This window comes from Pseudomonas sp. P4_B3 (genome assembly GCF_056402295.1).
The window spans coordinates 229,206-285,344 of the sequence record NZ_JBFUHR010000010.1; the positions used below are offsets into that span (position 1 = coordinate 229,206).

The window sequence follows — 56,139 nt, forward strand, 5'->3', positions numbered from 1 at the left end:
GCTGCGTGGAAGCCGAGAAACACGTACCACGCACCCCAATGCATCAGCGCCAGCGGTGCGTAGACCTTCAGCGTGCGGTAAATGATGCTGAACTTCATGGCCAAGGTCTTGGCCCGCAGCATGCGGATTAACGACGACATGATGTTGTCGCCAATCATCAGAAACCGTGCGAATCCCCATGGCTCGCCATTGGTGATGGCGCGTTCTTCCATGTCGGCTTCGGAGCCGGAGACCTTGTGGTGATTGAGGTGCAGGTGTCGGCGAATCCACGGATTGATGGTGCTCGGCCGCGCCAACCACACCAGGCCCATCATCAGGTTGTGCGGCACTTTCTGCTTGCGGAAGTACATGCTATGGATCAGGTCGTGTTCCAGCTCATGGGTCAACGAGGCGAAAAACGCATTGAGCAACAGGCACGCCCACCAGGCGATGTACCCGGTTATGTAGAGCGCGGCCGAACCGACCATACCGGCCAGGGCGAAGGCCAGAATGCCCGCGCCCATGGCGTCCTGATGCCTGAGAATCGGATAGCGCTCGCGCAACTCGACGCCTTTGGCCAGTACCACTTCACGGATATGCGCTGATCGCTGTGATGCATTCAGTCGCTGGGGGCTTGCAGAAGTACCGCTCATGCTTCCATCCTCTGGTTATTGATGGTTGCATCCTGCCTTGCGGACATTCGCAATGCGGTAGCCAAGAACGCCAACCTGTTGACCGGAAGCGCCAATCAGCATGACTGAACCGACCTCCCTCGCCAGCTGGACCCGCGCCCTGCGCAAGCAACTCGATGCCCTGGGCATCGACAGCACCGCCCTGTGCCAGCAAGCGGGGCTCGACCCGCAACTGATGGACGACCCGAACGCGCGCTACCCGCTGTCGGGCACCACGCACCTGTGGAGTCTGGCGGTGCAGGCCAGCGGTGACCCGGCGATTGGTTTGCGGGTTTCGCGTTTCGTCAGCCCGACCACCTTCCATGCGCTGGGTTATGCGCTGGTCGCCAGCGGCAGCCTGCGGGAAGTGTTCGAGCGCATCGTGCGCTATCACCAGGTGGTCAGCGATGCCCTGGAACTGGAACTGACCCGCACCGAAGATCACTACTGTTTCCGCCTGAAAATCCCTGCCGGCAACCCGGCTCCGGCCTTCGAGGCCATCGATGCGTTCATGGCGATTTACGTGCGCACCTGCCGCAATCGCCTGGGCCGCGACTATGCACCGCTGGCGACCTACCTGCGCCGTCCGGAGCCGGCAGACGCGCATCAATGGCATAAAGTCTTTCGCTCGCCCGTGCACTTCGGCGCCGACGAGGATCGACTGGAATTCGCCCTCGTCGACTTCGACAGCCACCTGGATGACGCCAACCCGGAACTGGCCGAACACAATGAAACGGTGCTCAAGCGCACCCTGGCACAACTCCAGCCGCTGACGTGGGAACGCAAGGTCCGCGATGCAATTGAAGAACAACTGCCCGAAGGCGAACCCAGCGCCGAACACATCGCCAAGGCCCTGCACCTGAGCCTGCGCAGCCTGCAACGGCACCTGGCCGATGAAGGCTGCCGGTTCGATACGCTGCTCAACGAAAGCCGTGAGAACCTGGCGTTGCTGCACCTGCGCGATCCGCAATGCTCGTTGAGCGAAATCAGTTATCTGCTCGGGTTTGCCGACACCAGCAGCTTCAGTCGTGCGTTCAAGCGCTGGACCGGGATGACACCGGGGCAGTTTCGGGATGGGTTGCGCTGATCTAGCCTTTGACCAGACTGCGTACCATACCCTCGTTCCACTGCTCCAGCATTGCCTCTCCAATCTCGGCAAAGGCACTGTTTGCCTTTATGTGTTGGCCCATCTCGCCCATCGCCATTTCCATCCCATGGATGACTTGTTGCAGCAATTCGTTGCAGCGCCCCTCGGTCAAATTGCAGGCGGAGCGACCAAATCGCATCAGCATTTTGTACTTGGGCCACGCCTTCGATCCGCCCAATAACAACGCCATGCTATCGGTCTTGATGTAGATCGAAGTGGTGATGATGTCGTAGGCAGGTGCCAGGCTGATTGGCGCATCGACACCACAATCTTCGTAGAGAACGCCAAAATTCTTGAGGTGCGCGTCGCCATTTTTCAGACCCGATGAAAGCGCGACGATTTTGAAAAACGACTCAAGTGCCTGATTGAGCAAAGGAGGAGAAACAAAGGCCTTGATCTGCTTGGCCGCACCTTCGTATGAACCATCGTATTTGGCTTTTGAAGGCCACGCATTGAGCACGCAGAAGTCCTCGAACCCCAAGTAACCTTTTTCATTCAGGTCGAAGCGTTCAACGATCAGAAATTTACCGTGTTCACTGAGCTGAAACTTCGGTACCTCAAGCCCCGAATGTAACGCCGCCCGCATGCAGAAGTATTCATTGGCAGCGAGTTCCGGGTATTGCTCTGGACGAAAGGCTTTGACCAGATGCGTCGCCCCCCGATGGGACAGCCGATCGATGGTTGACGCGCTGTCACGCACCAGTACCTTCGGCTGTACACCGGAAACGCCTGAATACTGGCCATAGGTCTGCAAGAGGTCCTCGAACAAACCTTGCGCACCATCATGTACAAGAAGGTCCGCCAGGCTGGTTTCAGGTGGCTGGTCGCCCGGATCCTGCGCCTTTGAAATGCCGACTCTTCCGAGCTGGTGCGGGCCGACGATGGCCAGCATCGAAAAATCGTCAAACCCTCGAACGGCCTTGCTGAAGCGTCGTGTCAATTCATCGCGCAGGGCTCCCTCAGGCAGATTCATTTCAAAAACCGGTGGGACACCTGGTTCCCACGCGTAACTCTCCAGACGCACCGGCATGGTCAACGAGACGGCGTTTTGTTCGGGCGCGTTTTCGGCGTAGGCAAACACGGTGTCGATGGGAGGCTGGCCACGACCGAGGATTCCGACCGCACTGTTGGAAACGCTGATAGCCAGTCGATCCTTTTCCTGCGGCTCATCCATGGAAATCCACCTTTTTCAGGGTATCCAGCGTCGGCCGCTTCGATTGTCGCGGCACGGCGGTCAGCTCATAACCGAAGCCGTTGAGTATCGCCTCGACCTTGCGCAGACCAATTTCGGAAATGGTGTTGTTTTCGATGCCGGAGATTGTTGCACGGCTCATTCCGTACTTCTGTGCCACGTCTTGCTGAGAGAGTTTTCTCTCCTTGCGCAAGGTTCGGATCAGTTCGCCAAGGTTTTCCATATCATCACCATGCATTACATACAGTGCATATATTGTCAAATTAACAACTATGCATTGTATTTAGTGCAGATTTTGATCGAAGTCCAGCTACATTTGCTGACGCCCTAATCAGGCATCAAACCATCGCCAACACCCGCAACCGCGCGGCATCGATAATTTCGATTTCGCCGTAACTCAGCCCGATGATTCCCTGCCCCTGCAAATCCTTGAGGATCTGGTTGGTGGTCTGGCGCGACAGCGACAGCATCGATGCCAACTGCTCCTGGGGCAGTTGCAGGACGCGACGCGGGGGGGCGGTCTCGCCATAACCTTCGGCGATCATCAACAAGCGGTGCGCCAGCCGTGCCGGGGCCGGCAACAGGCTCAACTGTTCGAGGTTGATGAAGGTCATGCGCAATTTCTGGCTCATCAGCAACGCCAGTTGCCGCCAGTGCTGCGGATGCTCGTCGAGCAGTGCCAGCAACGTATTTTGGGGAATATTCAGCAGTGTGCACTGGCCGACGCCGTAGGCATCGTGGGTGCGTGGCTGGCCATCGAACAGGCAGATTTCGCCGAACCAGTGCGGCGGCTCCACCAGGCTCAACAAGGCTTCCTTGCCCTGCTCGCTCACGGCACCGACGCGCACCGCGCCTTCAAGTACCGCGTACAGGCCACAGGGCGGATCACCGCGCTTGAACAGCCGCTGGCCCGGCGACAGGCGCCGCAACCTGGCCGCCGACAGCAGACTATCCTGTAGGGAATCAGGCAAATGGCTGAACCACTGACCGCTCATCAGGCGTGGACGCCAGACCTGCATATCCATGAAAACTCCTAGAGATTATCGCCTGGCTGACAGAGCGGGAAATGAACCCGGGGCATGATCAATCACCCCACAGGAGAACAACAATGAAAAGCCTCGTCGACCACCTCAGTCAATACGCTGCCTACCATCGTGACCCGCGCAACATCGCATCGCACTTTATCGGTATCCCGCTGATCGTGGTGGCCGTTGCGGTGTTGCTGTCGCGGCCGCAGTGGTCGCTGGGCGGCGTGTGGCTGTCACCGGCGGTGCTTGTCTCGCTGGCATCGGCGTGGTTTTACCTGCGCCTGGAGTTGCGCCTGGGCGTGTTGATGACCGTGTTGCTCGGGCTGAGTGTCTGGGCCGGTCATGCGCTGGCGCAGCAAAGCACATTCGTCTGGCTCGCCAGCGGCATCGGCATGTTTGTGGTGGGCTGGGCGATTCAGTTTGTCGGGCATCACTACGAAGGACGCAAACCGGCCTTTGTCGATGATGTGATGGGGCTGATTGTCGGGCCGTTGTTTGTGGTGGCGGAGCTGGCGTTCATGCTGGGGATGCGGCATGAGCTCAAAGAGCAGATCGAGGCGCGGGCGGGTGGTGTGCGGGTCAATCGCAAAAATGCAGCGGCTTAAACCGCTTTAAAAGATCGCAGCCTGCGGCAGCTCCTACAACGGCTTGACGTCGGTCACAACATTGTAGCCAACCGAAATCTCTGTAGGAGCTGCCGCAGGCTGCGATCTTTTGACCTTAGATGTTGGCAACCTTCTGCCAGACCTTCGGCTTGAAGAACAGCGTCTCGCCCTTCGCCAGACCGATCAGGCTGTCGTGATCCTTCACCACTTCGGCTTCGATCAGATCGCTCTGCCCTTCGACCTTCAGGGTCACCCGGGTCGTCGCCCCCAGTGGCCGAATGTCCCGCACTTCAGCCGCGTGATGGTCTTCCAGTTCATGGCGCGACAGCGACACCTCGTGCGGACGGAACAGCACGTGTTTATCCTCGCCCAGATGCAGACGGTTCGAATCACCGAGGAAGTGATAAACGAAATCGCTGGCCGGGTTTTCGTAGACGTCGCCCGGTGAGCCGATCTGCTCGATCACTCCCTTGTTCATCACCACGATGCGGTCGGCGACTTCCATCGCTTCTTCCTGGTCATGGGTCACGAACACCGAGGTCAGGTTGATATCTTCGTGCAGACGCGCCAACCAGCGGCGCAGTTCTTTACGGACCTTGGCATCGAGGGCGCCGAAGGGTTCGTCGAGCAGCAGCACTTTCGGCTCCACCGCCAGCGCTCGGGCCAACGCAATGCGCTGGCGCTGACCGCCGGAGAGTTGTTCCGGGTAGCGATCCGACAGCCAGTCCAGCTGCACCATGTTCAACAGTTCGTGAACTTTGGTGGCGATCTGGCTTTCGCTCGGGCGCTGGTTTTTCGGCTTCATGCGCAAGCCGAACGCGACGTTGTCGAACACCGTCATGTGACGGAACAGGGCGTAGTGCTGGAACACGAAACCGACGTTGCGATCCCGTACGTCGTGGCCGGAAACGTCTTCACCGTGGAACACGATGTTGCCCTGGTCCGGGGTTTCCAGGCCGGCGATGATCCGCAGCAGCGTGGTCTTGCCGCAACCGGACGGGCCGAGCAGTGCGACGAGTTCGCCGCTCTGGATGTCCAGGCTGATGTTGTCCAGCGCCTTGAAGGCATGGAAGTTCTTGCTGACGTTACGCACTTCGATCGACATGAATTATTCCTCCGCGGCGCTGGCGCGCAGGCGGTTAATACGGTTTTCGCTCCACTGCTTGAGCAGCAGGATGAAGAGCGCCAGGATCAGCAACAGGCTCGCCACGGCGAACGCGGCCACGTGGTTGTATTCGTTGTAGAGGATCTCGACGTGCAACGGCAGGGTGTTGGTCACCCCGCGAATGTGCCCGGAAACCACCGACACCGCACCGAACTCCCCCATGGCCCGCGCGGTACACAACACCACGCCGTAGATCAGGCCCCATTTGATGTTGGGCACAGTGACGTGCCAGAACATCTGCCAGCCGTTGGCTCCGAGCAGGCGCGCGGCCTCCTCTTCCTGGGTGCCTTGCTCCTGCATCAGCGGGATCAGCTCCCGCGCCACGAACGGCACGGTGACGAAAATCGTCGCCAGCACGATGCCCGGCAGGGCGAAAACGATCTGGATGTCGTGGTCCGAAAGCCAAGGGCCAAACAGGCCCTGGGCGCCGAACATCAGCACGTACACCAGACCGGCAATCACCGGCGACACCGAGAACGGCAGGTCGATCAGGGTCACCAGCATGCTCTTGCCGCGGAACGAGTACTTGCTCACGCACCAGGCGGCGCTGACGCCGAACACCAGGTTCAGCGGCACCGAAATCAGCACGGCGATGACCGTGAGTTTCAGTGCCGACAGCGCGTCCGGTTCAAAGATCGCTGTGAAAAACGCCCCGAGGCCGAGCTTCAGCCCTTGGGACACCACGATGAACAGCGGCAGCAGCAGGAACAGCGCAAAAATCAGCCAGCCAAGGCCAATCAGGATTCGCCGCGAAGTCGCACTGCCACGGCGGGCAGCGTTCGAGGAAGCGGCAGCAATAGACGATTGGGACATGGGTGCGCCTCCTTATGGGGTTTCGATGCGCCGCTGCAACAAGTTGATCAGCAGCAACAGGACGAAGGAAACCACCAGCATCAGTACACCAATGGAGGTAGCGCCGGTGTAATCGTATTGGTCGAGCTTGACCATGATCAGCAGCGGCAGAATCTCGGTTTTCATCGGCATGTTGCCGGCGATGAATATCACCGAACCATACTCGCCGACCCCGCGGGCAAAGGCCAAAGCGAAACCGGTAAGCCATGCCGGAAGCAGTGCCGGCAGCAGGATATGGCGGAAAACCTGCAAGGGTTTTGCACCCAGGCACGCCGCCGCTTCTTCCACTTCACGAGGAATATCCGCCAATACTGGCTGTACGGTACGTACCACGAATGGAAGTGTCACGAAAGTGAGGGCAAGGGTGATGCCCAGGGGGGTGTAGGCGATCTTGAAACCCAGATCCGCTGCAAACTGACCCACCAGGCCGGTAGGCGTGTACAACGCCGTCAGCGCAATACCGGCGACCGCCGTGGGCAACGCGAACGGCAAGTCGATCATTGCATCGATCACTTTTCGTCCAGGGAAGGTATAGCGCACTAATACCCAGGCCAGCAGCGTGCCGATGATGCCGTTGATGATCGCGGCACACAGGGCGGTGCCGAAGCTGAGCTTCAGCGCCGCCAGCACCCGTGGTGCCGAGATGATTGCCCAGAACTGATCCCAGGTGAGTTGAGCGGCATGCACGAACATCGCCGCCAGTGGTATGAGCACAATCAGGCTGAGGTACACCAAGGTGTAGCCCAGCGTCAGCCCGAAGCCGGGTATGACGGGGGAGATACGACGCGACATAAAAGTCCTTGGTTGAGAACGCACTGAGCCCCGGAGGTGAATCCGGGGCTCGTTGATGGCTATTTAATATTACTGCGCCTGATAGATCTGGTCGAACACGCCCCCGTCATTGAAGAATTTCGGCTGTGCGGCTTTCCAGCCGCCGAAGTCCTTGTCGATGCTCACCAGTTCCAGTTTCGGGAACTGCTGGGCGTACTTGGCCGCCACGTCCTTGTCACGTGGACGATAGAAGTTCTTCGCCGCGATTTCCTGGCCGGCCGGGCTGTACAGGTGCTTGAGGTAGGCTTCGGCGATCTGCTCGTTGCCCTTTTTCTCGGCGTTCTTGTCGACCACCGCCACCGGTGGCTCGGCGAGAATCGACAGCGAAGGCACGACGATGTCGAACTTGTCGGCGCCGCCCTCTTCTTTCAGGGCCAGAAAGGCTTCGTTTTCCCAGGCCAGCAATACGTCGCCCTGACCGTTGTTGACGAAGGTAATGGTCGAGCCGCGAGCGCCGGTGTCCAGCACTGGCACGTGCTTGAACAGGGTCTGTACGTATTCCTTGGCCTTGGCTTCGTCGCCGCCATTGGCTTTGAGGCCATAGGCCCAGGCCGCGAGGAAGTTCCAGCGTGCACCGCCGGAGGTTTTCGGGTTCGGCGTGATCACCGAGACGTCATTCTTGACCAGGTCGCCCCAGTCCTTGATGCCTTTGGGGTTGCCCTTGCGCACCAGGAACACGATGGTCGAGGTGTACGGCGTGCTGGCGTCCGGCAGGCGTTTTTGCCAGTCGGCTGGCAGGGTTTTGCCGAGTTTGGCGATTTCGTCGATGTCACCGGCCAGGGCCAGGGTCACGACGTCGGCACGCAGGCCATCGATCACCGCCCGACCTTGCTTGCCCGAACCGCCGTGGGATTGCTGGACCTTCACGGTGTCGCCGGCGTGATCTTTCTGCCAGAACTTGATGAACTCAGCGTTGTAGTCCTGGTACAGCTCGCGGGTCGGGTCGTACGACACGTTGAGCAACTCGTAATCCTTGGCTACCGCGGAACCGGCAAAAAGGGCGCTGGCCAGGGCGGCCAAAGCGAAGTGGCGAATCGACGACATGGTGAAAGCTCCTGGAATTCTTGGTTTGTTGGCTTTTTTATGGATTTCTGGAATCGCGTTGCCAGTTCAAAGATCGCAGCCTGCGGCAGCTCCTACAGGTGATCGCGTGCTTCTGTAGGAGCTGCCGCAGGCTGCGATCTTCTTCAGCCCGTCTTGTTGCCCGGCTGCTGCAAACGGAATTTTTCTTTGCGCTCGATCTGCACCACCTGGGCGTTGTGCACGGTGATTTCCACGGCGCCAAAGCGCAGGTCGCGCAGGGCACTCTGGATTTCACGCAGGATGGTGGCTTCGTCTTGACCGTCGACGCTACGCAGGGATGCGCTCATATTGCTGCTCCTTCAACTGAGAGGTTGCCTCGCAGTGTCGGCACTGCTTGCGGCGTGAGAGCAATACTAGAGAGGTATAGATATTCTTAAAAAGACTATTTGAGAATGTTTATATAACCAAAAGAGATTACTTGAAGGGACAAGGGCTTGAGGTGAACAGCCCTCTTTCAGGCACACCAAAAAACCCTGTGGGAGCGAGCCTGCTCGCGATGAGGGAGTGTCAGTCACCAGAGATGTCGACTGATATTCCGCTATCGCGAGCAGGCTCGCTCCCACAGGTTTTGTGTAAATCAGGTGATGACCGGGGCATGAGTCCAATCGAGCTGCGTCGCCGGCACCGGCCGCCCGAACCAGTAGCCCTGACCCAGATCGCAATCGTGCTCGAGCAGAAACGCCGCTTGCTCAGCCTGTTCGACCCCTTCGGCATGCACCCGCATGCCCATGCTCTGGGCCAGGGCAATGATCACCCGTGAAATCGCCGCATCGTCCTCATCCCACGGCAATCCGGCGACGAAGCCCTGGTCAATTTTCAGCTTCTGCACAGGCAGACGCTTGAGCCGCAGCAGCGATGAATAACCCGTGCCGAAGTCGTCGATGGCCAGGCGCACCCCCAACTCGCGCAGGCGATGCATTTGCTCCAGCGCGACTTCCGGGTCCTCCATCACCGCGCTTTCGGTCACTTCCAGCTCGAGAAACGCCGGCTCCAGCCCGGTTTCGCGCAGGACCTGCGCCACCTGCTGATACAACTCACGACGGGCGAACAGACGCGAAGAAACGTTGACCGCGACGAACGACAGCACCACCCCGCCCTGCTGCCACTGGCACATCTGCCGACATGCCTGCGCCATGACCCAGGCATCGATTTCAGCAATCAGACCGGTTCGTTCGGCGACCGGAATGAATTCCGCCGGCGACACCAGGCCCCGCTGCGGGTGCTGCCAACGCACCAGCGCCTCGACGCCAATCAGGCGACGGGTCTTGAGGTCGTGAACCGGTTGGTAATAAACCCGCAGCTCTTGCCGATCCAGGGCGCGGCGCAATTCGAAGGCGATCTCGACCCGTTGCTGGGCGTGGGCCGTCAGCTCTTCGGTGTACAGGGCATAATCATTGCGTCCCGTGCTCTTGGCCTTGAACAGTGCAGAGTCGGCATTACGCAGCAGTTGCTCGACGCTCAAGGCATCGCCGGGGAACAGGCTGATGCCGATGCTGGTGTTGGCGCGGTCGGTGAACAACAGGCGGTTCGGCAGGCCGGTCAGCGGATCGTGGTGCGCCAGGTGCATGCGGTCGGCATCGCGCTCACGCAATTTGTCGCCGCCCCCCAAGCACCGCAGCAGCCGCGCTCGGGCAATGAAGATCAAACCGGCGCTGAACAGCCCCCAGACATAACCGTTGATCAGTTGCCATCGCAGTCGCTCGGCAGAGCTATCGAAGAAACTGTTTAATAAATAGCCACTGACCTGCAGCCAAACCGCAGAAAGCAACAGATAGAGCAGCGCTGCGCGCAAGGCATCGCGATAGGTGGCAGACATCCGGCGATCCATGTCCCTACAAAAAGGTTGGAATGATGGTTTAAAGACACATCCAGCCACTCTTATCTGAAAGGGCGACTGGTTTTCTGCGTGGGCTTAGTGATAATGCAACGGCTGTTTTTTCTTTATCGAGGGCCCTACAGCCTATGTGGTACGAAGGTTTTCTTGGCTTGTCGCCCTGGTCGCTGGTGGCAGTCACCCTGCTGATGACCCATGTCACAATCATCGCCGTCACGGTCTATCTGCATCGTTACTCGGCCCATCGCTCCCTGGAGCTGAATGGGGGCCTCAAGCATTTCTTCCGTTTCTGGCTGTGGCTGACCACGGCGCAGAACACCCGCGAGTGGACCGCCATCCACCGCAAGCATCACGCCAAATGCGAAACCGTCGATGACCCGCACAGCCCGGTCATCAAGGGTTTGTCCACGGTGCTGCGCAAAGGCGCCGAGCTGTACCGCGCCGAAGCGGAAAACCCCGAGACCCTGCGCATCTACGGCAAGAACTGCCCCGAAGACTGGATCGAGCGCAACCTCTACAGCCGCTACCCGCTGCTGGGCATCGCGATCATGGGCGTTATCGACCTGCTGCTGTTCGGCACCATCGGCATCACCATCTGGGCCATCCAGATGATGTGGATCCCGGTGTGGGCCGCCGGCGTGGTCAATGGCCTGGGCCATGCCATCGGCTACCGCAACTTCGAATGCCGCGATGCGGCGACCAACCTGGTGCCTTGGGGCATCCTGATTGGCGGCGAAGAACTGCATAACAACCATCACACCTACCCTAACTCGGCAAAACTGTCGGTGAAGAAGTGGGAATTCGACCTGGGCTGGGCGTGGATTCAAGTCTTCAGTTTCCTGCGCCTGGCCAAGGTCCAGCGGGTTGCGCCGATTGCCCATCGCGTCGAAGGCAAGGGCAACCTGGACATGGACACCGCCATGGCGATCCTCAACAACCGCTTCCAGATCATGGCCCAGTACCGCAAATTGGTGATCGGCCCGCTGGTCAAGCAAGAGTTGGAAAAGGTCGATCACTCGGTACGTCACCAGTTCCACCGAGCCAAACGCCTGCTTTCGCGGGAGACCAGCCTGCTGGATGACAAACACCATGTACGCATCCAGAACATGCTCGAGCACAGCCAGGCGCTGAAGGTAATTTACGAGAAACGCCTGGCCCTGCAGCAGATCTGGGTCAAGACCAGCTCAAATGGTCACGACATGCTGGCGGCCATCAAGGACTGGGTACACGAAGCTGAAGCCAGCGGGATTCAGTCCCTGCGTGACTTCGCCGACCAGTTGAAAACCTACTCCCTGCGTCCTGCCGCTGTCTGATTGCAGCGCGCAGCCGCAAAACCTGTGGGAGCGAGCCTGCTCGCTCCCACATTGGTTTATCGCCTGACTGAAAAAATCGCGTCGCCAGTACCGCCCGGCGGGAGCCAGCTCACTCGCCACAAAAGGCGGGAACTTCATCTGAAAAGCCCTATCTCAAAGACACTTCGCCATCCCCGGCGGGCTTGATGTTGGCCGCGATCGCACGCGGCATGCCCTTTGAGATTTGTGTCGATGGACGAAAAAAACCTGCAAGACTCATCTCCGTCCCATTGGCCCGAGGCCGCGCAGACCCTGATGGCGCTCATGCACGCCCAAGGCGAAGTCGCACGCCTGAGCGAACGCGAACAGCTGTTCAACACCCTGCTGATGAGCGTCAACGCGGTGCTGTGGGCATTCGATTGGGAAACCCGCCGGGTGCTTTACGTCAGCCCGGCCTATGAGCGGATCTTTGGCCGTTCGGCCGATCTACTGCTGGCCGACTGCGATCAATGGCGCGACAGCATCTATCCCGACGACCTGGACTATGCCGAACGCAGCCTGGCCGAAGTGCTGGACAAAGGCGCCGTCGAAGACCGCGAGTATCGAATCATTGCCGCCGACGGACAGGTGCGCTGGCTCAGCGATAAATGCTACATCAACCGCCAGGCCGAGCCGGGGCAACCGGTGATCATCGTCGGCATTGCCGAAGACATCACCGACAAGAAGCGGATGGAAAGCGAGCTGCACCGCCTGGCCACCACCGACGCCCTGACCCAGAGCAGCAATCGCCGGCATTTCTTCGAATGCGCCCACCGCGAGTTCGCACACGCCCGGCAACGAGGCGAGCCGCTGTCGTTCCTGATGCTGGACATCGATGACTTCAAAATAATCAACGACACCTACGGTCACCAGGAAGGCGACAACGTGTTGCAACGCATCGCCGATAGCGGCCGCGCAGCGTTGCGCCGTGGCGACCTGTTCGGGCGCATTGGCGGTGAGGAATTCGCAGCGGTATTTCCCGGCTGTACGCCGCAGATGGCCCTGCAAGTGGCTGAACGCTTGCAACAGCAGATTCAGCGATTGCGTTTCACCCATGAAGGCCAGACGTTCGGCATCACCGTCAGCCAGGGCCTGACCAGCCTGACCGCCGCGGACGAAAACGTGGAAAACCTGTTTTCCCGCGCGGATGCCGCGATGTACCAGGCCAAGCGCGAGGGCAAGAACCGGATTGTCACTGCCTAAGGCCCTGTAGGAGCTGGCTTGCCAGCGAAGGCGGTGTATCTGACACACCTCGTTGCCTGGATTCGCTGGCAAGCCAGCTCCTACGGGTTTTTCGTCGGTCTTATTTTTTGCGCAGGCGCATCAACTCCGGCAAGCCAATCTTGAGCAACCGCGCCGTCCGGCTCTTCGCCAGTTCCTCGATGCCCTCATGCTCAGTCAGGCGCGCCATCTGCGCCGCCATGTTCATCACCAGCGCTTCGCGGGAATAAACCCCGCCACCGAGCTGGTAGGCCGCCGCAATCAGCTCCCGCAACTCCAGTGGCAGGCGCCAGCGCGTGCGCAGGGCCGAACCATAGGCCGCGCCAAATTCAACCAGCGCTTCGCCCACTTCCTCCAGCTCGTCCAGTTCACCACCGGCCTGCTTCCATTCCTGCAAACAGCGCAGCAACGCCAGATCGCCGAGACGGTGCAACATGCCGGCGCAATAGCAGCGCTCCTGATCCAGATCGAGCAAGCGCGCCAGGGTTCGCGCGTATTCGGCGGTATGCAGGGACAGATCCCAGTATCGCTCGGCATAGTCGGCCAGTTGCGGATCGCTGAGCCGGGCACTGCGCTTGAGCGCCAGCCCGAGAATCAGGTTCATGCTCTGCCCGGTGCCCAGGCGATGCAGCGCCTGGGACAGGGTTTGCACAGCGGCGCCGTGGTGCTGGGCCGCGCTGCTGGCAGCGGCGATCAACACGGCCGTGACCTGCGGATCGGTGCGGACTTCGTCTTCCAGCACCGTCAGGTCGAGGCCATTGGGATTGAGGCTGCGTTTGACCGCCACTTGCACGTCGGTCATCAGCGGCGCGCCGTCGGCCAATTCCCGGCGACGCTCCAGAAACACCGACAGCGTCATGCCCGGTGCCAGCGACGGCACTTCGCACGAGACTTCTTCGCCAGCATTCAGCAGCAACCCCTGCAACCGATGGGTCAGGCTTTCCATATTCAGGGGCTTGGTCAAGTAAGCGGCCGGTGCCAGCGGCAAGACCTCGCGCACGCTGGCACTGTCGTTGCGGCTGCTCATCAGAATGAACGGCAGCGGCGGATTGCGTTTGCGCTGTCGTATATTGCGCAGGACATTCAGGCCATCGACACCGGGCAACTCCCAGTCGGCGATCACCAGGTCATAGGGGTTGGCAGCCAATAGCTCCAGCGCTTGCTGGCCATCGGCGCACAAATCCAGCCGCGCATCGCAGCGTACGTTCAACAACACTTCCTTGAGCAAATCCCGGGACCAGGGGTCGGCCTCGGCGATCAGGACTCTTGGAACGGCGGGTAAAATGACGGTTGTCATACAGCTCTCCCTGGCGATGCAGGAACCTTAGCCAATGCTGACCATTCGATACAGCGCTAATGGGTTTCCAGGGACATGAAAAAACCCGCCGAAGCGGGTTTTTTGTGGATCAGGTCACACTGGGTGATCAGAGCTCGGAGAAGCACTCTTCGATGATCGCCAGGCCTTTGTCCAGTTGCTCGTCCGGCGAAGTCAGCGGTACCAGGACGCGAAGAACGTTGCCGTAGGTGCCGCAGGACAGCAGGATCAGACCCTTGTCGCGAGCCTTGGCCACAACGGATGCCACGGCTGCAGCGTTCGGCTTGTGGCTGTCGCCGTTTTCGAACAGCTCGACAGCGATCATCGCTCCCAGGGCACGGACTTCGCCGATCACCGGGTACTTGGCCTGGATGGCCTTCAGGCCGGTTACCAGACGCTCGCCAACAGCCTTGCAACGATCCAGCAGGTGCTCTTCTTCGAACACTTCCATTACGGCCAGGGCCGCGGCGCAAGCGATCGGGCTACCGGCGTAGGTGCCGCCCAGGCCGCCTGGAGCGATGGCGTCCATGTATTCGGCCTTGCCGCACACACCGGCCAGCGGGAAGCCGCCAGCGATGGATTTGGCGAAGGTGGTCAGGTCGGCAGCAACGCCCATCTGTTCCATGGCGAAGAAAGTACCGGTACGGCCAGCGCCAGTCTGTACTTCGTCAGCGATCAGCAGGATGCCGTGCTGGTCGCACAGGGCACGCAAACGCTTCATGAACTCTTTAGGCGCGACGTAGAAACCGCCTTCGCCCTGAACCGGCTCGATGATGATCGCGGCGATGTCTTTCGGCTCGGCGTCGTTCTTGAAGATGCGTTCGATGGAAGCGATCGAATCGTCGATGCTCACACCGTGCAGCTCATTCGGGTACAGCGCGCGGAAGATGCCGCCTGGCATCAGGCCCATGCCGGCCGAGTAAGGCACGACTTTACCGGTCAGGCCCAGGGTCATCATGGTGCGACCGTGGTAGGCGCCGGTGAACGCGATCACGCCGGCACGGCCAGTGGCGGCACGGGCGATCTTGATGGAGTTTTCCACGGCTTCGGAGCCGGTGGTCACCAGCAGGGTTTTCTTGTCGAAATCACCTGGCACCTTGGCGTTGATTTTTTCGCACACTTCCACGTACGGCTCGTAGGCCAGAACCTGGAAGCAAGTGTGGGTCAGCTTGTTCAGCTGTTCGGTCACGGCCGCGATGATTTTCGGGTGCACGTGGCCGGTGTTCAGCACGGCGATACCGCCGGCGAAGTCGATGAATTCACGACCTTCAACGTCGGTTACGGTCGCGTTCTTCGCGGATTCGGCGAAGATCGGGTGAATCTGGCCAACACCACGTGGAACAGCAGCGGTACGGCGGGCCATCAAAGAAGCGTTAGTCTTGCTCATACATTCCTCATTCACCGCTCATCGGGCGGCGTGGTTCAAGGATAAAGCGACGGGGAGCAACGGCGGCAGCATGCGATGATCGACTGCCACAGCGTTCCCGGCCACCGAGAAAATTCCGGTTTGAAGCGGCGCAAAGGGACAGCGCTCTCGTGCCCTTTGCGCTTGAAGCAATGTTCTTCCTGGCTTAGATGCCCAGGCAGAGGTATTTGATTTCCAGGTAATCTTCGATGCCGTACTTGGAGCCTTCACGGCCCAGGCCCGAGGCCTTGATGCCGCCGAACGGCGCGACTTCGTTGGAGATCAACCCGGTGTTGACGCCGACCATGCCGTATTCCAGGGCTTCAGCCACACGGAACACACGGCCCAGGTCGCGGGCATAGAAGTACGAGGCCAGACCGAACTCGGTGTCGTTGGACATCGCGATCACATCGGCTTCGTCTTTGAAGCGGAACAGTGGAGCCAATGGACCGAAGGTTTCTTCCTTGGCCACGGCAGCGTTATTCGGCACGTTGGTCAGAATGGTCGGCTCGAAGAAGTTACCTTCCATCGACTTGCCGCCGGACAGCACGGTGGCGCCTTTGGAAACGGCGTCGGCAATGTGCTCTTGCACCTTGGCCACGGCTTTTTCGTCGATCAGCGGGCCAGTGGTGGTGCCTGCTTCCAGACCGTTACCGATCTTGAGCTTGGCCACAGCCACTTTCAGCTTCTCGGCGAACGCGTCGTAGACCGAATCCTGAATGTACAGGCGGTTGGCGCAGACGCAGGTCTGACCGTTGTTGCGATACTTGGAAATGATCGCGCCTTCGACGGCCTTATCCAGGTCCGCGTCGTCGAACACGATGAACGGAGCGTTGCCGCCCAGTTCCAGGGACACTTTCTTGATGTCCTTGGCGCATTCCGACATCAGTTGACGACCGATTTCGGTCGAACCGGTGAAGGACAGCTTGCGCACGATCGGGTTGCTGGTCAGCTCGCTGCCGATGTCGCCGGCGCTACCGGAAACAACGCTGAACACGCCAGCCGGGATGCCGGCACGCTGGGCCAGTTCGGCCAGGGCGAAGGCGGAAAACGGAGTTTGCGAAGCAGGCTTGAGCACCATGGTGCAACCGGCGGCCAGGGCCGGGCCGGCTTTACGGGTGATCATTGCAGCCGGGAAGTTCCACGGGGTGATGGCAGCGGTCACGCCGATTGGCTGCTTGATCACGATCAGGCGCTTGTCTGGCTGGTGGCCCGGAATCACGTCACCGTAGATGCGCTTGGCCTCTTCGGCGAACCACTCGATGAAGGAAGCGGCGTAAACGATTTCACCCTTGGCTTCGGCCAATGGCTTGCCTTGCTCCAGGGTCATCAGGCGAGCCAGGTCGTCCTGGTTCTCGATGATCAGCTCGAACCAGCGACGCAGCTTGGTCGCACGTTCTTTGGCGGTCAGTGCACGCCAGGCCGGCAGCGCTTTGTCAGCAGCTTCGATCGCACGGCGGGTTTCGGCAGCACCCATTTTCGGCACGGTGCCCAGAATTTCGCCCGTTGCCGGGTTGTTGACCTTGATCGTCTGACCATTGTCCGCATCAACCCACGCGCCATCGATGAAGGCTTGCTGGCGGAACAACTGGGTGTCTTTAAGCTGCATGTCGGCTTTCCTTAACAGCACCGCGCACGCGCGGAGCAAATTATGATTGTAGAAAGGCGCCTCGATAGGCTGCCGTCAGGGAAATCATTCACCGGGCTGAAGCACATAAATAGCGCACTGATTCAAATCGTGCGGTTCAGCACCCAGACAAGAGCGTTTGAAATCTCAAACGAATCCTAGGATCAAAGGGGGTAAAGGACAATAGCCTGTTCGAAAAAAAGAACGAAAACGACGCTTTTGCCTATTTTTTCTGATCAACGTAGCAAACGTCCGTTACGCTTGTAATAAACGCAGGCGAATCAGCAGCATGGACGCCCGCAGTGCATATGAGTATCATGGCGCCCGCATTGCACCAGTAGCTCAGCTGGATAGAGTACTGCCCTCCGAAGGCAGGGGTCGTGGGTTCGAATCCCGCCTGGTGCACCATACGCTGTAACGAGAAAGCCTCAGGTCTTATGGGTCTGGGGCTTTTTTGTGGGTGTTTGAAGGCTAAGCGCCTAATGATCAATGCTGTTTTTTTCAAACAGCCGGCCAATGTCTCTCGCGCTATGCAGCACACGTTCGACCTTGATCCCGTCGTCCACCAAACAGTAGAAAACCAGATATCGGCCATGGGGAAGCATTCGCAATCCCTTGGCGCAATCGTCTCTTGAAACACCCAAACTCGGTTGTTCGATCAATCGTGTGCACTGCATGCGTAGCTCGCCCACAAACGTCCGGGCTCGTTCAGGGTTGTCTCGAGCGATAAAACGAGCGACTTGCAGTAGATCGTCCCGTGCCAATGCAGAGAAAAGCAATTGCCTCATGGACGGTTTTGCTCTGCGGCTACCTCATCAATCAGCGCATCAAGCTCGGCAAACACGGTATCGGCAGCAATGGCCGGACGCGGATCGTTGCGGCTGGCAGCAATGGCTTCACGAAGTTCGGCAGCCTGCAGCCGATCCAGCAGCTGTTGATAGGCCGCGTGCGGTAAAAGATAGGCGGCAGGGCGATTGTGGTTGAGCACGGCAACAGGCTCGGAACCCGCTTGCTCGATTACAGTGCTCGGGCTGCGCTTGAGCTCGGTGATACTGACCGAACGGCTGGCAAGTAGCTGCTCCATGACGGCTCCAAAGGTACGAAAAAAAGTACCTTATAGTGTTCCATTCCCTGCATGAGGGTCAACGAATCTCCGACAGGTGCTGCCCTGGCCCACAAAAAAACCGCCGAAGCGGTTTTTTTCATTCTGTGGTCCAGTCAAACTCGTCGTACTCATCATCGTCCTCGTCGTCCTCGAAGAACTCCTCTTCAAGGTCGTCGTCTTCAACAATGTCCTCTTCCGGCTGGTTCAGCAGAAAATCCTTGCGACTCTCGGTAATTGCTCGCCGCAGTTCCTCACCCTTTTGCGGGCAGTTGAGCATTTGGGCGATGCGGTCGATTTTTTTTGCCACGGCATCCTCCAACGCATCGGCTATAGCCTGATAGTGCGCGCTTTCGGGGGTGGATGCCAAATCCCCGGAATGCCGCGCACTTCAGTTTTCTGCAAATCTGCTGAGGCGATCAGCCTTAGCGGTGATAGCGCCGCACCACGCTGCTGTTTCTCAGGACGTGGCCTTTGATTTTTTCCAACAGCTGCGCACGGGTCAGGCCGGCGGGCAAGGCGTCCGGGGCCAGGTCCAGGGCGTAGATCTGGATGATGTAGTGGTGCGCGCTGTCGCCAACGGGCGGGCAAGGGCCAATGTAGCCGGTGGTTGCCTTGCTGTTGGTACCGCTGACGCCCTCGAGGCCTGGTTTGGTCCCGGCACCGGCCGGGATCTGGTGGGTAGCGGCCTTGATGCCGTAATGCACCCAATTATCGACGCCCTGGCCTTTCTGGCCGTCCGGGTCGTGCATGACGATGGCGTAGCTTTGGGTGGCTGCCGGGCCGGCGTTCCAGTTCAATGCCGGGGAAATGTTATGTCCGCCACAGCCCGCGGAATCGCCGGCAGCGGCGGACGTGAACAGGCGGTCATCGGAAACACCGGGAATGTTCAGTGTGAAACGTTCCTGGGCCTGCGCCGGGAACTGCACGCAAAGGGCGACTGCCAAGGCCGCGAGCCAAGTGTTGATTGAGGTCAATCGGGTCATACCGGAGCACCTTGTGCGTGTTGGGCCGTCGTCGGCGTGCAAACTATAGCCGGACCGTTCACGCCGTGGCAGGGGGCAATTGGCTGAACCTCGCGATAAGCGCCAGACTCATAAGTGAAACGTCTGTCTGGAGAGCAATCATGACTCTGCATCGCGTTGCGCGTGTCGCCAATGTGCCCGAAGACCGGGGTCTGGAAGTGCAGGTCCTGGACAGCAAGATTCTGCTGTTGCGGGCCGGTGAACAACTGCGCGCTTATCAGGCCGAATGCCCGCATGCCGGCGCCCCGCTGGCTGACGGTGCGGTATGCAACGGGCGCCTGACCTGCCCGTGGCACAAGGCGCAGTTTCGGATCGAGGATGGCGGGCTGTGTGAACCGCCAGCCCTGGACAGTCTCAAGCGCTATCCCCTCGAAGTCCGTGACGGCGACATCTGGGTCGGCGACCAGCCGTTGCCGGACGCCCACACGCCACCGGCCGACGATCCACGAACCTTCATCATTGTCGGCGCTGGCGCGGCAGGCACGGCGGCGGCAGCGTGTTTGCGCGAGAAAGGTTTCGGCGGCCGGTTACTGTTGATCGACCGCGAAGCCGAAGCTGGATACGACCGTACCGCGCTGAGCAAATACGTGATCGCCGGGGAGATGCCGCTGGACGAAGTCCCGCCGCTGCGCGACGAGGATTTTTACCGCGAGCAGCGGATCGAGCGCCTGCGAGGCGAAGTGGCAAGCCTGGATGCGCCAAACAGGACGCTGCGGCTGACTGACGGCCAAACACTGACATACGACGCCGCGCTGTTGGCCACCGGCGGCGTGCCCAACCCGCTGACGCTGCCGGGCGCCGACCTGCCGCAAGTGTTCGTCTTACGCTCCAAAGCCCATGCGCAACAGATTCTGGACAGCGCCAGCGCCGGCCAGCGAGTCGTGATCATCGGCGACAGTTTCATTGCCATGGAGTCCGCCTCGTCCCTGCGCCAGCTTGGCCTGAATGTGACAGTGCTGGCCCGCCACGAAGTGCCGTTTGCCAAGCAGTTCGGTGACACGGTCGGCAAGGCCATTCGCGCGCGGCATGAAGCCAATGGCGTCGTGTTTCACACCCAGGGCAATGCGGTACAGATCGAAGGAACGGACAAGGTCGAAGCCGTGCGCCTGGACAACGGCCAACGCCTGGCGGCCGATCTGGTGCTGGTCGGCATTGGCGTCACACCCGCCACTGCCGCCTTCACCGGGCTGCCGAAAGAGCAGGATCACTCGCTGCGTGTCGACGGCGCAATGCGCGTGGCCGACGGCCTCTGGGCGGCTGGCGATATCGCCACGTTCCCGCTGAACAACCAATACCTGCGCATCGAACACTGGCGACTGGCCCAGCAGCAAGCGCGGATCGCCGCGGCGAATATGCTGGGTGGTGACGAGCATTACCTCGACGTGCCATTTTTCTGGACCTGGCATTTCGGTAAAACCTACGACTACCTCGGTCACGCCGAGAACTGGGACGAAGTCGAGTTCAAGGGCGACCCTTGCGATCCGCCCTTCATTGGCCTGTTTGGAAAAAACGGCGTGGTGTCGGCGGCGGTCGCCTGCGAGATGGACCGGGCCATGGCGATGCTCGCCGAGCGGATGAAACAGCCGTTGCCATGGGAAGAGGCATGGCGACTGATCCGTGATGTTCCCTAGGGATGCCGGACAGCAAAACGCCCGGCGTCTGCACGATGCAAAGGCCGGGCGTTGCCGGGTACACGACCACCGTTATTCGGTGGCATTAGCCCCCGCGAACTTGCTCATCACAAAACCGGCAAACTCTTCGACGGTCATTTTCTGGCCGTTGAAGTCCACCTGATCGTTGGCGTAATGCAAGTTGGTGACGATGTTGTTGCCGTCCAGTTTTGCCAGTTGGCTGCCGACCGCCATGCTGCTGAACATGTCTGCGGTGGCCGTGGCCTGGTCGGCAATCAGCTTGGCATCGGTCTGACCGTCGATTTGCGATTGCACGGTAAGCACATCGACCAGCATGGGCTTGGACACTTGCAGTTTGAAGTCCAGCAGCGCAATCAGCTGCCTGACCAACTGATCGGTCGGCAGATCGATGGCTTGCGGCTTGGTCAGGTCGAGCACCATATTGGCGCGGCTCTCACCGTTGACGGTGTTGAACGACAGGTTTTCCAGGGCCACTTGCGGACCGGCCGCCAGCAGTTTTTCCAGGCTGGACTTGAGCAGTGCTTCTTCGGCTTCGGTCAGTTTCAGCTCCGGTGCCGGCAGCCCGGCCGCCGTCGCTTCCGCTGCCGCCCTTTCATACGGCTGCAGTTTGCTCTGATAAACCTGCATCAACGACAGGGTGGCCGGAATGTCGAGGTTCTTCAGGCTCATGGCCAGCGCACCGGAACCGATGGTCTTGCCGTTCAGGGACACTTCGCCGACCTTGTAATCGGCACGCCCGGAGGCGTTGCTGCCCGATTCTCCGGTCAGGTTTTTCATCTCGAATTTCTTGAAGTCCAGCACCGACTGCTTGGCGCCAAAGGTCGATTTGCCGCTGGCCAGTTCAAGGACGTTCTCGCCGGTGTAGAAACCGTAGGTACTTTTTGTCAGGTTGCTGGCCAGGGTCAGGCCGTTCAATTCAACCTGCACCGGTGCCTGGTCTTCGGACACGGTGGTCACTTTCAGGCTGTCCATGTAACCGTTGGCCTTGACCTTCTGCGCCTGGGCGCTGGCATCGACGTCCATGCTCAAGCCGGAGAACTTCATGCTCGACTTGTCATCCAGCGCCATTTCCAGCGGCTGCAACTCGAAGGTGCCATTGGTAGCGTTGTCATAGCCGATGTTGACCACGCCGGTCAGCGGGGATTTGTCCTTGGCGGCGGCAAACCACTTCTCGGTGGACGGGGTCTTTTCCAGTTCATAGTGATTGGTCGCCAAGACTGGCAACCACTTCAGCGACATCAGCCGCGAGAACGGCAACGGGCCGTGTTCGATATGATCGACAAACAGCAACTCGACCGGCGCTTCGCCGAACATTTCGCCTTCGCCCTTGAGGCGGTAGTGCGCGGTGCTGCTGAATACATGACGTTCCAGCGATACCAGCTCCAGCGACGCTGTGCCGTTGGAACCGACCATGGCCGCCTGCAATTCCTTGTTGGCATTGGCAATCGAGGTGTTCAACACACCTTCGAGCCTGGTGCCGGTGAACCAGGCTCCGCCTGCGCTGATGGCACCGATTGCGACAACGATTCCCAGTAGCACGCCTGCTGATTTATTCATGTATGACCCGTTCAATGTCCGTTGTTGAAAGTGAGGTCGTCTTCCCTGAACCCATGACGGATTGCAGCTCGACTGTGCTGAAAGTGGAATGCAGGTTAGCACCGGGCGCGACGAACGGCCCAATGATTAAAGGTGAAAGAGTGTCTTGGGGTAGTTCGCACGGTTCAAGATTTTCGGCGGTCATACTATTGCGTTCGCTGGCAAGCCAGCTCCTACAGGGATCACCTTGAACCGTAGGAGCTGGCTTGCCAGCGAAGGCGTCAGTCTTGCCACCACTAAATCAGGAATACTGGACCTCGATCTCATCAAGCTGATGATCGAAGCTTTTGAGCCGCGCAGTCCAGGTGTACACCAGCACTTCGAAGTCGCGGTTGATCACCGCCCCGCCCGTCACTTCCGCACGCGGGTCGCAGACATCCAGTTGATAACGTTCGCGGGCCATGGCCGTGGCGACATCGGCCAGCTCCCGAGCATTGCTGAGCCAGTGCCGACCGTCGTCAGCCACCTGCCGGTCCAGCGCCAGGCATTGTTTTTTAAGGCTCTCGAGGCTTTTTTCCAGTGGCGTGCCGGTCAATTCGCCCATGACTTCCTGAAACGTGCGCCCCGGTTGCCAGTAACTGCCCCAGAAATAACGGTCGAACACCGTTTCGACACGACGCAATGCCACCTTGGTGTCCCAGATCAGGACCAGGGTCTTGCCTTGTTCGAGTTGTCTTTTCTTGATGCGTTGATTCTGGACCGAGGCCCAGGCCACCACCGCAATGGACATCACGGCAATCAGCGCGACGGCACTGTCGAGGAACGCCAGAGCCTTGTCGATCTGGTGGGCCAGCATGATGCCGTAGAAATAGGTGGCCGACAGCAGCACTAATGCCACGATGGCGCACCAGAAGCCGAGAGCATAAGGGTTTTTCATTCTTGGTTTCCCCCTGACCTGCGCGTGCCTTGTGCGAAGAAAGGGCGCTTTGCACGGGCGCCCGTCCAACACTTCAAAGCATAGCAACGGCCTCAGGGTTTGCCGGAGTTCGACGCTTGCGTTCGTCCGCTTTCCCAACCGCCGCCCAAGGCGAGGAACAAATCGATCTGACTGGCGGCAACCTGGGTGTTGGCAGCAGCCAATTGCGCCGTGACGTCGATGTAGGTGCGGGTGGCTTGCAGGTCGGCCAGGAACGAGGCGCGTCCGGCCTGGAAGAAGCGGTGGGTCTGGTCGGCCGCCAGTTTCGCCGATTGCTCGGCGTCCGCCAAGGCATCGCGACGTTGCAATAACGCGGTGTATTGGGCGAGGCCGGTCTGGGTTTCACGAATGGCGTTGAGCACCACCCCATCGAAATGCGCCAGCGTCGCCTGGGTCACCGCCTCGGCCTCGCGGATGCGCGCCCGGGCGCCGTTGGTCGGCACCTTCCAGGTCAGCGACGGGCCGAAGCCCCAGCGGTTGGTAGACGGGTCGCCGAGATCGTCCAGGATACCGACGGTACCGATGGTCGCACCGATGCTGATGTTCGGGTACAGCTCGCCAGTGGCGACGCCGATACCGGCCGTCGCGGCCGCCAGCCGACGTTCGGCCTGCCGCACATCGGGACGACGCTTGAGCAATGCTGCGCCATCGCCGACCGGGATCAATTGCGCGATTTTCGGCAGCTCGTCGCAGGTGGCGGTGCCGGCCGGCAGTTGATCCACCGGTTTGGCCAGCAACATCGACAAGCGGTACAGCCCGGCCTGACGCGCGGCCTCATAACGCGGCATGTCGGCGCGCAGGGATTTGAATTGGGTTTGCGAGCGGGTGACCTGGGTTTCATCGCCACGTCCGGCATCGCGCAGGCGCTGGATCAGCGTGGTGCTCTGGGCTTGCAGATCGAGGGAATGCTGGGCGATTTCCCGCTCTTCATTGGCCGCACACACTTGTGTGTAGGCGCGAACTACATCGGCCACCACGGTGATGCGTGCAGTATCGGCGGCGGCCTGCGTCGCATCGGCATTGGCCTTGGCCGCTTCGATGCCACGTTGCAAAGTGCCGAACAAGTCGAACTGGTACGACGCGCTGATGCCGATATCACCGATGTTGGCCACTGGCACTTTTTCCGGCAGCAGGAACGCCTGGCCGGACTCCTGCAAGCGCTGGGCCCCCATCTGCACGCCGCCGCTCCAGCCGCCCGCCGCTTGCGCCTCATCGACCTGAGCGCGAGACCGCGACAGACTGGCCGCCGCCACGCGCAAATCGGTGTTGGAGGCCATGGCCTGCTGCACCAGCTGGTCGAGTCGCGGGTCCTTATACAGGCGCCACCAATCGGCCGGCACCGGTGCGGAAACCACCGTTTTGCCGTCGACCGCCAGATCGCCCTGGAAGTCTGGACGATGGACCGCCGCCTCTTCGGGCAAATGATAATCCGGCCCGACCATCTGACACGCCGACAGCAGCAAACCTAATCCGGCGACCGCCAAACCCGAGGCCTTGCTCATTGCGCCGGCTCCCGTTGTTGGTCGTCGATGATCGATACCGTGGCGGTGCGCCCGGCGATCATGCGGAAGTCTTCCGGCACGTCATCGAAGGCGATGCGCACCGGAATCCGCTGGGCCAGCCGCACCCAGCTGAATGCCGGGTTGACGTTGGGCAACAGGTTGTTGCCGCTGGTGCGGTCGCGGTCTTCGATACCGGCAACGATGCTCTCCACATGCCCGCGCAGGCGCGCATTGTCGCCAATCACCCGGATGTCGACGCTCTGACCGATATGGATGCCGTTCAGTTTGGTTTCTTCGAAATAACCATCGATGTGGAACGAGTTGCTGTCGACTACTGACAACACTGGTCGCCCGGCACTGACGAACTCCTGGGCCCGCGGCGCGCGGTCGTTGACGTAACCGTCCACCGGGCTGCGGATCACCGAGCGGTCGAGGTTGAGCTGCGCACTGTCCACCGCCACCTGGGCTTCCATCAACGCCACTTGGGCGCGGGCCACTTTCGATTGGCTTTCTTCCAGTTGCTCACCCGGCACCAGGTTGCCAAGACCCTTGTTCCGCTTGGCCTCGCGCTGGGCCTGGGCCAGGGTTTCTTCGCGGTCGGCGACTGCTGCTTTCGCCTGGCGCAGGGCCAGCTTGAAGCGGTCAGGATCGATGCTGAACAGCACCTGGCCGCGCTTGACCAACTGGTTGTCGCGCACCTCCACTTGCTGGATCAGCCCGGACACGTCCGGCGCTATTTGCACGATGTCGGCACGGATGTGCCCGTCGCGGGTCCAGGGCGCGAACATGTAATACATCACCATGCGCCAGACCACGACAACGGCGAAGCTCACGATCAGCAGGGTCAACACCACGCGACCCAGGGTTAGAAACGGTTTTTTCATGTCATCAGGTATCGACTGAGTGAGTCCACGGCGCCAAGCAGCAGGGCGTAGAGGGCCACGTTGAACAATGCCCGGTGCCAGACCAGACGGTAAAAGTGCAGGCGCGTCAGCACCCCGTGCACCAACAGGTACAACACATACGTAATGCCCATCAGCACCAGCAGCGTGGGCAGGAACACCCCGCTCATATCCAGGTCACCGATCATAAAGGTGCTCCATCAATGCCATGGGGAAGCGGTTCTTCGGGCTCGGCGGCACCAACGAATTCGACGCCGGGCAACAATGCCAGGCGCAGGCCGCTCAGGGCGTGCAGCAAATGCCGACGGGTTTCATCATCGCCGGCACCGCTGAGGGCACGACGCGTGCGGTCGAGGGTCATCAGCAACGGGCTCGGTGCCTGCAAGCGCTCACCGGCCTTGAGACAGGCCTTGAAGTACTCGCCAACCTCGGCCACCACCTGGCGCAGCAGCACCTGCGGCACACCGAGGACCCGCGGCGTATACGCGAGCAGGTCCAACAGATTCAGCGCCACCCGCACTTCCCGCAGCGCCACGCCGGAGTCCTGGCCGGTCATGGCCAGGCGCGGCAGATGCTGCATCAGCCGATCGAGCATCCGTATGCCCAGAAGCCGATGCTCGGACAACGTCGCCGGCTCGGAGAGGCTGACGATGTCACGCCAGCTGAAACGGGTCAGGCGCTTGGCTGCCAGTTCGGCACCGAACGGCCGGGCGATCAGGGTCCAGATGAATGCGAACAGCAAACCCATGGGGCCGGCCAGATTGGAGTTGGCGAAACTGAGGAAGTCCGCGTCGTAAGCGCCCTGAATGCTGATGAAGGACGAGGTGTTGACCAGGGTCAGCAGCATGCCCAGGTAAAACTGCGGCTTGACCGTCAGGGTGCCGACGCAAATGAAAGGCACGGCAAACGCCAGCACCAGCATCGGAAAGTCATGCAGGTTGGGCAGCACCAGAAACAGATAAAGGCTGGCGAACACCACCGACATCGCCGTCCAGAAAAAGAACCGGTAAATCTGCGGCGCCGGGTCGTCCATCGAGGCAAAGAAGCTGCACGCCACCGCCGCCAGGATCACGGCGCTGCCGCCATCGGTCCAGCCGAGCAGAATCCACAACACCGAAGCGACGATTATCGCGGTGACGGTGGAAGCAGCGGAATAGAACATCAGGCCGCGATCCAGAAAAGGGGATAGCCGTCCCAGCCGCCAGTGCCGATACATCGCGCGCCAGCTGTCCTGGCTTTCGCACTGAATGGCGTATTGCAGGCTGCGGCAGTCTTGCCACAAATCGATCCACTCGCCGAGACGGTAAATGGCGTTGGAGAACAGCAGTTGCTTGCGGTCATCCAGCGCTTCGGGAGCCGGTTGCAGGGCCTCAAGTTGATACTTAAGGGCTTGCCAGCGGACGAGATCGGCATCCTTGTGTTCGAGCCATTCGGTGGTGGCCGTCAGCAATGGCGCGAACTTGTCCACAAGCTCGGGGGTGCGCCGTTCCAGGGCGTAAAGCGCGTCGTCGAGGGCATCGATCACTGGCAACAGGTGAATCATCCGTCCGCGCAATTCCTTGGTATTGCGCACTGTCTGCGGACGCGAGCCTTCGTGGGGCAACTGACCGATCATCAACTCCAGGGAGTTGAACGTGGCGACCATCGATGCCCGCAACGCGCTGACCTCTTCAGGCTGCACGTTGCGGCTGAGGAAGCGCAGGCTGTAGGTCGAGGCATCGGCAAACCATTTGCTCACCGAATCATTGAACACCGGCGCCAGGCGCCGGGGCCAGAACATCGCACCGACCACCGCCGCCACAGCGATGCCGAGTAAGATTTCTTCGGTCCGCGCTTCGGCCACGTCCCACACCCCCAGCGGGTTATTCACCACCGGCAGGGCGATCAACGGCAAGGTGTAACCGGCGAGCATCAACGCGTAGTTGTTGGCCGTGCGCAAATGCAGGGACAGAAACAGCAGCGTCCCGGTCCACAGCGCAATCACCACCACCAGCACGTAGGGGCTCTGCACGAACATTGGCACAAACAGAACCGCCGCCGCAGCGCCGATAAAGGTGCCAACCGCCCGGTACAACGCCTTGGAACTGGTAGGGCCGAGAAACGGACTGGAAACGATGTACACCGTGGCCATCGCCCAGTACGGACGCGGCATTTGCATGAGCAGGGCGATGTACAGCGCGATCATCGATGCGGCGAAAGTGCGGACTCCGTAGAACCAGTCCCGCGCCGTGGGCATGCCAGAGAAAAATCCGTTCAAGAGTTGGCCACCGATGGCGGCGTGGCCGCTTCAAAAGCTCTCAGTACCCGCAGCGTAGCTTCCAGATCACTCGGGGCAATGCCTTCGAGTACTTCGTGGCGCAAGCGCACCAGTTCCACTTCGACCGCCTGCACCAGCTCCCGACCGGTTTCGGTCAGGCTCAGGCATTTGGCGCGGCGATCCTGTGCATCTTCGGTGCGGCAAACGTAGCCGCCATGACACAACTGATCGAGCAAGCGTACCAGCGACGGGCTCTCCATCCCTGCTGCCTGGGCCACCGTCACCTGGCGCACACCCTCGCCCAGACGCCCGATCATCAGCAGCGGAACGGCGCAGGCTTCGGAGATTCCATAGTTGGCCAGCGTGGTCTGGCAGATTTTGCGCCAATGCCTGGCGGCCACCACCATGGCGCTGCTGATGTTCATCTGGAGAACGTCGAGGTTATTCGGCACGAGGGAAAACACACACTGTTAGTTTGCTAACTATCAATATTGCATTGGAGGGGATTTTCCGTCAAGTTTTGAAACAAATTCGCTTCCATCCGTCGCGAAGCCATAGGGGGTGAACCAGCCACCGTACTGAAGATGTATATACTTTGTCAGTAAGACAACCGAGAAGGCAGCCATGTCGAAACAAGCCGTTTTTACAATGAAACTTGAGTCTGAATTGCGTGAACAGTTCATGGCAGAGGCAGAAGCCGCTCATCGCCCCGCCTCGCAAATCGTCCGGGAAATGATGCGTCAGTTTGTTCAAACCCAACGGGAGTCTCGCGAGTACGAAGCATTCCTGCAGCGCAAGGTCGACACCGCACGCGCTTCGATGCGCGCCGGCGACGGGCTGACAAATGATGAAATCGAGGCAGAGTTCGCTGCCAGGCGCAGGCGGGCCGAGCGACAGGAATGAAAATAATATGGACGAAAGAAGCAGCACAGGACCGTGCAGACATTTGGGATTACCTGCATGCCGTTAACCCAAAAGCAGCCATCGACATGGACTACCGGTTCAGCGATGCGCTATCCCGGCTTGCCCAATACCCGGAAAGCGGCCCTGCCGGGATCATTTCAGGCACTCGCGAGCTGATCCCACATCAGAGTTACCGCATTGTTTATGAACAGGGACTGGACGCCATCTGGATACTCGCCTTGGTCCATACCTCCCGACAGTGGCCGCCCGGACGATGACGATTCACACCCCCCGCCCCTTCCTCAACAGCACATCCAGCTGATCCACCACTTCGGCCCAGTCCGCGTCATCGAGTATCTCCTCACGCAGAAGCTCCGCCTGACTGGGGTTCCAGAAAAATGCATCCGCAAGGTGCAGCTCCGGTTTGAGCGGTGAATGGGTGGCGATGAATTTATCAATGCTTTCGGCATCGTCCGGCAGGCCAAGTTGCTTGAACAGGGATGGAAGGTTGTGGGTCGGGTTTTCCATGACGAACTCCTGATGACCAATTTAGGGACCGCTACGCGGTCATTCGCGGGCAAGCCCGCTCCCACAGGTTAATCGCAGTCCCTGTGGGAGCGGGCTTGCCCGCGAAGACGGCAGCATTGACGAAACAAAACTCAATGACTCAACTCCCGCACCTCGGCATGCGGCACCATTTTCAGAAACTCGGGCATGTCCATGCGCACCAGATTGACGTGGTTGCCGGCCTCCAGATAGATGTCTTTCTGCCGGGTCAGCATCGGATCGATCACCACCTCCAACCCATAGGACTCACCCAGCGCCGGTACGGCACCGCGTTCGCAATCATCGAACAGGTGCGCCAGGTTGCTTTCGCGGGAAACCTGCCACTCACCGCTGCTGCGGACTTTACTCAGGTCCAGGTGACGGCTGGCGGGCAGCACGGCCATCAGGTAATGCCCATGGTGATCGTCGAGGATCACCGATTTGGCCACCCGTTCGGCAGGAATACCTGCGACCCGTGCCGTTTCGAGGCTGCTGGCCGAGTGTGGGTGGCTGACGATGTCATACTCGCATTGAGCCTTTTCCAGGCTTCGCTGCACGGTTCTTGCCATACGCATGATGCACCTCGGTGTCCGCCATGACCGCCGGCGGACGATGGTTAAAGTTTTGCTTGCGTAGTAAAAGTCTAGGCCCGTCCGCGCGATCCGGCGGGAAATCCGCCCATCGGATGTCGACGGCAGTTGAGCAAAATTCATACCGGCCAAGGCTCAACTAAACTGTATGCAGAGCCACTCCACGACTCTCCCGGAGGGTCAAGTGAACACGCGTTGGTGTGCAGTTGCGTTGCTGTTGGCGTTGAGCGGATCGGCCTGCGCCGCCGACACGGTTGTGTTGCTGGTGCCCAACCCCATCGGGATCTGGCTGATCACCTTCGGCCTCGCGTTTCTGATCGCCGAGGCTGCCTTGCCCAATTACGGTGTGATCGGCCTGGGCGGCATCGTGATGTTCGTGATCGGCGCGGTGATCCTGACCAATACCGATGTGCCCGAGCCGCTAATGATCGGCCTGGGACTGGTCAGCGCGCTGTTGCTGATCTACCTGGTGTTTCACGCCCTGAAGACCCGACCGCGCCACACCGTCAGCGGTGATGCCGGGCTGGTCGGCAGCGAAACGCCGGTCACGTCAGTGCAGCTCGGCAACGCCTATGGCGGCTGGGTTCATCTGCAAGGAGAACGATGGCAAGTGCTCAGCGCGACGCCACTGCAACCCGGACAACGGGTACGGGTGGTGGGGCGCAAGGGTTTGCTGCTGCAAGTGGCCGCGGCTGACGCGGCGTCGGGCGGAGAATAGTCATGGGTTTGCAATTGGGTCTTGTCGCGCTACTGCTATTGCTCATCGCACTGGCGGGGGCGACGTTTCGAATCCTGCGCGAGTACGAGCGCGGCGTAGTGTTCCAGCTCGGGCGCTTCTGGCAGGTCAAGGGACCCGGCCTGATCCTGCTGATTCCGGTGGTCCAGCAAATGGTCAGGGTCGATTTGCGCACCGTGGTGCTGGACGTTCCGCCGCAAGACGTGATCACCCGCGACAACGTGTCGGTCAAGGTCAACGCGGTGCTGTATTTCCGTGTGCTCGATCCGCAAAAGGCCATCATCCAGGTCGAAGACTTTCTAATGGCCACCAGCCAATTGGCGCAAACCACGTTGCGGGCGGTGCTGGGTAAACACGAACTGGACGAACTGCTGGCCGAACGCGAACGGTTGAACCTGGACATCCAGCAAGTGCTCGACGCCCAGACCGACGCCTGGGGCATCAAGGTTGCCAACGTCGAGATCAAACATGTGGACCTCAACGAATCGATGATCCGCGCCATTGCCAAGCAGGCCGAGGCCGAACGGGAACGGCGAGCCAAGGTGATCCACGCCGAAGGCGAATTGCAGGCCTCGGAAAAACTCATGCAGGCCGCCGAAATGCTTGGCCGCCAACCGGGGGCCATGCAGCTGCGCTACATGCAGACCCTGAGTTCGATTGCCGGCGACAAGAGTTCGACCATCGTCTTTCCGCTGCCAATCGAGTTGCTCAAGGGCATGGCGGACTTGTCGTCGAAACCTTGAAGGTTGCGATGACGCCACTCATTGTCCGGTATTGCCGGACAGGTACAACCTCGCGGCAACACCACCAGCCTTCATCTGACGAGCGATCTGCCATTGCGCCGGCAACGGTGCGAACTCGTCAGGTACGTCGGCGGTACTGATCAGCCAGGTTCGTCCCGTGCCCTTTGGCAGGTCGCTCAAGTGGTCCAGATACACGTCTGGCATCGTCAAGGTACCGAAACCATAGTCGTTCGGCCGGCTCGAAGTGCCATCGGCCCGTGGCGGGGTGTAGAGCAGGGGCTGGGTACTGGTGCGGTTGTAGTAGACGTAACTCAAGTACCAGAGCATGTCACTGGTAACGATCCGGTCCCCCGGCTGAAAATGCAGATTGACGTCTTCCACCAGGACGTTGACCTGATCATGGACGTCCACCGTCGCGTTGTTTTTCAGGCCCACCAGTTCAACACCGACAAACAGGACCAGCACCGTCAGGGCCAGCACCCGGGAACCGGAGTACAAGCGGTCGATTGCCAATGCTGCCAACAGCGGCAGGCCAAGGGCATACGCGGTGAGGTAGCGCTCGATGAATATCGGCGAAAAAAACGACACCGCAAACACCAGCAGCATCGGGACAAAGGTGTAGATCGCGAGCAACGCGCTGCCACGGAACACACTGCGATCACGTGCCAGCGCCACCCACGCCAACACCGGCAAGGTCACCGGCAAGGCAATAAACACCAGGGGAGGCAGGGTTTCTCCGTCGTCCTGGGTCAGCAACGACCAGACCATCGACGGTAAGGAATCCAGGCTGACGGGCAGTTCCCAGCCAACATCGCCATTGGCCTTCAGTTGGTCCAGGTGCCGTAGCAGGTCGACAAACCCCGGCAGCCACGGCAGATACAGCGCCACGATAGCCACATTGGCCAGCCACCAGTCACCCCGCTGGATGTGCCGCAGACGATGCCCCGGCTGCACGCGGATGATCCCCAGGTACAACCAATGGCAGAGCACGCACAGGGCCGTGAAGTAATGGGTGTAAAACGCCGCGCTCATCAGCACGACATAGATCACCAGATAGCGCCGACGCTGTGGCTTGCGGATCCAGTACACCAGCGCAATGGTTGCCCCCAGCAACCACAGTCCCAGCAGCGAATACATTCGCACTTCCTGGCTGTAGCGCACCGCCGTGGGCAGCAGGGCCAGCAGGAGGCCGGCGAAGATCGCGGCACGGCGGGTGGCGAGCCGATCGACCAGCCACACACCGAGCCCGACCGAGGCAATCCCCGGCAGGACACTGAGGCAGCGGATCGACAATATGCCGTCGCCAAACATCGCGATCCAGCCGTGCAGCAGTATGAAATACAGCGGCGGGTGCACGTCGTAGGCGGCGTGCACCCAGATATCAGGTAATGAGTAACGGGCCAGCAGCAGGCTGGAACCCTCGTCGCCCCAAATCGCGGCAGCGGTCAGATCGTAAAAGCGCACCAGCGCGGCCAATACCAGAATCGGCACCAGCCAATGCTCTCGCGCCCAGCGGATCAACGGTTGCGCGCCCCTGGCGAAACCAGGATTGGCGTGCGGTCCCTGAGTGTCGCCCATCGGCGTTTCTCTGCGCGCCTCCATTGCCTCCCCTTGCGACGTTGAGTGAAGAGCCAGATTGTTTGTGCATCACTTTAGCCCTTCAAGCCGAGCAACGTCGATGCTGACCCGATAATGAAGCGATAGCCGGCGGCTGCACCGTCAGCGCTGCGCCGTCTCAACCAACGGATACACCGACTCCCACCCCCCTCCCAACGCCTTGTACAACCCGACGGCCGCCAGCGACACGCCGGTCGAACTCTCGACCCACTGCTCCTGCGTCGCCAGCAACGCCCCTTGCACGGTGAGTACGGTGACGAAATCCACCACGCCCTCGACGTACTGCTGTTGCGCGGTGTCCAGCGCAATGCGGTTCTGGCGCACGGCTTCGGCCAGGCTGTCGCGGCGCAACTGGCTGGCGTTGTAGGCGGTCAATTGGTCATCGATTTCATGCCAGGCGCGCAACACGGTTTGCTGATAGGCGATAGCGGCTTCCTGCTGCTGTGCTTCACGCAACTCGAGCACGCCACGCAAGCGGCCGCCGTCGAACAACGGCAAAGTGAATTGCGGGCCGATGCCGAACGAACGCGAACCCCAGGAGCCGAAATCGCTCAGTTGCATGGCCTGGGAACCGATGTTCCCCGACAGGGTGATTCGCGGATAGAAATCGCCCTTGGCCACGCCAATGCTGGCCGTGGCGGCATACAGCCGTGCTTCGGCCTGGCGAATGTCCGGCCGACGTGCAGCCAGTTGCGAGGGCAAGCCGATGGCGACCTGGCGCGGCGTTTGTGGCACCGGTGCGTCTGTGGATAACTCCGCCGCCAATGCCTGGGGCGGTTCGCCCATCAACAGACTCAAGGCGTTGATCAGTTGCCACTGGCGCTGCTCCAGTGCGGGCAGGCGCGATTCGATGGCCGCCACTTGTGCGGCGGCTTCGGCGACATCCAGGTCCGTCGCGACGCCGTCGGCCAGGCGCAACTGCGAGAGCTTCAGGCTATGGCGGGCAACGTCGAGATTCTGTTCGGTGACGAGCCGGGTGTTCTGCACACCGCGCAGTTGAATGTAGTCCTGGGCGGTTTCGGCCAGCACCGACAGCAGCACACCGCGCCGGTCGTTCTCGGCGACTTTCAGGTTGGCGTCGGCCGCTTCGGTTTCCCGACGCACACGACCCCAGAAATCCAGCTCCCAGGAGGCGGAAAAGCCGGCATCCCACAGGTTGAAGGCGGACTGACCGTTGTGTCCTGACGGGTCGTTCAGGCCTTCACTACTGTTACGGTTGCGTCCGTAACGGCCGCTGGCAGCCGTGTTGGGGTAGCGCTCGGCGGTGATGATCTGACGCACGGCACGACTTTGCTGCAAGCGGCTGCCGGCCAGTTTCAGGTCGAGGTTGTCGGTCAGGGCGCGCTGGCTCAGGGCCGAGAGTTTCGGGTCGTGGAACACCTCCCACCAGCGCTCGGCCATTGTTTCGGCGACGGCCTGGCTGGCGGCTGCCTTTGATGGTTTCGACCATTCGGCGATTTGCGTGGTGTCGGGCTTATGGAAATCGGGGCCGACGGTGCAGGCACTGAGGCTCATAACGAGCAAGGCACTCAAGGTAAGTTGCGACAGTTGGCCCCTTCGCGAGCAAGCTCGCTCCCACAATGGACTTTCTGTGATGCGAAAATCTTGTACATCGCACATAACCCTTGTGGGAGCGAGCTTGCTCGCGATGGCGTCCGCACCGTCAACACAGGTTTTCATCGCTGAGTCACCTCACGCGCAGACGCCGCATGGCTGCCGGTATCAATACTCGCCTCCACCGACATCCCCACCCGCAAGCGCTCGGCCAGCGACTGCCCCGGCTCAAGCACGATCTTCACCGGAATCCGCTGCACCACTTTGGTGAAGTTGCCGGTGGCGTTGTCCGGTTTGACCGCGGCGAACGTCACCCCGGTAGCCGGCGCAATGCTTTCGACACGACCTTTGAGTGCCGCACCGCCCAGACTGTCAACGCGCACTTGTACAGCCTGCCCCGGCTGCACATCCGTCAGCTGGGTTTCCTGGAAATTGGCCATCACATAAGCCTGCGCCAGCGGCACCACTGCGAGGATTTTGCTGCCCGGAGTGACGTAGGCGCCGACCCGCACCGCGCGTTCGCCGACCATACCGTCCTGTGGCGCGACAATCCTCGTATAGGACAACTCATAGCTGGCCATTTCCAGCTTCGCTTGCGCCCGTTTCAGACCGCCTTCGGCGGCATCGCGCTGGGCCGTGAGGATCTCCACCTGCTTGCGTTCCGCCGCCAGTACTGCAGTGGCGTTGGCCAGCCGCGCGGAGGCCTGGTCGATGCGCGTTTGCGCCTGCTGCGCATTTTGCACTGTGCCGGCGCCCACTCCGGCGAGGTGGTTGTAACGGTTCAACTCATGTTCGGCAAACGCCATTTCCGCCTTGGCCGAGACCACCGAGGATTGCGCCTGGGCAATCACCGACGCCTGGCGCTCCAGGGTCGCCCGGGCGTTTTGCAGTTGCGCCATGGCCACCAGCGTTTCGGCATCGGCGGCCTGGGTGGCTGCGCGCAAATCCCGGTCATCGATAAGTGCCAGCAACTGCCCGGCCTTGACCTGCTGGTTGTCCTCGACCAGCACTTGCTTGATAAACCCGGCGACCCGCGGCACGACCAGGGTGAAATCCGCCGAGACATAAGCATCGTTGGTGTTCTGTTGGGTGCGCTTGCCGAACAGGCCGGGCATCGCCAGGTACAGCAATACGCCGACGGCCACTGCGGCGGCCACGGCAACCGCGACTTTCTGCTTTGCTTGAGTGTTCATAAAAACCTTCTGTATCAGTGGAGCATTCAGGTCGGTGCGCGCGGCGGATAGATCCGCGTCGGCAGCCAGAAAATCAGCAGGATCAAGGTCACGGCGATACCGGCCATGCACAGGTAAAGATCAGAGGAAGTGAGCACCACCGCTTGCTCATGCAGACGATGAGCGAGGCTTGCGCTGTCGCGCTCGGCCAGCGGCGAGTTGCCGAGGCGGTCGACCAGCATGGTCGAATGAAAATGCAAACGTGCCGTGGTCAGTGCTTCGATCACCCCGGTGGCGATGACCGCCGACAGGCCTTTGACGGTGTTGAACCAGGCCGATGCGAACGGCCCCTCCATCGGGTTGATGCTGCCGGTGGACAGCATCAGCAGCGGCAACACCGCCATGGGCTGACCGAAAATCTGCAACCATTGCAGCACATAGAAATCGTCGCGAATCCACGCGGAGGTCAGTTGCGAGCCGCCGACGCACGACAGCGCCAGCATGCTCAGGCCGATGCCCAACACCCAGCGGCAATCGACCCAGCGAAAGTTGCACAGCGCCGCCACCAACGGCAGCGCAATCAATTGCGGCAGCGCCGCCAGCAGCATGATCGGCGCGGTCTGCACCGGACGATAACCCTGGACCTGCGCCAGGTAGCTGGACGGAATAATGATCACCGCCTGCAACACCACCAGCACACCCGCCAGGGTCAGCAGGGCGAAAGACAGGTTACGGATGCCGAGCATCTGCATCTTGAAAAACGGCATCGGCTGCGACCACTCGCTGCTCAAAAACAGCACCAGCAGCAACAGCCCGCCACCGAGCAATCCGCAGATCAGGTTCGACTCGAACCAGTCCAGGCGATTGCCCTGCAGAATGCCGATCACCAGCATGCAGATGGCGGGAAAGCCCAGCAACACACCACGCCAGTTGAAGGACTTGAAGCGTTCCAGACGCAGCGGGTCCCGGGGCAAGCCATACGCCACCGCGGCCATGGCAATCAGGCACGGCGCGATGATTTGCCAGAAGGTCCATTGCCAGCCGACATACTCGGTCCACAACCCGGCCAATGGCGTGCCCAGGCCCGGGCCGAACGTCGCCGTCAGGGCATAACCGGCCAGGCCATACAACTTCACATTGGCCGGCAAAAACCGCAGGGCCACGGTCATCAGCATCGGCGGCAATGCGCCGCCCGCCAGGCCTTGCAAGGTGCGCAGCAACAACAGGCTTTCGTAATTCGGGGCGAAGGGACACAACACGCCCAGCAGGGTGAACAGGCTGATGGCGCACAGGGTGAAACGCCGCAACGAGAACGTCACCGCACACCACGGTGCGAACGCCATGGCCGCCACCGAAGTCGCGGTGTAACAGGCGACCAGCCAGGTGCCTTCGTCGTAGCCGATGGCCAACGCACCACGGATGTCAGCCAGGGCGACTTTGGTCACCATCTCGTTCAGGCCCGACACCAGCACCGCCAGCAGCACGCCCACCAGGCCGATGATGATCCGCGGGCCGAAGACGGGTGGAGCGGCTGCCGGGCTGGCCGCAGCAACAGGTGCCGTGACCGTAAGGGAAGTCATGTACTGCAAGCTCCGTCGTGGAAAGACCGAAGCATTCTAGGACGCGTGATGCCTGACGAAAATCAACTTATTGACAGGTTATAAGTGCGCCACACGCAACGATACAACCCCCTGCCCCCTGTAGGAGCGAGCTTGCTCGCGATGAGGCCGGCAGCCTCAACATCTTTATTGGCTGACCTGCCGCTATCGCGAGCAAGCTCGCTCCCACAGGGTTTTGCGTTCACCTCAGTCCGATTGTGCGGCTAGCCACGTTTCATCGCAGCAGGTTTTCAGCGTTTCGCGCAACCAGCGATGTGCCGGGTCCTTGTCGAAACGCGGGTGCCAGGCCTGGGTCAACATCAGGGTCGGCAAAGGAATCGGCAGGTCGAACGACCGTAGCTTCAACCCCAGCCGCCGCACACTCAGCAAGGCTTCCTTGGGCACCGGCAGAATCAGGTCGGAATCGGGCAAGGCAAACATTGCCGCATGAAAGCTGGGCGCGATCACCGCCACCCGCCGCTCCAGCCCCAGGGCATTGAGTGCGGTATCGATCGGACCTCGGGCAATGCCGCGCCGGGACATGCTGATATGGGAATAACCGGCATAGCGCTCTGCCGTGATCTCTTCGTCCAGCAGCGGATGATCCTCACGCACCAGGCCAACGAAGTGGGTGGAAAACAGGTTCTGAATCTTCACTTCTGGGGTCAACGGCCGGGTGTTGCTGACGCTCAGATCGATCCGCCCTTCGCGCAACGCCTCATCATCGCCATCGCCTTCCGGGACGAAACGTAATTCGCAGTGCGGTGCCTGCCGGTCAAGGGTGTCGAACAGCTTGCCGCCGTAGACGCCGACAAAAAAATCGTTGGCGCGAATACTGAACCGCCGCCGCAGCGAGCTCAGTTCCACCGTATCGGCCGAACGAAACAGCAACCCGGCCTGCTCCACCACACTGCGCACCTGCTCACGCAACGCCAGCGCCTTGGGGGTCGGCACCAGGCCCCGGCCGGCGCGCACCAGAATCGGATCGCCAAGGGCTTCGCGGATACGTGTCAACGTCCGGCTCATGGCCGCCGGGCTCAGGTTCATCCGCCGCGCCGCGCCCACCACACTGCCCTCGTCGAGCAAGGCGTCAAGGGCGAACAACAGGTTCATGTCTGGCAATTGCATTGCGAGCACTCGTGTCTGATCAGGGTTGATTCAGACGCAATGCTAGCAAACATCACCGAACCATCCCCCACCGTTTCACCGTCACCCGCTCCAACGAATCAAACACCAGATTTTCCACCAGCAACCCAATCAGAATCACTACCGCCAACCCGGCAAACACCTTGTCGGTATACAGCTCATTGCGATTCTGAAAGATGTACCACCCCAACCCACCTTTGCCACTGGTAGCCCCAAACACCAACTCAGCAGCAATCAACGTACGCCAGGCAAACGCCCAGCCGATTTTCAGCCCGGCGAGAATCGACGGCAGCGCCGCCGGAATCAGAATGAACAGCACAAAGCGAATGCCCTTGAGGCCGTAGTTGCGCCCGGCCATGTGCAGGGTTTCCGAGACACCGAGGAAGCCAGCGTAAGTGTTCAGCGCCAGTGCCCAGAGCACCGAATGCACCAGCACGAAAATCAGGCTGTTCTGGCCCAATCCAAACCACAGCAGCGCCAGCGGCAGCAGGGCGATGGCTGGCAAGGGGTTGAACATCGAGGTCAGGGTACTGAGCAGATCTCGACCGAATTGTGTCGACACCGCCAACGTCGTCAGGGCAAACGCCAGGACGATGCCGATCAGGTACCCCTTGAGCAACACCACCAGTGATATCCACACCTTGCCCAGCAATTCACCGCTGAGCAGGCCGTCATACAGTGCGTGAGCGGTCTGTACAAAACTCGGCAACAGCAGGTCGTTGTTCTGATAGCGAGCAATGGCTTCCCACAGTACCGCGAGAAGAATCAGGATCAGGCTTTTGCGCAGCCAACCTTGCTGCCACAGTCTTTGGCCTAGGGGTAGCTCCCGCTCCAGCGGCACGCTGGTCAGTGGCTGCAAAACCGTTTCAAACTCTTCACGCGGGGATGATAAATGGCTCATCGGGCCCTCCTCTCAACTGGCTCAATAAGCGATGCGGATGTCGGCGAAATCCAGTTCCTGCTCGGCTTGCGGTGATTGACCTTCGTCGAACAATAGCCGGTGAATACGTCGCGCCGACTCCTGAAACGCCACACCGCCAAGGCTGTGCAAATCGTATTGGTGGCTGTGGACTTCCGCCCTCACCCGGCCCGGATGGGGTGACAGCAACAGAATGCGGTTACCCACCACCAGCGCCTCTTCGATAGAGTGCGTGACGAACAGCAGCGTGAAACGCACTTCCTCCCAGAGCAGCAGCAACTCTTCCTGCATCTTGCGTCGGGTCAGCGCATCGAGGGCGGCGAAGGGTTCGTCCATGAGGAGGATTTTCGGCTGCATCGCCAGTGCCCGGGCAATAGCAACCCGCGCCTTCATCCCGCCCGACAGGGTATGCGGATAAGCATCGGCAAACGCCGCCAGACCGACCTTCTCCAGATAGTGCAGCGCCCGCTCTTCGGCCTCTTTGCGCTTGAGGGTTTTCGAGGCCAGCAGCGGGAACATCACGTTCTGTTTCACGGTTTTCCACGGCGGCAGTTGATCGAACTCCTGGAACACCACGATCCGGTCCGGTCCCGGCGCATCGACGCGCTGACCTTGCAGACGGATCTCGCCTTCCACGGGCTGGATTAAGCCGGCGGCGGCCTTGAGCAACGTAGACTTGCCACAGCCGGACGGCCCAAGCAGGACAAAGCGGTCCGCCGGATCGATCTCGAAACTGACTTGATGGGTCGCCCGCACCACACGCTGCGGCGTGCGGTATTCGAGGCTGACGTTATCGACCGACAGCAGCGCCTGGGCTGCCGCGATCGGTTTGCTGACCGTGTGGCCTTGCAAAGGGGCGTTCATTTCGGTCAGCTCCCTTGCAGCGGCTTGGCGTCCTGGAAGAAGTAGTCCTTCCATGAATCCGGTTTGTTTTTGATCGCGCCGACGCGGTAGAGGAACTCGGCCAACGGGTAAGTGTTTTTCGGCGTGACGCTGAATTCGAACTGCGGGTTGTCGATGATTTTCAGCAATGCGGCGCGGTCGATTTTGGCCTTGGTAACGCGGATGTAAGTGTCCGCCGCCGCGCCTTTGTCGTTCTGGGCGAACGCGGCCGCTTCGGTCAGCGCATCAATGAATGCCTTGTAGGTTTTCGGGTTCTCGTCGCGGAATTTCTCGGTGGCGAACAGCACCGTCGGCGAGTTCGGACCGAGCAAGTCATAGGTGTTCAGCACCACGTGCACATTGGGATTGGCCAGTTCCTGATCCTGGAATGGCGGGTTGGAAAAGTGCCCGCTCAGCTCGGTGCCGCCGGCCACCAGCGCAGCCGTGGCATCAGGATGTGGAACGGCGATGGTGTACTTGTCGAGGCGATTGAAGTCCTTGTCACCCCACTGTTTGGCCGCCGCGTATTGCAGGAAGCGCGACTGCACCGACACGCCCACCGCCGGCACCGCGATGCGGTCCTTCTCGGTGAAGTCAGCGATGGTTTTAACCTTGGGGTTATTGCTCACCAGGTAGTACGGAAAGTTGCCCAGGGAAGCCACGGCCTTGACGTTCTGCTTGCCATGGGTGCGGTCCCAGATGGTCAGCAGCGGGCCGACGCCTGCGCCGGCAATGTCGATCGAGCCCGACAGCAACGCATCGTTGACCGCTGCACCGCCGGAGAGCTGGGTCCAGTCGACCTTGATGTCGATACCTTCCTGCTTGCCGTATTTCTCGATCAGGTTCTGATCGCGCACCACATTGAGCAGCAGGTAGACGATGCCGAACTGTTCGGCGATGCGGATTTCACCTTCGGCGTGGGCCACGGTCGGCGCCACCAGGCTGCCGGCGATCAGGCTGAAACCCAGGCCGATGGCTGCGGCCAGCGGCGCGAATGGAATACGTTTGGACATGATCAAATCTCCGACAAATCAGAAAGGCGTGTCGCCCTGGATGGTGGTGCGATACAGCTTGCGGCGCAGATGGCTGGGGCATCCAGCAGCGAGGTGGATCAGCGAACGGTTGTCCCAGAACACCAGGTCATGGGCTTGCCATTGATGGCGATAGATGTTTTGCGGCAGCACGCTGTGGGCATATAGCTCGGTCAGCAGTTGCTGGCTCTCGTCCTCCGGCAGACCAACAATACGGGTGGTGAACCCTTCGCTGACGAACAACGCCTTGCGACCGTTTTCCGGGTGGGTGCGCACCACCGGATGCACCACTTCGGCGACCTGGGCGAGTTGCTCCGGGGTCAGGGTCGGGCGCCAGTTGCCTTCGAATTTGGTCTCGCTGTAACGCGCCGTGTAGGAATGTGCCGCCGATCGACCTTCCACCGCTTTGCGCAGCGCGTCGGGCAGGCTGTCCCAGGCTTTGTGCATATCGGCGAACAGCGTGTCGCCGCCCTCCGCTGGCAGCTCTTGGGCATGCAGCATCGAGCCAAGGCTCGGCAGTTCTTTGTAGGAGAGATCTGAATGCCAGAACTTGCCGGCGTCGCCCAAGCCGATGTTCTGGCCGTTCTCGACGATGTTGGAAACGATGAGGATTTCCGGATGCCCTGCCAGCAGGAACTGCTTGAGCACGTGAATCTGCAACACACCAAAACGATGGCTGAAGTCGATGTGCTGTTCGGGGGTGATGCGCTGGTCGCGGAACACCACCACATGATGGTCCAGATGCGCGCGGTGAATGCGTGCGAAGTCCTGATCATTGATCGGACGGGACAGGTCGAGGCCGATGATTTCGGCCCCCACCGCACCGCTGAACGGGCGGATTTCAAAGAACTGTGGCGCGATGCTTGGCGAAGCTGAAGCTGCAGACATAAATCACTCCCACGCACGGCACGCTCAAAGGCGCGCGCGTCGATCAGAAACTCACGGAGATCCCGTGTTGGTTCGTGTCGTGCGGCGCGCCGATTGATCGGCAGGTACGCAGGAGATTGACTTTATAGATATAAGAATTGAAATTTAAATACCGTTAATGAATAACGATATGGCGATTGATCAGGAATGGTCGGGGATGATGAGTGACGTTTTATGTCACTTATTGATGTGGATTGAGTGTTTCCACTGACACCATCGTCGGAACGCCGCCCGGAGCAAGCTCGCTACCACAGGGGTTCTCCGTTGGGCACAAGATTGTGCTCCAGCAAAAATCCAATGTGGGAGATTCTATGTTTGGGGGGAACCCCAAGCATAGAATCTGGCCTGTATTCACTTTGGTTTTTCATCAGCGCGAACATCACTCTGGCCAGCTTGCGTGCCAGGATAACCAAGGCTTGAGTGCCTTTTAGGCCTCTGGTCAGATAGCTCTGGTAGTACGGTTTCCAGACCGGCGAAGTGACCAGCGTCCGGCTGACCCGGTCTTCCAAGGCCTTGCCGGTGGCCTGGGCCTTGTTCAGCTCGGTGCGTGCTTCGTTGAGTTGGGTCAGGGCTTCGCTACGGAATTTGCCACGGGTTTCATCGACCTTGCGCTGCATTTCCTTGATTGCCGATTCGGCTCGCGGAATCGCCAGGGTGGTGGCGTCGAGCCGACCATGGGTCTCCGCTTCGGCACGCCTTAGCCGCAGGACTTCCACCGGCGATACCGCGCCCTGGGCCACCAACGGCTCGGACATGCTGATTTCCTGACGCTGGAAGCCCAATTGCTGGCGATACTGCGCCTGCTTGGAGGTGCGGGCAATGACATCCTGCTCGGCGGCACTGGCAACGACACGCTGATGGGGTGGCCGTCACGTTTGCATCCACTGCCCGGTGACGATTTCGTCACCGGGCCACATACTGGCGTGCAGTTGACCTATGCTGCTGACAGCATGACGCTGGCTCAAATCCGAGGGGTGCTCAATGTTTTACGTGCAACGCGATGCGCAGGGTCTGTTGGTACGCGTGGAACCCGCCGCCTACGCCGAGGCCACGGAAACGCTGCCGGCCGACCATCATGAAATCCAGACCTGGTTTGCCAACGCGGCTGTGGAGAACAGCCTCAAGCAGCTCAAGCAAAGTGACCTGGAAATGATCCGGGTACTCGATGACTTGATTCAGGTGCTGACCCAGAAAGGCGTGATCCGCGTCACCGACCTGCCAACGGCGGCCCAGGCCAAGCTCATGGACCGTAACCTGGCCCGTGAAGCCTTGGGTGGCTTGAGCCAATTGATCGATGATGAAGAGACCGGGTTGATCTGATCATTGATCTTCAGTGACTGTTCCAACCTCATCGCGGGCAACCCAGCTCTAAAGAGTTACTTCCAGGGCCTGGGCTCGCCGAACAACTGGCCCTGCACACCGTACAGCCCCATCTCGCGAATCACCGACAACTCGCCTTCAGTCTCGACCCGCTCGGCAATCAGCGGCAAATCAATGCTGTGCGCCGCTCGCTGGATCGCCTCGATGAACAGGCGTTTGTCGCTCTCCAGATCAATCGACCGAATGTAGCTGCCATCGATCTTCAGGTACGCCAGCCCCAGCCGTGCCAGGTTGCCGATCATGCTGAAGCGGCCACCAAAACGTTGCAGGCTCAGGGAGAAGCCGAGTTCGCGCAGGCGCCGGGTCAACTGCTCGAGCACCGCCTGGTCAGGCAGTTGCTCTTCGCCAATCTCCAGGGTCAGGCGCGGGCCCAGGTTGGAATGCGCACGCAGTATCTCGAAGATTTTGTTTTGCGCCTGCGGGTCGCCCAGGGTCGCCGACGACAGATTCAGCGCCAGAGACTCCTCATGCTCGCTCATTTGCTCCAACACCCGTTCGAGCATCAGCCGATCCAGACGCGCAGTCCAGCCGAAGCGCTCCAGCCATGGCAGAAAATGCCCGGCGGGGATGGTCTGGCCGTGTTCGTCGAGCAGTCGCGACAGTACTTTGTAATGCAGTACCAGTTGCGTGTCCTGGGCGGCCACTACCGGTTGGAAATACAGCTCGAAACGTTGCTGAGTCAGCGCCTGGTCGAGCATGCGATGCCAGGCGTGGTGATCGTCGCCGACACTGGCCGAGAGGCTGTGTTCGATACAGGCCCAGTTCTGCTCGCCCTGACCTTCGGCCTGCGCCAGCGCCTGATCGCCGAGGCTGAGCACGGCTTGCGGCGAGTCGCGGTGAGCAAAAGGCGCCAGGCCGATAGACGCCACGGCAGCCACATCGGTGGCGCCGGTAGCGTGCAGACTGGCCAAGGCACTATCGAGGTTCTGTGCCAGTTGCAGCGCCTCTTCACGTACCAGCCCCGGCGCAAGCACGGCAAATTCGCCACCGCGGATACGGGTCACCAGGTTCTGGGTTTCCGGATATTTGGCGCACTCGCGAGACAGTTGCTCACCGACGGCCTTGAGCACTTCATCGGTGCGCTGGCCGCCGAGGCGCTGGTTGAGACCGGCCAGATCCTTGACCCGCAACAGCAGCAGGTAACCCGAACTGGCCTGCTCCGGGTTGCTCACCCGCGCATTCAGTTGCATCTCGAAATAACGCCGGTTCGCCAACCCGGTCAATGAGTCCTGATAGGACTCGACCCGTAGTTTTTCACTGCGCTCGGCCTGCTCCTGGAACAGCGCCTTGAGCTTCTCGACCATCTGGTTCATGGCCTGCACGACCCGGCGAAGTTCGGGGGTGCGCGGCAGTTCCGGCAGGCTGAGGAATTCCCGCCGGGCGATGGCGTGGGATTGTTGGACCATGTAATCCAGTGGCCTCAATTGCTGACGCAGCAACAGCGCGCCGAGTACCGCACTGACCGCGCCACATAGCAGCAACCAGCCCAGGCTGCCCAAAGCGCTTTGCCACAACTTGGCCAGCGCGAACATCGGGTGGCTGACCACCTCGACCCGGGCAGCCTGCTCCCAGCCGCGGCTGACGATCGCGTCACCACCGGCGGGTTCCAGGCCGATCAGTTTGACGAACCAGTCCGGAACGTTGTTCACCGCCGGGATACCCGTGCGCTCAACCAGGGTCTGGTCGGTCTTGAGATCGACCACGCGGATGCTCGCGTAGTAACCGCTGTCGAAAATCGAGCTGACCAGCAACTCGACCATCGCCGGGTCGTCGATATTCGGTGTCAGGGAAAGTGCCAGCGCCGTCGCGGCGTCCTGGGCATGGGAGCGCAACTGGTTGACGTACTGTGTGCGCGAGCTCTCCAGACTGACCATGAAACTGCCGGTGAAGGCGACCACCAGGAACAGACAGATAGCAATCAACAGCTGTTTGAACAAAGACATCTGAGCGTGTGCTCCTAGTTGGTCGTCTCGACCGGGAATCCTTCGGCCTGCATCTTTTTCAGCAGATCCTGCCAACGCGAAAGGCGTTTGGTATCGCCGACCTTTTTATTGCCCTTGGCGTCCGGCAGCCACACCCCTTCCGCATTGAAAGAGTAGACCGGCAGCAAATCCTTTCGCTGGCTGGCCGGCTTGATTGCATCAATCAGGCTGTCGAGCACCAGGGGCTCTGCTTCCGGACTTGAGTAGTAGGTCAGCACCATGTGCGCGCGATTCCGGGTCAGTGCCTTGACATAGGTAATGCGCAGCTTTTCACTGGCTACACCGAGGTGACGCAGGCTAAAGTACTTGGCAATCGCGTAGTCTTCACAGTCTCCGGCGCCTTTCCAAAGGGCTTCGATCGGGGTTTCCCAGTAATCGACTTCGTGCCACAGGTCGATGTCTTCGACGTATCGCAGTTGTTTATTGAAGAAGCGATTGACCACATTGAGTTGTTCCAACTCGCCGATCTGCTTCTGGCTGGCCAACAAGTGTTGCCAATCATTAATGCGCTGCTGACCTTCTCCCAAAGGTCCGTACAATGCCTGCGCCCGCCGGCTGATCAGGGAAAAGTCCCAATCGGCGCTCAAGCTGCCCAGCATCACGCCAGCCAGCAGCAATGCGCTGCACAGCCAGCGTAAAATCCGCGGGATCGTTAAACTTGCCGCCAATGCGAGGCATCCTGGATAGGCAGGAGGGAGTCATTTGAATGGTGCAGGTTAGACCGGAAAAAGACAATGGCACATTGCAATCACTGGCGGCGCGCTAAACTGCAAGAAAGGCACTCGTGAACTTGTTTGACAAGCCGTCAGTCAATTACTAGTGTCGCTTGGATCCAAAAAATTCCATCAATCAGGGTGCGTTTAGTGACACAAAAGCCCAACCCTCTCAGCAGTATCAAGGTCAACGGGCCGATTCCCGCTCATATGGCACGCTCGGTGATCGAAGAAACCCTGCGCGCAGCCATACTCGACGGGCGCATTCCTTGCGGTGCGGCCCTGCGCCAGCAAGACCTCGCCGACCTGTTCGGCGTCAGCCGCATGCCCGTACGCGAAGCCTTGCGCCAGCTCGAAGCTCAATCGTTGCTCAACGTGATTGCCCACAAGGGCGCCGTGGTCGCGCCGCTGGTCCAGGGCGACGCCGTGGAAACCTACGCGCTGCGCATCCTGCTGGAATCCGAAGCCCTGCGTCTCTCGGTGCCACTGCTCCAGGACAGAGATCTCGAACAGGCTGCCCGTTACATCGACGAACTCGAAACGCAAAACGACTACACCGAAATCGGACGGCTCAATCGCCTGTTCCACATGGCGCTTTACAGCCGGGCGCCCAATCGCCGGCTGTTGAAACTGGTCGAAGACGGCCTGATCGAAGAAGAGCGGTTCCTGCGTTTCAACCTGGAAGCCATGGGCCTGGGCAAATTGTCCCAGGACGACCACCGGGCACTGTTGCGGGCCGCCGAAGACCGGGACGTCGAACGCTCGATGAAACTGCTCGAACATCACCTGAACCGAGGGGTCGAGGTCATTACGCGCTACCTCAACAGCCCTGAAGTACAGACCAAAAACACGTCGAAGTAACCTGCAGTGGCAAGCCCGGGGAGGCACACCGAAAGGTTCGCCTCGCTTGCCGCACATTCCTCCGAATGTGCATGCGAATAATTTGATTACAACCCCCCCTGTGCTCATACCACACCACCCTCGCGACGCCATACCGCAACCCAATGCCTTGCCACCTTCAAACCTGACCATCGCAACGATTGCGTGATGCCTCAGTAATGGCGGCCGCCTTGATTTGCGCCCACTCTGGGTAACCAAGACAAAATAAAACGGGGGACTCGCCGTGCGAATGGCGTAGCCCCCGCCCCAAGAAGCGAAGGAAGGAGCCTCATTACGGGAACGGAAGGATCGGCATCACTCGCGACCTGCTTCCACCCCCTCAGACACCCCCAACGACGCCCGATAAAAAGTTACTTCGAGTGAGGCATTCACTCTTTATTCAATTCTGACTTATATAGATTGGAAGGAGTAACTACGCTCAAATAAAACCAATATAAAAAGTTTTATTGGAACTTGTCATCTTTCAAAAAGTTGAATATTAAAATAATAGCAAAACAACTTGATCAACACTTTATATGTGTATTAGTTTTTCTTCGCCGCCAGCCACAAGTGACAGCAATGCCTTGGTTACTCGGCATCTATAGCACTGAAAAAGATCAATTCGTTTGAGGTACCCGTTCGCCAGGAGAAAACTTCCAGCGAACTTCAGTGCTTGATTACTTCTCACCTCAGATCACTTACAGGCTCATCCATGAAACCAACTAAAGAACGTCTGCTTCAAAAAAAATCCGAACTTAGCGAACATCCGATTTTCTCTGAAATACATTCGCTTGCGGTCCTGCGACGCTTCATGGAAACCCACGTGTTTGCCGTATGGGACTTCATGTCGCTGACCAAGCGCCTGCAACAGGAGCTGACTTGCGTGCAACTGCCCTGGTTGCCGCCACAGGATCCCCAGGCAGCGCGGTTGATCAACGAGATCGTGCTGGGTGAGGAGTCGGATGACCGCCCGGCCCAAGGTCATTACAGCCACTTCGAGTTGTACCTGGATGCAATGCGCGAGGTCGGCGCCTGCACCGTTGCCATCGAACGCTTCGTGACCCTGCAGCAAGAAGGCGTGAGCTACGACGTGGCCTTGCAGAGCGTCAACGTCGATCCGGCGGCCGCAAATTTCGTTCGCCATACGCTACACACAGCACTGCATGCGCCGGGTCACAGTGTGGCGGCGGCGTTTCTGCACGGTCGCGAGAGCGTTATCCCGCGGATGTTCCAGCGCATCCTCGACGATTGGGGCATCGGCATCGAGCAGGCGCCGACCTTCCGTTACTACCTCGAACGACACATAGAAGTCGACTCCGAGGACCACGGCCCGGCAGCGGAAAAGCTCCTGTCGCGATTGGTCGATAGCGACCCGCAACGGCAGGAAGACGTGTACGCCAGCGCCATCGCTGCCGTGGAAAGTCGTATCGCCCTGTGGGACGGGTTGCGCCTGAGCATGAACGAATCCGTCACGGAGGTGAGCGCATGAACGCCGCCGACTACCAATCCTTCGCCGACGCCTGGGAAAGTCGCGCGACCATCCGCACTCGCCCGCGCCGCGTTCTGGAGAACGACGACAAACTGATCTACCCCTTGAGCCGCCAACCGCTGGTGCTGAGCGAAACCTTTCTGCGCGAATGCCCGGAACAGCGCGACTTCGCCCTGGTGCAGACGCTCTACAAGTTCATCAACGATGTGGTGATTTTCGAAACCGAGATCGTCGACAAAACCGCCCGCAGCATCGCCAAGAATCGCTTCGCGTTCGAGTTCCCGTTCGCCTGCCGCTACGACGCCATGACGGTCGTGGTGGACGAGGATTACCACGCACTGGTGGCGATGGATTTCATGCAACAGACCATCGCGTTGACCGGCATCCCCCCCATTGAATTGCCGGATGAGATCGAGCTGAGCCGGGCGATACCGGCGGCCGTGGCGCTAGCACCGGAGCACCTGCGCAGCGCTGTAGAGCTGATCTGCGTGGCCATCGCCGAAAACACCGTGACCGGTGATGTCGCTGCGTTCGCCAAGGACGACACGGTCAAGCAATCGATCAAGGGCCTGATGGCCGATCACCTGCTGGACGAGGGCCGTCACTCCGGTTTTTGGGCGCGACTGGTACGCATCTACTGGCATACCGCAAGTGCAGATGACCGCCAGTACATCGCGCAGATCCTGCCGGTATTCATTGGCCATTACCTGACCAACGACATCCAGAAATCCTTCGACTTCCGATTGATCGACGCACTGCAGATCAACGACGCGGCGCGTCACGCACTCAAGAGCGAAGTGTCGGCAATGGCCTTCCCGATCAATCGCCATCACCCGCTGGTGGCCAACATTGTGCGGTTTTTCCACAGCAGTTCGCTGCTCGATTCGCCGTGCGTACAAACCGCCCTCAGCGACTATCTGGTTTGACGAGGAGCCCATCATGAGACGTCTCGACATTTTGCTCACCGGAAAAAGCCAGGCCCTGACCGACCTGGCGCTGGAACTCGAACAACACGGTCACTCACTGACGCGGATCTGCGCGCTCGACGATATGCCTGGACAGGCTGATCTGCTGATCGACGATGGCACACCGTTTCAGTACATCGGGGATGCGCAACGACTGACATTGCAATTGGGTCTCGGCCTGCCACAGGCCTCCGGTCTGCCATCGCTGGACGTGTTGTGCTGCCACGGCTCAACGCTGCTGACCCGTGTACCCATTGCCGATGAACCGTCGGGTAACGGTCAGGTTTTGCGTATGCAGGCGATGACAGCACTGGTTGACCACGTGGCGCTGCTGGTCAGCCGCTACTCGCGCGATGCCGACTATTTTCGACATGCCGTACCCGCCGTACCCGCCCGCTTCGAGCGCATCGAGAGCCTGCGGTTCCTGGACAGCCTTGCGTTCGTGCATCGCCTCAATGGCACCGCCGACCCACGGCTGCAGCAACTGGCGCAAACGCCGATGATCGAAAGGCTGGAACAACAATTCATCCAGAGCGCCGACCACCCGGCCTTGAGCATCGCTGGCAATACCCTCGAGTATCGCCAGCTACACGCCCATAGCCGCGCCATCGAACAACGTTTGCGACCGCTGCTGGATCAGCATCAAGGCCCGGTAGTCATCGGAATCTGCCTGCCCAAATGCAGTGCGCTGTATGCGGGAATCCTGGCGATCCTGGGCAGTGGCGCGGTGTACTTGCCGCTGGAGCCGAGCCATCCGATGCAGCGTCAGCAGTACATCCTGTCGAACGCCGGCGCGGTGTTGTTGCTGCATGACGGCGAGCATCCCTTGGCGAGCGAGATGCCAGGGCTGGACATCAGCAGTATCGACGTCTATGACGCAGACCTCACTCAACCGTTGATGCGCCAACGCCCCGACCTCGATGCACCCTGCGTGGCGCTCTACACCTCGGGCACCACCGGCCATCCGAAGGGCGTGCTGCTCAGCCAGGCCAACCTCGCGCACTTCACCCACTGGTACGCCGACTATATGCAGTTGACCGGACAGAGCCGGGTGTTGCAGTTTTCTTCGTTGAGTTTCGACTCATCGCTGATCGACATCTTCCCGACCTTGTTACAAGGCGCCGAGCTGATCGTGCCCGGTGATGACCAACGCCGCGATCCGCTGCAACTTGTGGAACTGATTCGTCATCGACAACTGTCCCACGCCTTTTTACCGCCCGCCTTGTTGAGCATCCTGCCACTGGAGCAGTTGCAGTGCCTGGATCATGTGATGACCGGCGGCGATGTCTGCGAGCCGTGGGTCATCGAGCAACTGAGCCGTCAGGGCAAGCTCTACAACCTCTACGGGCCGACCGAAGCCACGGTGCTGATTACCGCGCGGCGGCTCCAGGCGGGCGACAACAACCGCTCGCTGGGTGCGCCGATCGCCAACAGCCAGGTGTTGATTCTCGATGATGACTTTCAACCGGTGGCCGAACAGACCGTCGGTGAGTTGTACATCGCCGGCCCGGGTGTGTGCCTGGGTTACCTGAACAACCCGCAGCAAACCGCCGAGCGCTATCTGGACCTGAACTTGCCTGACGGCCGGACCCTGCGCGTCTATCGCACCGGGGACATGGCGAAGTGGACGGCTGATGGGATCGAACTCTGCGGTCGGCGTGATAATCAGGTGAAGATTCGCGGCTTCAGGGTCGAGCCGGAAGAGATTGAGCGCTGTCTGCGCGACAGCCAGTTGTACCGCCAGGTTGCCGTGGTCATCGATAGCCAGCGACGGATTCTGGCCTTCCTTGCCCAACCTCAGGAAGACCTCCCCGGCACCGCTCGCCAAGCGTTGAAGGCCCACGCGACACAGCACCTGCCGGACTACATGCACCCCGTTGCATGGACCGAGCTGGCAAGCATGCCTTACGCCAGCAATGGCAAGGTCGACCGCAAGGCGTTGCTGGATCTGCCCGTGAGCGTCACCGATAACCCTTCACGGCGCCTGCCCGTCAACGCCGATGAGGCCCTGCTGCTGGACATCTGGGCCAAGTTGCTGGAGCTGCCGGCGAGCGACATTTCCACCGACGAAAGCTTCTTCAATCTGGGCGGGCACTCGATCCTGCTGTCGCGCATGCTCCTGCGACTGCGCGAGGAATTCGGGCGCAGCATATCGATCAACCGCTTTATCGAACTGCCCACCATCACCAAACTGGCGACTCTGGTGCGCGGCTCCGGCAGTGAAGAGGTACTGAGCGAACAGGCCCTGCGCGATGCCTTCCGCGAACTGGATATTCAGCCGTTGCCCATCAGCCGCATGGGCGATGTGCACAAGGTGATCGTCACCGGCGCCAACAGTTTTGTCGGTGTACATATCGTCGAGGCGTTGCTGGCCTGGGGGGCCAGCGAAGTCGCCTGCCTGGTTCGTGACGGCAATGGGCAATCGGCGGACGAACGCTTTGCCCAGGCGCTGCGGGAGAACCGTCTGGAGCATCTGGAGATGAGCCGGGTGAGGGTTTACGCGGCGGACATAACGCGGCCGCAACTCGGTTTGGCGCCCGAGGCTTACCAGCGACTGGATCGAGAATTTGGCGCACTGGTGCACAACGCGGCCAACGTCAATCACGTCCTCGATTACGAGTCGCTGGCGCGGGACAACGTCGAGCCGATTTTCGAATGTTTGCGCCTGTGCGAAGGGCGCAGCAAAAAAATCTTCAATTTCGTCTCGACGCTCTCAGCCTCCAGCACGATATCCGCCGAAGGCCGAGTGCTTGAGTTGCCAGCCGCCCCGACACCACCCATCTACATCAAGAACGGCTACAACCTGTCCAAATGGGTCGGCGAGCGAATCCTCGAACGGGCGCGGGGGCTTGGGGTTCGGGTCAATCTCTACCGTCCCGGCAACATCAGCTTCAACAGCCTCACGGGTGTGTGCCAGCCGCACAAGAACCGCCTGATGCTGATGCTCAAGGGCTCGATCCAGCTTGGCCAGGTGCCGGAATTCGCCTTGAACTTCGACCTGATGCCGGTGGACTTTCTCGCCCGATTCATCGCCTTCCACGCCAGTCGTTATCAACCGGAACAGGCTGTGTTCAACCTGCACAACCCCGAGCCCCTGAGCTGGGACAACTACGTGGCGTCCTTCCGCGAGGCAGGGCGTGAGTTCGCGATGGTCAGCGTCGCCGACTGGCAACAGCAACTGGGTCGGGTCGACAGCGACAACGCGTTGTTCGGCGTGCTGGGGTTCTACCTCAACGGCTTTGAGGAGGACATCGGCGACATCTCGATGATCGGGCACGACAACGCCCAGGCCGGCGTTCGGCTGATGGGTGCGCACTACCCGCAAAAGTCCCCGGCGCTGCTGCGTCGCGGCTGCGACTACCTCAAAGAAATCAACTTCATCTGACTCAACCCCAACGGAGCAAAACCATGAGTACTCTGCAACCCGATACACTGATCAAAAACCCTCAAGGCTGCCACGTGGTGTCCTCGGTGGACGTTCCCGCCGACGCTGCGCAGGTATGGGCCGTAGTCGGTAACTTTGCCCGCTTCGATCGCTTCATCCCGGCACTGTCGCACATCGAAATGACCGGTGAAGGCGTGTCATCGCTTCGTAAAAAGTTTTTCAAGGACGGCAACCTGGTGGTCGAACAACTCAACTCTCGGGACGACCAGGCACGGCACATGACCTGGACCACCCTCTACAACACCCTGGGTGTGGCCAATCTGTGGGCAGCGATGAGTGTTGAACCACTGTATGCGGGCAAGTCCCGAGCAACCTGGACCATCATTGCCGACCCGGCACAGGGTGGCGCCGAGGTACTGCCGGCATTCAAGGATTTCGTACAGGGTTTTGCCGATGATGCGATGAACAATGTACTGAAACTGTTTGCGTAAGACGTGAAAAAGCCCGTTGTGGAGAGGCTCCGCAACGGGCTTTTCAGTACCCCTGAAACGACGAAACCCCTGTCTGCGTTAGCAGACAGGGGTTTCGGAATTCGATCTTGACGATGACCTACTCTCACATGGGGAAACCCCACACTACCATCGGCGATGCATCGTTTCACTTCTGAGTTCGGGATGGGATCAGGTGGTTCCAATGCTCTATGGTCGTCAAGAAATTCTGTGACCAGCCCGTTAAAACTCCAACGCGCCAGTGAAAATTGGTGACTTCTACTAAAACAAAACCCCTACCTGCATGCGCAGATAGGGGTTTCGGAATTTAATCTTGACGATGACCTACTCTCACATGGGGAAACCCCACACTACCATCGGCGATGCATCGTTTCACTGCTGAGTTCGGGATGGGATCAGGTGGTTCCAATGCTCTATGGTCGTCAAGAAATTCGGGTACTGAGTCGTGACCAGATGGCCTCGCTTCAGCAAATTGGGTATGTGATAGCTTTCGGTGTTTTGTGAGCGTCGAACTTTCGGTTCATTTTCGTCTTCACACACCGCAATCTGATGCTCTTTCGAGTAGTCAAATTGCTTGGGTGTTATATGGTCAAGCCTCACGGGCAATTAGTATTGGTTAGCTCAACGCCTCACAGCGCTTACACACCCAACCTATCAACGTCGTAGTCTTCGACGGCCCTTCAGGGGACTCAAGGTCCCAGTGAGATCTCATCTTGAGGCAAGTTTCCCGCTTAGATGCTTTCAGCGGTTATCTTTTCCGAACATAGCTACCCGGCAATGCCACTGGCGTGACAACCGGAACACCAGAGGTTCGTCCACTCCGGTCCTCTCGTACTAGGAGCAGCCCCTCTCAAATCTCAAACGTCCACGGCAGATAGGGACCGAACTGTCTCACGACGTTCTAAACCCAGCTCGCGTACCACTTTAAATGGCGAACAGCCATACCCTTGGGACCGGCTTCAGCCCCAGGATGTGATGAGCCGACATCGAGGTGCCAAACACCGCCGTCGATATGAACTCTTGGGCGGTATCAGCCTGTTATCCCCGGAGTACCTTTTATCCGTTGAGCGATGGCCCTTCCATACAGAACCACCGGATCACTAAGACCTACTTTCGTACCTGCTCGACGTGTCTGTCTCGCAGTCAAGCGCGCTTTTGCCTTTATACTCTACGACCGATTTCCGACCGGTCTGAGCGCACCTTCGTACTCCTCCGTTACTCTTTAGGAGGAGACCGCCCCAGTCAAACTACCCACCATACACTGTCCTCGATCCGGATAACGGACCTGAGTTAGAACCTCAAAGTTGCCAGGGTGGTATTTCAAGGTTGGCTCCACGCGAACTGGCGTCCACGCTTCAAAGCCTCCCACCTATCCTACACAAGCAAATTCAAAGTCCAGTGCAAAGCTATAGTAAAGGTTCACGGGGTCTTTCCGTCTAGCCGCGGATACACTGCATCTTCACAGCGATTTCAATTTCACTGAGTCTCGGGTGGAGACAGCGCCGCCATCGTTACGCCATTCGTGCAGGTCGGAACTTACCCGACAAGGAATTTCGCTACCTTAGGACCGTTATAGTTACGGCCGCCGTTTACCGGGGCTTCGATCAAGAGCTTCGCGTTAGCTAACCCCATCAATTAACCTTCCGGCACCGGGCAGGCGTCACACCCTATACGTCCACTTTCGTGTTTGCAGAGTGCTGTGTTTTTAATAAACAGTCGCAGCGGCCTGGTATCTTCGACCGGCGTGGGCTTACGGAGCAAGTCCTTCACCCTCACCGGCGCACCTTCTCCCGAAGTTACGGTGCCATTTTGCCTAGTTCCTTCACCCGAGTTCTCTCAAGCGCCTTGGTATTCTCTACCCAACCACCTGTGTCGGTTTGGGGTACGGTTCCTGGTTACCTGAAGCTTAGAAGCTTTTCTTGGAAGCATGGCATCAACCACTTCGTCACCCAAAGGGTAACTCGTCATCAGCTCTCGGCCTTGGAATCCCGGATTTACCTAAGATTCCAGCCTACCACCTTAAACTTGGACAACCAACGCCAAGCTGGCCTAGCCTTCTCCGTCCCTCCATCGCAATAACCAGAAGTACAGGAATATTAACCTGTTTTCCATCGACTACGCTTTTCAGCCTCGCCTTAGGGACCGACTAACCCTGCGTCGATTAACGTTGCGCAGGAAACCTTGGTCTTTCGGCGTGGGTGTTTTTCACACCCATTGTCGTTACTCATGTCAGCA

53 protein-coding genes, 1 tRNA gene, 3 rRNA genes and 1 pseudogene (2 of these 58 running past the window's edge) are annotated in these 56,139 nt (G+C 59.8%); 17 read left to right on the forward strand and 41 right to left on the reverse strand.

Annotated features, from left to right (window positions below):
- A protein-coding gene (locus AC1DWG_RS14040) for a fatty acid desaturase (RefSeq protein ID WP_477787919.1) crosses the window boundary here: on the reverse strand, positions 1-632 show its 5' portion. The gene continues 442 nt to the left of window position 1, outside the view; only the first 632 of its 1,074 coding nucleotides appear in the window; its start codon is at positions 630-632; the stop codon falls past the left edge of the window.
- Positions 633-732: 100 nt separating this feature from the next.
- Between AC1DWG_RS14040 and AC1DWG_RS14045 the strand changes: the two genes are divergently transcribed.
- Positions 733-1,737: an AraC family transcriptional regulator gene (locus AC1DWG_RS14045; protein ID WP_477754294.1), complete on the forward strand. Its 1,005-nt coding sequence runs from the start codon at positions 733-735 to the stop codon at positions 1,735-1,737.
- 1 nt (position 1,738) lies between these two features.
- On the opposite strand, the gene AC1DWG_RS14050 is transcribed toward AC1DWG_RS14045, so the two are convergent.
- The 3 genes from AC1DWG_RS14050 to AC1DWG_RS14060 form a co-directional block, all read right to left on the reverse strand.
- Positions 1,739-2,971 (reverse strand): type II toxin-antitoxin system HipA family toxin, encoded by a 1,233-nt coding sequence (locus AC1DWG_RS14050; protein WP_477763735.1) that lies wholly within the window; start codon positions 2,969-2,971, stop codon positions 1,739-1,741.
- On the reverse strand, positions 2,964-3,212 hold the full coding sequence (locus AC1DWG_RS14055; protein ID WP_477754292.1) for a helix-turn-helix domain-containing protein: 249 nt from the start codon (positions 3,210-3,212) through the stop codon (positions 2,964-2,966). Before AC1DWG_RS14055 ends, AC1DWG_RS14050 begins: the two co-directional genes overlap by 8 nt.
- 115 nt (positions 3,213-3,327) lie before the next feature.
- Entirely contained in the window at positions 3,328-4,014 is a 687-nt protein-coding gene (locus AC1DWG_RS14060) for a Crp/Fnr family transcriptional regulator (RefSeq protein WP_477754291.1), read from the reverse strand.
- An 83-nt stretch (positions 4,015-4,097) separates the two neighbouring features.
- On the opposite strand from AC1DWG_RS14060, the gene AC1DWG_RS14065 reads away from it, so the two are divergent.
- Positions 4,098-4,622: an Mpo1 family 2-hydroxy fatty acid dioxygenase gene (locus tag AC1DWG_RS14065; protein WP_477763734.1), complete on the forward strand. Its 525-nt coding sequence runs from the start codon at positions 4,098-4,100 to the stop codon at positions 4,620-4,622.
- Positions 4,623-4,737: 115 nt separating this feature from the next.
- Here AC1DWG_RS14065 and AC1DWG_RS14070 read toward each other — a convergent pair whose 3' ends face one another.
- The 6 genes from AC1DWG_RS14070 to AC1DWG_RS14095 form a co-directional block, all read right to left on the reverse strand.
- Positions 4,738-5,727: a sulfate/molybdate ABC transporter ATP-binding protein gene (locus tag AC1DWG_RS14070; protein ID WP_085717793.1), complete on the reverse strand. Its 990-nt coding sequence runs from the start codon at positions 5,725-5,727 to the stop codon at positions 4,738-4,740.
- Positions 5,728-5,730: 3 nt separating this feature from the next.
- On the reverse strand, positions 5,731-6,600 hold the full coding sequence (gene cysW / locus AC1DWG_RS14075; RefSeq protein ID WP_150726413.1) for a sulfate ABC transporter permease subunit CysW: 870 nt from the start codon (positions 6,598-6,600) through the stop codon (positions 5,731-5,733).
- Between the two features lie 12 nt (positions 6,601-6,612).
- Positions 6,613-7,431 (reverse strand): sulfate ABC transporter permease subunit CysT, encoded by an 819-nt coding sequence (gene cysT, locus AC1DWG_RS14080; RefSeq protein WP_007972956.1) that lies wholly within the window; start codon positions 7,429-7,431, stop codon positions 6,613-6,615.
- A gap of 69 nt (positions 7,432-7,500) precedes the next feature.
- Positions 7,501-8,514: a sulfate ABC transporter substrate-binding protein gene (locus tag AC1DWG_RS14085; protein WP_223463259.1), complete on the reverse strand. Its 1,014-nt coding sequence runs from the start codon at positions 8,512-8,514 to the stop codon at positions 7,501-7,503.
- Between the two features lie 143 nt (positions 8,515-8,657).
- Positions 8,658-8,840, reverse strand: coding sequence for a sulfur starvation response protein OscA (gene oscA, locus AC1DWG_RS14090; RefSeq protein ID WP_433738112.1), 183 nt, complete (start codon positions 8,838-8,840; stop codon positions 8,658-8,660).
- Between the two features lie 290 nt (positions 8,841-9,130).
- Complete coding sequence (locus AC1DWG_RS14095; RefSeq protein ID WP_477763733.1) at positions 9,131-10,369, reverse strand: putative bifunctional diguanylate cyclase/phosphodiesterase; 1,239 nt, start codon at positions 10,367-10,369, stop codon at positions 9,131-9,133.
- Positions 10,370-10,515: 146 nt separating this feature from the next.
- Here AC1DWG_RS14095 and desA point away from each other — a divergent pair, with 146 nt between their 5' ends.
- Together desA and AC1DWG_RS14105 are read left to right on the forward strand one after the other, a co-directional pair.
- On the forward strand, positions 10,516-11,700 hold the full coding sequence (gene desA / locus AC1DWG_RS14100) for a delta-9 fatty acid desaturase DesA (protein WP_223550135.1): 1,185 nt from the start codon (positions 10,516-10,518) through the stop codon (positions 11,698-11,700).
- A 231-nt stretch (positions 11,701-11,931) separates the two neighbouring features.
- Positions 11,932-12,921 (forward strand): GGDEF domain-containing protein, encoded by a 990-nt coding sequence (locus AC1DWG_RS14105; RefSeq protein WP_477754286.1) that lies wholly within the window; start codon positions 11,932-11,934, stop codon positions 12,919-12,921.
- 100 nt (positions 12,922-13,021) lie between these two features.
- Here AC1DWG_RS14105 and AC1DWG_RS14110 read toward each other — a convergent pair whose 3' ends face one another.
- The 3 genes from AC1DWG_RS14110 to gabD all read right to left on the reverse strand — a co-directional run bounded on the left by AC1DWG_RS14110 (position 13,022) and on the right by gabD (position 17,268).
- Positions 13,022-14,236, reverse strand: a complete 1,215-nt coding sequence (locus AC1DWG_RS14110) for an HDOD domain-containing protein (protein ID WP_477787920.1) — start codon at positions 14,234-14,236, stop codon at positions 13,022-13,024.
- A gap of 127 nt (positions 14,237-14,363) precedes the next feature.
- The gene (gabT, locus tag AC1DWG_RS14115; protein WP_223457262.1) at positions 14,364-15,641 is read right to left on the reverse strand and encodes a 4-aminobutyrate--2-oxoglutarate transaminase; all 1,278 of its coding nucleotides are present in this window, start codon (positions 15,639-15,641) and stop codon (positions 14,364-14,366) included.
- A 184-nt stretch (positions 15,642-15,825) separates the two neighbouring features.
- Positions 15,826-17,268: an NADP-dependent succinate-semialdehyde dehydrogenase gene (gene gabD / locus AC1DWG_RS14120; protein ID WP_218429539.1), complete on the reverse strand. Its 1,443-nt coding sequence runs from the start codon at positions 17,266-17,268 to the stop codon at positions 15,826-15,828.
- Positions 17,269-17,617: 349 nt separating this feature from the next.
- Here gabD and AC1DWG_RS14125 point away from each other — a divergent pair.
- A tRNA-Arg gene (locus tag AC1DWG_RS14125) sits at positions 17,618-17,694 on the forward strand.
- Positions 17,695-17,765: 71 nt separating this feature from the next.
- On the opposite strand, the gene AC1DWG_RS14130 is transcribed toward AC1DWG_RS14125, so the two are convergent.
- From AC1DWG_RS14130 to AC1DWG_RS14145, 4 genes are all read right to left on the reverse strand, one after another.
- Positions 17,766-18,074, reverse strand: coding sequence for a type II toxin-antitoxin system RelE/ParE family toxin (locus AC1DWG_RS14130; protein ID WP_477763732.1), 309 nt, complete (start codon positions 18,072-18,074; stop codon positions 17,766-17,768).
- Complete coding sequence (locus AC1DWG_RS14135; RefSeq protein ID WP_223550123.1) at positions 18,071-18,370, reverse strand: type II toxin-antitoxin system prevent-host-death family antitoxin; 300 nt, start codon at positions 18,368-18,370, stop codon at positions 18,071-18,073. The genes AC1DWG_RS14130 and AC1DWG_RS14135 overlap by 4 nt, the downstream gene beginning before the upstream one ends.
- 118 nt (positions 18,371-18,488) lie before the next feature.
- Positions 18,489-18,758 carry a hypothetical protein gene (locus AC1DWG_RS14140; protein ID WP_223457256.1) on the reverse strand — a complete coding sequence of 90 codons (270 nt, stop codon included), beginning with the start codon at positions 18,756-18,758 and terminating at the stop codon, positions 18,489-18,491.
- A 55-nt stretch (positions 18,759-18,813) separates the two neighbouring features.
- Positions 18,814-19,374 carry a YbhB/YbcL family Raf kinase inhibitor-like protein gene (locus AC1DWG_RS14145; protein WP_477763731.1) on the reverse strand — a complete coding sequence of 187 codons (561 nt, stop codon included), beginning with the start codon at positions 19,372-19,374 and terminating at the stop codon, positions 18,814-18,816.
- A gap of 140 nt (positions 19,375-19,514) precedes the next feature.
- Between AC1DWG_RS14145 and AC1DWG_RS14150 the strand changes: the two genes are divergently transcribed.
- A complete protein-coding gene (locus AC1DWG_RS14150; RefSeq protein ID WP_477787921.1) occupies positions 19,515-21,044 on the forward strand; it encodes an FAD-dependent oxidoreductase in 1,530 nt (509 codons plus the stop codon).
- Between the two features lie 72 nt (positions 21,045-21,116).
- On the opposite strand, the gene AC1DWG_RS14155 is transcribed toward AC1DWG_RS14150, so the two are convergent.
- The 7 genes from AC1DWG_RS14155 to AC1DWG_RS14185 all read right to left on the reverse strand — a co-directional run bounded on the left by AC1DWG_RS14155 (position 21,117) and on the right by AC1DWG_RS14185 (position 28,663).
- Positions 21,117-22,622 (reverse strand): YdgA family protein, encoded by a 1,506-nt coding sequence (locus tag AC1DWG_RS14155; RefSeq protein WP_477787922.1) that lies wholly within the window; start codon positions 22,620-22,622, stop codon positions 21,117-21,119.
- 280 nt (positions 22,623-22,902) lie between these two features.
- Entirely contained in the window at positions 22,903-23,538 is a 636-nt protein-coding gene (locus tag AC1DWG_RS14160; protein ID WP_116264423.1) for an NADH:ubiquinone oxidoreductase subunit N, read from the reverse strand.
- A gap of 92 nt (positions 23,539-23,630) precedes the next feature.
- Positions 23,631-25,079: an efflux transporter outer membrane subunit gene (locus tag AC1DWG_RS14165; protein WP_477763728.1), complete on the reverse strand. Its 1,449-nt coding sequence runs from the start codon at positions 25,077-25,079 to the stop codon at positions 23,631-23,633.
- Positions 25,076-25,963, reverse strand: coding sequence for an efflux RND transporter periplasmic adaptor subunit (locus AC1DWG_RS14170; RefSeq protein WP_008002380.1), 888 nt, complete (start codon positions 25,961-25,963; stop codon positions 25,076-25,078). The genes AC1DWG_RS14165 and AC1DWG_RS14170 overlap by 4 nt, the downstream gene beginning before the upstream one ends.
- Positions 25,960-26,169 carry a DUF1656 domain-containing protein gene (locus AC1DWG_RS14175; RefSeq protein ID WP_046040693.1) on the reverse strand — a complete coding sequence of 70 codons (210 nt, stop codon included), beginning with the start codon at positions 26,167-26,169 and terminating at the stop codon, positions 25,960-25,962. Before AC1DWG_RS14175 ends, AC1DWG_RS14170 begins: the two co-directional genes overlap by 4 nt.
- Positions 26,166-28,238, reverse strand: a complete 2,073-nt coding sequence (locus tag AC1DWG_RS14180; RefSeq protein ID WP_477763727.1) for an FUSC family protein — start codon at positions 28,236-28,238, stop codon at positions 26,166-26,168. The genes AC1DWG_RS14175 and AC1DWG_RS14180 overlap by 4 nt, the downstream gene beginning before the upstream one ends.
- Complete coding sequence (locus AC1DWG_RS14185) at positions 28,235-28,663, reverse strand: MarR family winged helix-turn-helix transcriptional regulator (RefSeq protein ID WP_095945024.1); 429 nt, start codon at positions 28,661-28,663, stop codon at positions 28,235-28,237. Before AC1DWG_RS14185 ends, AC1DWG_RS14180 begins: the two co-directional genes overlap by 4 nt.
- 199 nt (positions 28,664-28,862) lie before the next feature.
- Here AC1DWG_RS14185 and AC1DWG_RS14190 point away from each other — a divergent pair, with 199 nt between their 5' ends.
- Complete coding sequence (locus tag AC1DWG_RS14190; protein WP_477787923.1) at positions 28,863-29,141, forward strand: antitoxin of toxin-antitoxin stability system; 279 nt, start codon at positions 28,863-28,865, stop codon at positions 29,139-29,141.
- Positions 29,138-29,419 carry a type II toxin-antitoxin system RelE/ParE family toxin gene (locus AC1DWG_RS14195; RefSeq protein WP_477763725.1) on the forward strand — a complete coding sequence of 94 codons (282 nt, stop codon included), beginning with the start codon at positions 29,138-29,140 and terminating at the stop codon, positions 29,417-29,419. The genes AC1DWG_RS14190 and AC1DWG_RS14195 overlap by 4 nt, the downstream gene beginning before the upstream one ends.
- A 4-nt stretch (positions 29,420-29,423) precedes the next feature.
- On the opposite strand, the gene AC1DWG_RS14200 is transcribed toward AC1DWG_RS14195, so the two are convergent.
- The gene (locus AC1DWG_RS14200; RefSeq protein ID WP_150716084.1) at positions 29,424-29,669 is read right to left on the reverse strand and encodes a DUF2789 domain-containing protein; all 246 of its coding nucleotides are present in this window, start codon (positions 29,667-29,669) and stop codon (positions 29,424-29,426) included.
- A 131-nt stretch (positions 29,670-29,800) separates the two neighbouring features.
- On the reverse strand, positions 29,801-30,262 hold the full coding sequence (locus tag AC1DWG_RS14205) for an aminoacyl-tRNA deacylase (RefSeq protein WP_046040686.1): 462 nt from the start codon (positions 30,260-30,262) through the stop codon (positions 29,801-29,803).
- A gap of 199 nt (positions 30,263-30,461) precedes the next feature.
- Between AC1DWG_RS14205 and AC1DWG_RS14210 the strand changes: the two genes are divergently transcribed.
- Positions 30,462-30,995 carry an NfeD family protein gene (locus AC1DWG_RS14210; RefSeq protein ID WP_477755334.1) on the forward strand — a complete coding sequence of 178 codons (534 nt, stop codon included), beginning with the start codon at positions 30,462-30,464 and terminating at the stop codon, positions 30,993-30,995.
- Positions 30,996-30,997: 2 nt separating this feature from the next.
- Entirely contained in the window at positions 30,998-31,756 is a 759-nt protein-coding gene (locus AC1DWG_RS14215; protein ID WP_477759881.1) for a slipin family protein, read from the forward strand.
- A gap of 18 nt (positions 31,757-31,774) precedes the next feature.
- On the opposite strand, the gene AC1DWG_RS14220 is transcribed toward AC1DWG_RS14215, so the two are convergent.
- The 10 genes and pseudogenes from AC1DWG_RS14220 to AC1DWG_RS14265 all read right to left on the reverse strand — a co-directional run.
- Entirely contained in the window at positions 31,775-33,358 is a 1,584-nt protein-coding gene (locus AC1DWG_RS14220; protein ID WP_477759882.1) for a glycosyltransferase family 39 protein, read from the reverse strand.
- Positions 33,359-33,475: 117 nt separating this feature from the next.
- Positions 33,476-35,053 carry an efflux transporter outer membrane subunit gene (locus AC1DWG_RS14225; protein ID WP_477787924.1) on the reverse strand — a complete coding sequence of 526 codons (1,578 nt, stop codon included), beginning with the start codon at positions 35,051-35,053 and terminating at the stop codon, positions 33,476-33,478.
- Positions 35,050-36,120: an HlyD family secretion protein gene (locus AC1DWG_RS14230; protein WP_477787925.1), complete on the reverse strand. Its 1,071-nt coding sequence runs from the start codon at positions 36,118-36,120 to the stop codon at positions 35,050-35,052. The genes AC1DWG_RS14225 and AC1DWG_RS14230 overlap by 4 nt, the downstream gene beginning before the upstream one ends.
- Positions 36,121-36,146: 26 nt before the next feature.
- The gene (locus AC1DWG_RS14235; protein WP_477787926.1) at positions 36,147-37,679 is read right to left on the reverse strand and encodes an MFS transporter; all 1,533 of its coding nucleotides are present in this window, start codon (positions 37,677-37,679) and stop codon (positions 36,147-36,149) included.
- Positions 37,680-37,904: 225 nt separating this feature from the next.
- Positions 37,905-38,825 carry a LysR family transcriptional regulator gene (locus AC1DWG_RS14240; protein ID WP_477787927.1) on the reverse strand — a complete coding sequence of 307 codons (921 nt, stop codon included), beginning with the start codon at positions 38,823-38,825 and terminating at the stop codon, positions 37,905-37,907.
- A 52-nt stretch (positions 38,826-38,877) separates the two neighbouring features.
- A complete protein-coding gene (locus tag AC1DWG_RS14245) occupies positions 38,878-39,744 on the reverse strand; it encodes an ABC transporter permease (protein WP_477763720.1) in 867 nt (288 codons plus the stop codon).
- Between the two features lie 21 nt (positions 39,745-39,765).
- Entirely contained in the window at positions 39,766-40,626 is an 861-nt protein-coding gene (locus AC1DWG_RS14250; RefSeq protein WP_477763719.1) for an ABC transporter ATP-binding protein, read from the reverse strand.
- A 5-nt stretch (positions 40,627-40,631) separates the two neighbouring features.
- Positions 40,632-41,657, reverse strand: coding sequence for an ABC transporter substrate-binding protein (locus AC1DWG_RS14255; RefSeq protein ID WP_477787928.1), 1,026 nt, complete (start codon positions 41,655-41,657; stop codon positions 40,632-40,634).
- A gap of 18 nt (positions 41,658-41,675) precedes the next feature.
- Complete coding sequence (locus AC1DWG_RS14260; RefSeq protein ID WP_477763718.1) at positions 41,676-42,563, reverse strand: TauD/TfdA dioxygenase family protein; 888 nt, start codon at positions 42,561-42,563, stop codon at positions 41,676-41,678.
- A 506-nt stretch (positions 42,564-43,069) separates the two neighbouring features.
- Positions 43,070-43,429: pseudogene (locus AC1DWG_RS14265) on the reverse strand (HlyD family type I secretion periplasmic adaptor subunit); the annotation flags it as partial.
- Here AC1DWG_RS14265 and AC1DWG_RS14270 point away from each other — a divergent pair.
- Together AC1DWG_RS14270 and AC1DWG_RS14275 are read left to right on the forward strand one after the other, a co-directional pair.
- Positions 43,385-43,681 carry a hypothetical protein gene (locus AC1DWG_RS14270; RefSeq protein WP_477763717.1) on the forward strand — a complete coding sequence of 99 codons (297 nt, stop codon included), beginning with the start codon at positions 43,385-43,387 and terminating at the stop codon, positions 43,679-43,681. The pseudogene AC1DWG_RS14265 and the gene AC1DWG_RS14270 overlap by 45 nt on opposite strands.
- Positions 43,584-43,922 (forward strand): tryptophan synthase subunit beta, encoded by a 339-nt coding sequence (locus tag AC1DWG_RS14275; RefSeq protein ID WP_477763716.1) that lies wholly within the window; start codon positions 43,584-43,586, stop codon positions 43,920-43,922. The genes AC1DWG_RS14270 and AC1DWG_RS14275 overlap by 98 nt, the downstream gene beginning before the upstream one ends.
- A 56-nt stretch (positions 43,923-43,978) precedes the next feature.
- Here AC1DWG_RS14275 and lapD read toward each other — a convergent pair whose 3' ends face one another.
- Positions 43,979-45,925, reverse strand: a complete 1,947-nt coding sequence (gene lapD, locus AC1DWG_RS14280; protein ID WP_477787929.1) for a cyclic di-GMP receptor LapD — start codon at positions 45,923-45,925, stop codon at positions 43,979-43,981.
- Between the two features lie 14 nt (positions 45,926-45,939).
- On the reverse strand, positions 45,940-46,632 hold the full coding sequence (gene lapG / locus AC1DWG_RS14285) for a cysteine protease LapG (protein WP_477755373.1): 693 nt from the start codon (positions 46,630-46,632) through the stop codon (positions 45,940-45,942).
- A gap of 195 nt (positions 46,633-46,827) precedes the next feature.
- On the opposite strand from lapG, the gene AC1DWG_RS14290 reads away from it, so the two are divergent.
- The 5 genes from AC1DWG_RS14290 (at position 46,828) to AC1DWG_RS14310 (ending at position 53,886) form a co-directional block, all read left to right on the forward strand.
- Positions 46,828-47,538, forward strand: a complete 711-nt coding sequence (locus tag AC1DWG_RS14290; protein WP_477763714.1) for a GntR family transcriptional regulator — start codon at positions 46,828-46,830, stop codon at positions 47,536-47,538.
- A 730-nt stretch (positions 47,539-48,268) separates the two neighbouring features.
- Positions 48,269-49,045, forward strand: a complete 777-nt coding sequence (locus AC1DWG_RS14295) for a DUF3050 domain-containing protein (RefSeq protein ID WP_477755375.1) — start codon at positions 48,269-48,271, stop codon at positions 49,043-49,045.
- Complete coding sequence (locus tag AC1DWG_RS14300; protein ID WP_477763713.1) at positions 49,042-49,971, forward strand: diiron oxygenase; 930 nt, start codon at positions 49,042-49,044, stop codon at positions 49,969-49,971. Before AC1DWG_RS14295 ends, AC1DWG_RS14300 begins: the two co-directional genes overlap by 4 nt.
- Before the next feature lie 13 nt (positions 49,972-49,984).
- Positions 49,985-53,395, forward strand: coding sequence for a non-ribosomal peptide synthetase (locus tag AC1DWG_RS14305; protein WP_477787930.1), 3,411 nt, complete (start codon positions 49,985-49,987; stop codon positions 53,393-53,395).
- A gap of 23 nt (positions 53,396-53,418) precedes the next feature.
- The gene (locus tag AC1DWG_RS14310) at positions 53,419-53,886 is read left to right on the forward strand and encodes an SRPBCC family protein (protein WP_477763711.1); all 468 of its coding nucleotides are present in this window, start codon (positions 53,419-53,421) and stop codon (positions 53,884-53,886) included.
- A gap of 105 nt (positions 53,887-53,991) precedes the next feature.
- Here the strand turns inward: AC1DWG_RS14310 and rrf (AC1DWG_RS14315) are convergent.
- The 3 genes from rrf (AC1DWG_RS14315) to AC1DWG_RS14325 all read right to left on the reverse strand — a co-directional run.
- A 5S ribosomal RNA gene (gene rrf / locus AC1DWG_RS14315) occupies positions 53,992-54,107 on the reverse strand.
- Between the two features lie 108 nt (positions 54,108-54,215).
- Positions 54,216-54,331: ribosomal RNA gene (gene rrf / locus AC1DWG_RS14320) — 5S ribosomal RNA — on the reverse strand.
- 158 nt (positions 54,332-54,489) lie between these two features.
- Positions 54,490-56,139 (reverse strand): 23S ribosomal RNA (locus AC1DWG_RS14325); it runs 1,244 nt beyond the window's last position.

Excerpts from the sequence above, each read along its gene's own strand:
- AC1DWG_RS14045 (WP_477754294.1), top strand. The coding sequence starts at position 733 with ATGACTGAACCGACCTCCCTCGCCAGCTGGACCCGCGCCCTGCGCAAG.
- AC1DWG_RS14050 (WP_477763735.1), bottom strand. The coding sequence starts at position 2,971 with ATGGATGAGCCGCAGGAAAAGGATCGACTGGCTATCAGCGTTTCCAAC.
- AC1DWG_RS14055 (WP_477754292.1), bottom strand. The coding sequence starts at position 3,212 with ATGGAAAACCTTGGCGAACTGATCCGAACCTTGCGCAAGGAGAGAAAA.
- AC1DWG_RS14060 (WP_477754291.1), bottom strand. The coding sequence starts at position 4,014 with ATGGATATGCAGGTCTGGCGTCCACGCCTGATGAGCGGTCAGTGGTTC.
- AC1DWG_RS14065 (WP_477763734.1), top strand. The coding sequence starts at position 4,098 with ATGAAAAGCCTCGTCGACCACCTCAGTCAATACGCTGCCTACCATCGT.
- AC1DWG_RS14070 (WP_085717793.1), bottom strand. The coding sequence starts at position 5,727 with ATGTCGATCGAAGTGCGTAACGTCAGCAAGAACTTCCATGCCTTCAAG.
- cysW (WP_150726413.1), bottom strand. The coding sequence starts at position 6,600 with ATGTCCCAATCGTCTATTGCTGCCGCTTCCTCGAACGCTGCCCGCCGT.
- cysT (WP_007972956.1), bottom strand. The coding sequence starts at position 7,431 with ATGTCGCGTCGTATCTCCCCCGTCATACCCGGCTTCGGGCTGACGCTG.
- AC1DWG_RS14085 (WP_223463259.1), bottom strand. The coding sequence starts at position 8,514 with ATGTCGTCGATTCGCCACTTCGCTTTGGCCGCCCTGGCCAGCGCCCTT.
- oscA (WP_433738112.1), bottom strand. The coding sequence starts at position 8,840 with ATGAGCGCATCCCTGCGTAGCGTCGACGGTCAAGACGAAGCCACCATC.
- AC1DWG_RS14095 (WP_477763733.1), bottom strand. The coding sequence starts at position 10,369 with ATGTCTGCCACCTATCGCGATGCCTTGCGCGCAGCGCTGCTCTATCTG.
- desA (WP_223550135.1), top strand. The coding sequence starts at position 10,516 with ATGTGGTACGAAGGTTTTCTTGGCTTGTCGCCCTGGTCGCTGGTGGCA.
- AC1DWG_RS14105 (WP_477754286.1), top strand. The coding sequence starts at position 11,932 with ATGGACGAAAAAAACCTGCAAGACTCATCTCCGTCCCATTGGCCCGAG.
- AC1DWG_RS14110 (WP_477787920.1), bottom strand. The coding sequence starts at position 14,236 with ATGACAACCGTCATTTTACCCGCCGTTCCAAGAGTCCTGATCGCCGAG.
- gabT (WP_223457262.1), bottom strand. The coding sequence starts at position 15,641 with ATGAGCAAGACTAACGCTTCTTTGATGGCCCGCCGTACCGCTGCTGTT.
- gabD (WP_218429539.1), bottom strand. The coding sequence starts at position 17,268 with ATGCAGCTTAAAGACACCCAGTTGTTCCGCCAGCAAGCCTTCATCGAT.
- AC1DWG_RS14130 (WP_477763732.1), bottom strand. The coding sequence starts at position 18,074 with ATGAGGCAATTGCTTTTCTCTGCATTGGCACGGGACGATCTACTGCAA.
- AC1DWG_RS14135 (WP_223550123.1), bottom strand. The coding sequence starts at position 18,370 with ATGGAGCAGCTACTTGCCAGCCGTTCGGTCAGTATCACCGAGCTCAAG.
- AC1DWG_RS14145 (WP_477763731.1), bottom strand. The coding sequence starts at position 19,374 with ATGACCCGATTGACCTCAATCAACACTTGGCTCGCGGCCTTGGCAGTC.
- AC1DWG_RS14150 (WP_477787921.1), top strand. The coding sequence starts at position 19,515 with ATGACTCTGCATCGCGTTGCGCGTGTCGCCAATGTGCCCGAAGACCGG.
- AC1DWG_RS14155 (WP_477787922.1), bottom strand. The coding sequence starts at position 22,622 with ATGAATAAATCAGCAGGCGTGCTACTGGGAATCGTTGTCGCAATCGGT.
- AC1DWG_RS14160 (WP_116264423.1), bottom strand. The coding sequence starts at position 23,538 with ATGAAAAACCCTTATGCTCTCGGCTTCTGGTGCGCCATCGTGGCATTA.
- AC1DWG_RS14165 (WP_477763728.1), bottom strand. The coding sequence starts at position 25,079 with ATGAGCAAGGCCTCGGGTTTGGCGGTCGCCGGATTAGGTTTGCTGCTG.
- AC1DWG_RS14170 (WP_008002380.1), bottom strand. The coding sequence starts at position 25,963 with ATGAAAAAACCGTTTCTAACCCTGGGTCGCGTGGTGTTGACCCTGCTG.
- AC1DWG_RS14175 (WP_046040693.1), bottom strand. The coding sequence starts at position 26,169 with ATGATCGGTGACCTGGATATGAGCGGGGTGTTCCTGCCCACGCTGCTG.
- AC1DWG_RS14185 (WP_095945024.1), bottom strand. The coding sequence starts at position 28,663 with ATGAACATCAGCAGCGCCATGGTGGTGGCCGCCAGGCATTGGCGCAAA.
- AC1DWG_RS14190 (WP_477787923.1), top strand. The coding sequence starts at position 28,863 with ATGTCGAAACAAGCCGTTTTTACAATGAAACTTGAGTCTGAATTGCGT.
- AC1DWG_RS14195 (WP_477763725.1), top strand. The coding sequence starts at position 29,138 with ATGAAAATAATATGGACGAAAGAAGCAGCACAGGACCGTGCAGACATT.
- AC1DWG_RS14200 (WP_150716084.1), bottom strand. The coding sequence starts at position 29,669 with ATGGAAAACCCGACCCACAACCTTCCATCCCTGTTCAAGCAACTTGGC.
- AC1DWG_RS14205 (WP_046040686.1), bottom strand. The coding sequence starts at position 30,262 with ATGCGTATGGCAAGAACCGTGCAGCGAAGCCTGGAAAAGGCTCAATGC.
- AC1DWG_RS14215 (WP_477759881.1), top strand. The coding sequence starts at position 30,998 with ATGGGTTTGCAATTGGGTCTTGTCGCGCTACTGCTATTGCTCATCGCA.
- AC1DWG_RS14220 (WP_477759882.1), bottom strand. The coding sequence starts at position 33,358 with ATGGAGGCGCGCAGAGAAACGCCGATGGGCGACACTCAGGGACCGCAC.
- AC1DWG_RS14225 (WP_477787924.1), bottom strand. The coding sequence starts at position 35,053 with ATGAAAACCTGTGTTGACGGTGCGGACGCCATCGCGAGCAAGCTCGCT.
- AC1DWG_RS14230 (WP_477787925.1), bottom strand. The coding sequence starts at position 36,120 with ATGAACACTCAAGCAAAGCAGAAAGTCGCGGTTGCCGTGGCCGCCGCA.
- AC1DWG_RS14235 (WP_477787926.1), bottom strand. The coding sequence starts at position 37,679 with ATGACTTCCCTTACGGTCACGGCACCTGTTGCTGCGGCCAGCCCGGCA.
- AC1DWG_RS14240 (WP_477787927.1), bottom strand. The coding sequence starts at position 38,825 with ATGCAATTGCCAGACATGAACCTGTTGTTCGCCCTTGACGCCTTGCTC.
- AC1DWG_RS14245 (WP_477763720.1), bottom strand. The coding sequence starts at position 39,744 with ATGAGCCATTTATCATCCCCGCGTGAAGAGTTTGAAACGGTTTTGCAG.
- AC1DWG_RS14250 (WP_477763719.1), bottom strand. The coding sequence starts at position 40,626 with ATGAACGCCCCTTTGCAAGGCCACACGGTCAGCAAACCGATCGCGGCA.
- AC1DWG_RS14255 (WP_477787928.1), bottom strand. The coding sequence starts at position 41,657 with ATGTCCAAACGTATTCCATTCGCGCCGCTGGCCGCAGCCATCGGCCTG.
- AC1DWG_RS14260 (WP_477763718.1), bottom strand. The coding sequence starts at position 42,563 with ATGTCTGCAGCTTCAGCTTCGCCAAGCATCGCGCCACAGTTCTTTGAA.
- AC1DWG_RS14275 (WP_477763716.1), top strand. The coding sequence starts at position 43,584 with ATGTTTTACGTGCAACGCGATGCGCAGGGTCTGTTGGTACGCGTGGAA.
- lapD (WP_477787929.1), bottom strand. The coding sequence starts at position 45,925 with ATGTCTTTGTTCAAACAGCTGTTGATTGCTATCTGTCTGTTCCTGGTG.
- AC1DWG_RS14295 (WP_477755375.1), top strand. The coding sequence starts at position 48,269 with ATGAAACCAACTAAAGAACGTCTGCTTCAAAAAAAATCCGAACTTAGC.
- AC1DWG_RS14300 (WP_477763713.1), top strand. The coding sequence starts at position 49,042 with ATGAACGCCGCCGACTACCAATCCTTCGCCGACGCCTGGGAAAGTCGC.
- AC1DWG_RS14305 (WP_477787930.1), top strand. The coding sequence starts at position 49,985 with ATGAGACGTCTCGACATTTTGCTCACCGGAAAAAGCCAGGCCCTGACC.
- AC1DWG_RS14310 (WP_477763711.1), top strand. The coding sequence starts at position 53,419 with ATGAGTACTCTGCAACCCGATACACTGATCAAAAACCCTCAAGGCTGC.